The 57,671-nt window shown below is 62.5% G+C and carries 46 protein-coding genes (1 of these 46 running past the window's edge); 12 read left to right on the forward strand and 34 right to left on the reverse strand.

The genetic code is table 11. The annotated features are described in order from the left end of the window. On the forward strand, positions 1 to 295 hold a 295-nt coding region (locus tag BM321_RS27460; RefSeq protein WP_139230569.1), incomplete at its 5' end, for a transposase. Positions 296 to 568: 273 nt separating this feature from the next. On the opposite strand, the gene BM321_RS27465 is transcribed toward BM321_RS27460, so the two are convergent. After that, complete coding sequence (locus tag BM321_RS27465; RefSeq protein ID WP_092446053.1) at positions 569 to 1,600, reverse strand: IS110 family RNA-guided transposase; 1,032 nt, start codon at positions 1,598 to 1,600, stop codon at positions 569 to 571. Positions 1,601 to 1,734: 134 nt separating this feature from the next. Further along, on the reverse strand, positions 1,735 to 2,391 hold the full coding sequence (locus BM321_RS27470; RefSeq protein WP_092446055.1) for a histidinol-phosphatase: 657 nt from the start codon (positions 2,389 to 2,391) through the stop codon (positions 1,735 to 1,737). A gap of 143 nt (positions 2,392 to 2,534) precedes the next feature. Between BM321_RS27470 and BM321_RS27475 the strand changes: the two genes are divergently transcribed. Next, positions 2,535 to 3,014: an RNA pyrophosphohydrolase gene (locus BM321_RS27475; protein WP_003186867.1), complete on the forward strand. Its 480-nt coding sequence runs from the start codon at positions 2,535 to 2,537 to the stop codon at positions 3,012 to 3,014. Between the two features lie 22 nt (positions 3,015 to 3,036). Then, positions 3,037 to 5,316 (forward strand): phosphoenolpyruvate--protein phosphotransferase, encoded by a 2,280-nt coding sequence (gene ptsP, locus BM321_RS27480; protein WP_053180992.1) that lies wholly within the window; start codon positions 3,037 to 3,039, stop codon positions 5,314 to 5,316. Positions 5,317 to 5,448: 132 nt separating this feature from the next. Here ptsP and BM321_RS27485 read toward each other — a convergent pair whose 3' ends face one another. Beyond that, on the reverse strand, positions 5,449 to 6,195 hold the full coding sequence (locus BM321_RS27485; RefSeq protein WP_092446058.1) for an NRDE family protein: 747 nt from the start codon (positions 6,193 to 6,195) through the stop codon (positions 5,449 to 5,451). 328 nt (positions 6,196 to 6,523) lie between these two features. Between BM321_RS27485 and BM321_RS27490 the strand changes: the two genes are divergently transcribed. From BM321_RS27490 to BM321_RS27500, 3 genes are all read left to right on the forward strand, one after another. Continuing rightward, positions 6,524 to 7,306 (forward strand): sulfite exporter TauE/SafE family protein, encoded by a 783-nt coding sequence (locus tag BM321_RS27490; RefSeq protein ID WP_092201404.1) that lies wholly within the window; start codon positions 6,524 to 6,526, stop codon positions 7,304 to 7,306. A gap of 68 nt (positions 7,307 to 7,374) precedes the next feature. Continuing rightward, a complete protein-coding gene (gene lgt / locus BM321_RS27495; protein ID WP_092446060.1) occupies positions 7,375 to 8,184 on the forward strand; it encodes a prolipoprotein diacylglyceryl transferase in 810 nt (269 codons plus the stop codon). A gap of 49 nt (positions 8,185 to 8,233) precedes the next feature. Continuing rightward, the gene (locus tag BM321_RS27500; protein ID WP_092329939.1) at positions 8,234 to 9,205 is read left to right on the forward strand and encodes a thymidylate synthase; all 972 of its coding nucleotides are present in this window, start codon (positions 8,234 to 8,236) and stop codon (positions 9,203 to 9,205) included. Between the two features lie 130 nt (positions 9,206 to 9,335). Here BM321_RS27500 and cadR read toward each other — a convergent pair whose 3' ends face one another. Next, entirely contained in the window at positions 9,336 to 9,782 is a 447-nt protein-coding gene (gene cadR, locus BM321_RS27505; RefSeq protein ID WP_092201336.1) for a Cd(II)/Pb(II)-responsive transcriptional regulator, read from the reverse strand. An 86-nt stretch (positions 9,783 to 9,868) separates the two neighbouring features. On the opposite strand from cadR, the gene BM321_RS27510 reads away from it, so the two are divergent. After that, on the forward strand, positions 9,869 to 12,088 hold the full coding sequence (locus BM321_RS27510; RefSeq protein WP_092446062.1) for a heavy metal translocating P-type ATPase: 2,220 nt from the start codon (positions 9,869 to 9,871) through the stop codon (positions 12,086 to 12,088). 235 nt (positions 12,089 to 12,323) lie between these two features. Here BM321_RS27510 and BM321_RS27515 read toward each other — a convergent pair whose 3' ends face one another. The 3 genes from BM321_RS27515 to BM321_RS27525 are packed head-to-tail and all read right to left on the reverse strand — an operon-like array spanning position 12,324 to position 17,532. Next, positions 12,324 to 15,371: an efflux RND transporter permease subunit gene (locus BM321_RS27515; protein WP_092446064.1), complete on the reverse strand. Its 3,048-nt coding sequence runs from the start codon at positions 15,369 to 15,371 to the stop codon at positions 12,324 to 12,326. After that, positions 15,368 to 16,432 carry an efflux RND transporter periplasmic adaptor subunit gene (locus BM321_RS27520; RefSeq protein ID WP_092446066.1) on the reverse strand — a complete coding sequence of 355 codons (1,065 nt, stop codon included), beginning with the start codon at positions 16,430 to 16,432 and terminating at the stop codon, positions 15,368 to 15,370. Before BM321_RS27520 ends, BM321_RS27515 begins: the two co-directional genes overlap by 4 nt. Beyond that, on the reverse strand, positions 16,429 to 17,532 hold the full coding sequence (locus BM321_RS27525) for an efflux RND transporter periplasmic adaptor subunit (protein WP_092446068.1): 1,104 nt from the start codon (positions 17,530 to 17,532) through the stop codon (positions 16,429 to 16,431). Before BM321_RS27525 ends, BM321_RS27520 begins: the two co-directional genes overlap by 4 nt. 122 nt (positions 17,533 to 17,654) lie before the next feature. Between BM321_RS27525 and BM321_RS27530 the strand changes: the two genes are divergently transcribed. Continuing rightward, positions 17,655 to 18,815 carry an AAA family ATPase gene (locus BM321_RS27530; protein WP_092446070.1) on the forward strand — a complete coding sequence of 387 codons (1,161 nt, stop codon included), beginning with the start codon at positions 17,655 to 17,657 and terminating at the stop codon, positions 18,813 to 18,815. 110 nt (positions 18,816 to 18,925) lie between these two features. On the opposite strand, the gene BM321_RS27535 is transcribed toward BM321_RS27530, so the two are convergent. The 14 genes from BM321_RS27535 to BM321_RS27600 all read right to left on the reverse strand — a co-directional run bounded on the left by BM321_RS27535 (position 18,926) and on the right by BM321_RS27600 (position 37,814). Then, a complete protein-coding gene (locus BM321_RS27535; RefSeq protein WP_072409265.1) occupies positions 18,926 to 19,807 on the reverse strand; it encodes a transporter substrate-binding domain-containing protein in 882 nt (293 codons plus the stop codon). Then, positions 19,804 to 20,586 (reverse strand): amino acid ABC transporter ATP-binding protein, encoded by a 783-nt coding sequence (locus tag BM321_RS27540; protein WP_092446072.1) that lies wholly within the window; start codon positions 20,584 to 20,586, stop codon positions 19,804 to 19,806. Before BM321_RS27540 ends, BM321_RS27535 begins: the two co-directional genes overlap by 4 nt. Then, positions 20,583 to 21,242 carry an amino acid ABC transporter permease gene (locus tag BM321_RS27545; RefSeq protein ID WP_092446074.1) on the reverse strand — a complete coding sequence of 220 codons (660 nt, stop codon included), beginning with the start codon at positions 21,240 to 21,242 and terminating at the stop codon, positions 20,583 to 20,585. The genes BM321_RS27540 and BM321_RS27545 overlap by 4 nt, the downstream gene beginning before the upstream one ends. Beyond that, the gene (locus BM321_RS27550) at positions 21,223 to 21,888 is read right to left on the reverse strand and encodes an amino acid ABC transporter permease (protein ID WP_092446076.1); all 666 of its coding nucleotides are present in this window, start codon (positions 21,886 to 21,888) and stop codon (positions 21,223 to 21,225) included. Before BM321_RS27550 ends, BM321_RS27545 begins: the two co-directional genes overlap by 20 nt. A gap of 429 nt (positions 21,889 to 22,317) precedes the next feature. Further along, the gene (locus BM321_RS27555; RefSeq protein ID WP_092329908.1) at positions 22,318 to 23,100 is read right to left on the reverse strand and encodes a MetQ/NlpA family ABC transporter substrate-binding protein; all 783 of its coding nucleotides are present in this window, start codon (positions 23,098 to 23,100) and stop codon (positions 22,318 to 22,320) included. 314 nt (positions 23,101 to 23,414) lie between these two features. Further along, positions 23,415 to 24,350, reverse strand: a complete 936-nt coding sequence (locus tag BM321_RS27560; protein ID WP_092446078.1) for a sigma 54-interacting transcriptional regulator — start codon at positions 24,348 to 24,350, stop codon at positions 23,415 to 23,417. Between the two features lie 47 nt (positions 24,351 to 24,397). Then, positions 24,398 to 24,979, reverse strand: a complete 582-nt coding sequence (locus BM321_RS27565; RefSeq protein WP_060739717.1) for an alpha/beta hydrolase — start codon at positions 24,977 to 24,979, stop codon at positions 24,398 to 24,400. 205 nt (positions 24,980 to 25,184) lie between these two features. After that, positions 25,185 to 25,439, reverse strand: coding sequence for a DUF2789 domain-containing protein (locus tag BM321_RS27570; protein WP_092446080.1), 255 nt, complete (start codon positions 25,437 to 25,439; stop codon positions 25,185 to 25,187). Between the two features lie 212 nt (positions 25,440 to 25,651). Continuing rightward, positions 25,652 to 26,101, reverse strand: a complete 450-nt coding sequence (locus BM321_RS27575; RefSeq protein WP_092446082.1) for a GNAT family N-acetyltransferase — start codon at positions 26,099 to 26,101, stop codon at positions 25,652 to 25,654. Between the two features lie 273 nt (positions 26,102 to 26,374). Further along, entirely contained in the window at positions 26,375 to 27,328 is a 954-nt protein-coding gene (locus tag BM321_RS27580) for a sulfotransferase family protein (protein WP_092446084.1), read from the reverse strand. Next, the gene (locus BM321_RS27585) at positions 27,316 to 28,101 is read right to left on the reverse strand and encodes an aspartyl/asparaginyl beta-hydroxylase domain-containing protein (protein ID WP_092446086.1); all 786 of its coding nucleotides are present in this window, start codon (positions 28,099 to 28,101) and stop codon (positions 27,316 to 27,318) included. The genes BM321_RS27580 and BM321_RS27585 overlap by 13 nt, the downstream gene beginning before the upstream one ends. A 16-nt stretch (positions 28,102 to 28,117) precedes the next feature. Then, positions 28,118 to 29,632: a TolC family protein gene (locus BM321_RS27590; RefSeq protein ID WP_092446088.1), complete on the reverse strand. Its 1,515-nt coding sequence runs from the start codon at positions 29,630 to 29,632 to the stop codon at positions 28,118 to 28,120. Positions 29,633 to 29,673: 41 nt separating this feature from the next. Next, on the reverse strand, positions 29,674 to 36,918 hold the full coding sequence (locus BM321_RS27595; protein WP_092446090.1) for an Ig-like domain-containing protein: 7,245 nt from the start codon (positions 36,916 to 36,918) through the stop codon (positions 29,674 to 29,676). 50 nt (positions 36,919 to 36,968) lie between these two features. Further along, positions 36,969 to 37,814, reverse strand: a complete 846-nt coding sequence (locus BM321_RS27600; RefSeq protein ID WP_092446093.1) for a sulfotransferase family protein — start codon at positions 37,812 to 37,814, stop codon at positions 36,969 to 36,971. 304 nt (positions 37,815 to 38,118) lie between these two features. On the opposite strand from BM321_RS27600, the gene BM321_RS27605 reads away from it, so the two are divergent. Beyond that, positions 38,119 to 38,706 carry a phage tail protein gene (locus BM321_RS27605; RefSeq protein WP_092329875.1) on the forward strand — a complete coding sequence of 196 codons (588 nt, stop codon included), beginning with the start codon at positions 38,119 to 38,121 and terminating at the stop codon, positions 38,704 to 38,706. A gap of 46 nt (positions 38,707 to 38,752) precedes the next feature. Continuing rightward, positions 38,753 to 39,064 carry a DUF6916 family protein gene (locus BM321_RS27610; RefSeq protein WP_092446095.1) on the forward strand — a complete coding sequence of 104 codons (312 nt, stop codon included), beginning with the start codon at positions 38,753 to 38,755 and terminating at the stop codon, positions 39,062 to 39,064. 132 nt (positions 39,065 to 39,196) lie between these two features. Here the strand turns inward: BM321_RS27610 and BM321_RS27615 are convergent, their stop codons facing one another. From BM321_RS27615 to BM321_RS27630, 4 genes are read right to left on the reverse strand one after another with little or no spacing between them, the layout of a single operon-like run. Further along, the gene (locus BM321_RS27615; protein ID WP_092446097.1) at positions 39,197 to 39,688 is read right to left on the reverse strand and encodes a GNAT family N-acetyltransferase; all 492 of its coding nucleotides are present in this window, start codon (positions 39,686 to 39,688) and stop codon (positions 39,197 to 39,199) included. Between the two features lie 15 nt (positions 39,689 to 39,703). Then, positions 39,704 to 41,800 (reverse strand): efflux RND transporter periplasmic adaptor subunit, encoded by a 2,097-nt coding sequence (locus tag BM321_RS27620; protein WP_092446099.1) that lies wholly within the window; start codon positions 41,798 to 41,800, stop codon positions 39,704 to 39,706. 1 nt (position 41,801) lies between these two features. Further along, positions 41,802 to 43,121, reverse strand: a complete 1,320-nt coding sequence (locus BM321_RS27625) for an efflux RND transporter periplasmic adaptor subunit (protein ID WP_092259149.1) — start codon at positions 43,119 to 43,121, stop codon at positions 41,802 to 41,804. Next, on the reverse strand, positions 43,118 to 43,897 hold the full coding sequence (locus tag BM321_RS27630; protein WP_092446100.1) for an efflux RND transporter periplasmic adaptor subunit: 780 nt from the start codon (positions 43,895 to 43,897) through the stop codon (positions 43,118 to 43,120). The genes BM321_RS27625 and BM321_RS27630 overlap by 4 nt, the downstream gene beginning before the upstream one ends. Before the next feature lie 467 nt (positions 43,898 to 44,364). Here BM321_RS27630 and BM321_RS27635 point away from each other — a divergent pair, with 467 nt between their 5' ends. Then, positions 44,365 to 45,054 carry an NYN domain-containing protein gene (locus BM321_RS27635; RefSeq protein WP_092446102.1) on the forward strand — a complete coding sequence of 230 codons (690 nt, stop codon included), beginning with the start codon at positions 44,365 to 44,367 and terminating at the stop codon, positions 45,052 to 45,054. On the opposite strand, the gene BM321_RS27640 is transcribed toward BM321_RS27635, so the two are convergent. From BM321_RS27640 to BM321_RS27650, 3 genes are read right to left on the reverse strand one after another with little or no spacing between them, the layout of a single operon-like run. Further along, the gene (locus tag BM321_RS27640) at positions 45,035 to 47,485 is read right to left on the reverse strand and encodes an alpha/beta fold hydrolase (RefSeq protein WP_175534982.1); all 2,451 of its coding nucleotides are present in this window, start codon (positions 47,483 to 47,485) and stop codon (positions 45,035 to 45,037) included. The two genes, BM321_RS27635 and BM321_RS27640, sit on opposite strands and share 20 nt — an antisense overlap. Before the next feature lie 9 nt (positions 47,486 to 47,494). Then, entirely contained in the window at positions 47,495 to 48,937 is a 1,443-nt protein-coding gene (locus tag BM321_RS27645) for a TIGR01777 family oxidoreductase (protein WP_092446113.1), read from the reverse strand. Beyond that, entirely contained in the window at positions 48,930 to 49,418 is a 489-nt protein-coding gene (locus BM321_RS27650) for a cell division protein (protein WP_175534983.1), read from the reverse strand. The genes BM321_RS27645 and BM321_RS27650 overlap by 8 nt, the downstream gene beginning before the upstream one ends. 404 nt (positions 49,419 to 49,822) lie before the next feature. On the opposite strand from BM321_RS27650, the gene BM321_RS27655 reads away from it, so the two are divergent. Further along, positions 49,823 to 50,194: a DUF6124 family protein gene (locus tag BM321_RS27655; RefSeq protein ID WP_092446105.1), complete on the forward strand. Its 372-nt coding sequence runs from the start codon at positions 49,823 to 49,825 to the stop codon at positions 50,192 to 50,194. Positions 50,195 to 50,362: 168 nt separating this feature from the next. On the opposite strand, the gene BM321_RS27660 is transcribed toward BM321_RS27655, so the two are convergent. The 6 genes from BM321_RS27660 to BM321_RS27685 form a co-directional block, all read right to left on the reverse strand. Continuing rightward, positions 50,363 to 51,229, reverse strand: a complete 867-nt coding sequence (locus BM321_RS27660; RefSeq protein ID WP_092201384.1) for an ABC transporter permease — start codon at positions 51,227 to 51,229, stop codon at positions 50,363 to 50,365. A gap of 12 nt (positions 51,230 to 51,241) precedes the next feature. Next, positions 51,242 to 52,102: an ABC transporter ATP-binding protein gene (locus BM321_RS27665; protein ID WP_092446107.1), complete on the reverse strand. Its 861-nt coding sequence runs from the start codon at positions 52,100 to 52,102 to the stop codon at positions 51,242 to 51,244. 5 nt (positions 52,103 to 52,107) lie between these two features. Then, complete coding sequence (locus BM321_RS27670) at positions 52,108 to 53,133, reverse strand: ABC transporter substrate-binding protein (protein ID WP_092446108.1); 1,026 nt, start codon at positions 53,131 to 53,133, stop codon at positions 52,108 to 52,110. A 37-nt stretch (positions 53,134 to 53,170) separates the two neighbouring features. Continuing rightward, positions 53,171 to 54,073: a TauD/TfdA dioxygenase family protein gene (locus BM321_RS27675; protein WP_072409312.1), complete on the reverse strand. Its 903-nt coding sequence runs from the start codon at positions 54,071 to 54,073 to the stop codon at positions 53,171 to 53,173. A 563-nt stretch (positions 54,074 to 54,636) separates the two neighbouring features. Then, on the reverse strand, positions 54,637 to 56,004 hold the full coding sequence (locus BM321_RS27680) for an HlyD family type I secretion periplasmic adaptor subunit (RefSeq protein ID WP_092446110.1): 1,368 nt from the start codon (positions 56,002 to 56,004) through the stop codon (positions 54,637 to 54,639). Further along, positions 55,994 to 57,671, reverse strand: partial view of a type I secretion system permease/ATPase gene (locus BM321_RS27685; RefSeq protein ID WP_092446117.1) — the 3' portion only. Its footprint extends 479 nt past the window's final position; 1,678 of the gene's 2,157 nt are visible here — the last part of the coding sequence; its start codon lies off the right edge, out of view; it ends in the stop codon at positions 55,994 to 55,996. The genes BM321_RS27680 and BM321_RS27685 overlap by 11 nt, the downstream gene beginning before the upstream one ends.

Genomic DNA, 57,671 nt, shown 5'->3' on the forward strand with positions numbered 1-57,671 from the left:
CAGAAATGCCGATGCCTTCATCGCTTTTCTGGGCCTAGACCTGCGTATATCGGACTCAGGGAAAAAGAAGGGACGCCGCTGCCTGTCTAAGCGAGGTGACCCAGAGGCCCGTCGATTGATGCATAACGCCGCGATGTCGGCGAGGCGCACAGCGGCATGGAAGGGTTTTTATGAGGCACTAAGGGCCCGGGGACTCAGCACAACCGAAGCATTAGTAGCACTGGCCCGCAAGCTTGCCCGAGTGGTATTCGCCCTGCTGAAGAATCAGAGCGAATACTTACCGAAAGGCATTTAGGGGGTAGCCCTGCACCATAGAATCTCCCACATCTATGGTCCTCTCAGTTTCTGCAATACTGAATTTGGATGCGTGATTGGCTTGCCGCAATCTATTCGGCGTCGAAAAGATAAATTCGCGCCGCGATGAAAATCGCGCCTGACAGTCCTGATTAGGGTAGATCGGCTTTAGAGCCGTGTGGGAGCCCAGGTTTTCTGTCAGGTCGGTAGGCCGTTTACGTCATCTGTTATCCAGCATCGCAAAACCAGGTGGGTGGTGCTCGGTAACGCAGGGTCAAGCGTTCTGTGCGCTTGGCCCTGCCTCATATATTCCATGGGTGTGCGCTAAGGCCCAGGCTATGCGCGCCAATTTATTCGCCAACGCGCACACCACAACATTGCGGTGGTGACGAGCTAACAGCCCGCGTACCCAATCCGCCAAGTGCCCGGTTTGTTTATCCAGGTGATTGATAAAGGTCTGGCTGCATTGCACAAGCAATCGTCGCTGATTACGGTCGCCACGCTTGCTGATGCCTAATAAATGCGGCTTCCCGCCAGTAGTGAGCTGCTTGGGTACCAGGCCTATCGAGGCGGAGTAGTCACGGCCCCGTTTGTACTGTTTGCCGTCACCTATTTCTGCAGCCAGGGCGCTGGAGGTGATCGGGCCGACGCACGGCATCGTCATCAACCGTGTAGCCAGATCGTCTTCAGCGACCTGGCCTTCCAATTCTTTGGTTAACGCCTTAACTCGTTCATCGAGATAGGTGAAATGAGCGTGAAATTGCTCAAAAAGACGAATGACCGGCACAGGTGCACGGAGCTCCTCCAGGACTTTGGGCAGTTCTCTGATTGATTTGAAGGTCGGCTTCAAGCTAATCCCCCACTCAAGCAGAAAGGCGTGAATCCGATTGACCGTGGCGGTCCGGTCTCGCATGAACGCTTCGCGGGTCATATTGAGCATGCTGAGTGCTTGCTGAGCCTCGGTTTTTAGCGCAACGAAGCGCATCGCAGATCGACTGGCGGCTTCGCCAATAGCCTCTGCATCGACATAGTCGTTCTTGTTGCTTTTGACGTAAGGACGTACATGTTGGGCTGCTATGAGTTTGGGTTGATGGCCACAACTGACTGCGAATCGCCCCATGAAATGCGCACCGCCGCAGGCTTCCATAGCCAGGGTGCAAGGGGGCAGTTGAGCAATGAAGGCAAAAACCTGAGCGCGTGAAACCTTGGCACGGAACAGGTGGCGCCCGCGGTTATCTTGACCGTAGAAGTGGAAGCAGTTTTTGCCTAGATCCAAGCTGGTAATAGCAAGATTGTCAGTATTCATGGCGGCGGTCTCCGGTAGATCCCCCAGTGAAAGCTTAGCTTTCACTGGGGGAGGTCTGAGAGGACCATTTCATTAGGGGATTTGCGTCGTCCACAAAATCCGTGTGGGAGCGAGCTTGCTCGCGATAGCCATTTTCAGCCGCGCAACGAAATCACCGGCCAACCCCGCTTCTCGGCCTCGGCCCGAAGATTCGGATCCGGGTCCACCGCCACCGGATGCGTCACCGCCTCCAGCAACGGCAAGTCGTTCATCGAATCGCTATAGAAATAGCTGCCCTCCAACGAATGCCCGGTTTCTTCCAGCCAACGGTTCAACCGAGTCACCTTGCCCTCGCGAAAACACGGGATATCGGTGCTGCGGCCGCTGTAGCGCCCGTCAACCATCTCGCATTCGGTGGCGATCAGGGTTTCGACGCCCAGGCGCTCGGCAATCGGCGCGGTGACGAAGCGGTTGGTGGCGGTAATGATCACCAGCTTGTCGCCAGCGTCACGGTGCTTTTTCAGCAGTTCGATGGCCTTGGGCAATACGATCGGCTCGATGCAGTCGCGCATGTAGTCCTGGTGCCACTGGGCCAGCACGTGCATTTCGGTACGGCCGAGGATTTCCAGGCAAAAATTCAGGTACTCGGCGTTGTCGAGCTTGCCGGCCAGGTAATCCTCGTAGAACGCGTCGTTGCGTGCCTTGTACGTGACAGCGTCCAGAAAACCGCGCTCACACAGGTAATCGCCCCACGCGTGGTCGCTGTCACCGCCCAGCAATGTGTTATCCAAGTCGAATAAAGCCAGCCGCATTGCAGTTACTCGCTGAAAAATCTGAAGAAAGGCGTCCAGAATACGGACTTTTCACAAGAGTGCACATAAGCTAGGGGCGCTCGTTGCTGCTTTCACAACCTTTGTGGAACAATGCGGCGACATGCGTTTGCGAGGTTGTTGCCGTGATCGATCCCGATGGTTTCCGTCCCAATGTGGGGATCATTCTTACGAATGATGCTGGGCAGGTGCTATGGGCTCGCCGTATCAATCAAGACGCCTGGCAGTTTCCCCAGGGTGGGATCAACCCCCAGGAGACGCCGGAAGAGGCCTTGTACCGCGAGTTGAACGAAGAAGTGGGGCTCGAGCGAGAAGATGTCGAAATACTCGCCTGTACCCGAGGCTGGTTGCGCTATCGTTTGCCGCAACGCCTGGTCCGCACGCACAGCCAACCGCTGTGCATCGGCCAGAAGCAGAAATGGTTTCTCCTGCGCCTGATCTCCAACGAGCAGCGGGTGCGGATGGATTTGACCGGTAAACCGGAGTTCGATGGCTGGCGCTGGGTCAGCTATTGGTATCCGTTGGGCCAGGTGGTGACATTCAAGCGCGAAGTGTATCGACGCGCTCTCAAAGAGCTTGCCCCGCGCCTGCTGACGCGCGACTGACGACGGAGTTCGACCCCGAGCCATGCTCAATACGCTGCGCAAGATCGTCCAGGAAGTTAACTCCGCCAAGGATCTCAAGGCGGCGTTGGGGATTATTGTATTGCGCGTCAAAGAGGCCATGGGCAGCCAGGTCTGCTCGGTCTACCTGCTGGACCCCGAGACCAACCGTTTCGTGCTGATGGCCACCGAGGGCTTGAACAAGCGCTCCATTGGCAAGGTCAGCATGGCCCCCAATGAAGGCCTGGTCGGCCTGGTCGGCACGCGCGAAGAACCCCTGAACCTCGAAAACGCCGCGGATCACCCGCGCTACCGCTACTTTGCCGAAACGGGCGAAGAGCGTTATGCCTCGTTCCTCGGCGCACCGATCATCCACCACCGCCGCGTCGTCGGCGTGCTGGTCATCCAGCAGAAAGAGCGCCGCCAGTTCGACGAAGGTGAAGAAGCCTTCCTCGTGACCATGAGCGCGCAACTGGCCGGCGTCATCGCCCACGCCGAGGCCACCGGCTCGATCAGCGGCCTGGGTCGCCAGGGCAAGGGCATCCAGGAAGCCAAGTTCGTCGGCGTGCCGGGTTCGCCGGGCGCGGCGGTGGGCACGGCCGTGGTCATGTTGCCGCCCGCCGACCTCGACGTGGTGCCGGACAAGACCATCACCGACATCAACGCCGAGCTGGGCCTGTTCAAGACCGCCATCGAAGGCGTGCGGGCCGACATGCGGGCCCTGTCGGCCAAGCTGGCGACGCAGTTGCGCCCTGAAGAGCGCGCGCTGTTCGACGTCTACCTGATGATGCTCGACGATGCCTCCCTGGGCAGCGAAGTGACCACCGTCATCAAGACCGGCCAGTGGGCCCAGGGCGCGCTGCGCCAGGTGGTGACCGACCACGTCAACCGCTTCGAACTGATGGACGACGCCTACCTGCGCGAGCGCGCCTCGGACGTCAAGGACCTTGGCCGCCGGTTGCTGGCCTACTTGCAGCAGGAGCGCCAGCAGACCCTGGTCTACCCCGACAACACCATCCTGGTCAGCGAAGAGCTGACCCCGGCCATGCTCGGCGAAGTGCCCGAAGGCAAGCTGGCGGGGCTGGTCTCGGTATTGGGCTCGGGCAACTCCCACGTGGCGATCCTGGCCCGGGCCATGGGCATCCCGACGGTGATGGGCCTGGTGGACCTGCCGTACTCCAAGGTCGACGGCATCCAGATGATCGTCGATGGCTACCACGGCGAGGTCTACACCAACCCCAGCGATGTGCTGCGCAAGCAGTTTGCCGATGTGGTGGAGGAAGAAAAGCAACTGTCCCTGGGCCTGGATGCGCTGCGGGACCTGCCATGCGTGACCCTCGACGGCCACCGCATGCCCTTGTGGGTCAACACCGGCCTGCTGGCCGACGTGGCCCGGGCGCAGAAGCGTGGGGCCGAGGGTGTGGGCCTGTACCGCACCGAAGTGCCGTTCATGATCAACCAGCGCTTCCCCAGCGAAAAGGAACAGCTGGCGATCTACCGCGAACAACTGGCCGCGTTCCACCCGCAACCGGTGACCATGCGCAGCCTGGACATCGGCGGCGACAAGTCCCTGTCCTACTTCCCGATCAAGGAAGACAACCCGTTCCTCGGCTGGCGCGGCATCCGCGTGACGCTCGACCACCCAGAAATCTTCCTGGTCCAGGCCCGCGCCATGCTCAAGGCCAGCGAGGGCCTGAACAACCTGCGCATCCTGTTGCCGATGATCTCCGGCACCCATGAACTGGAAGAAGCCCTGCACCTGATCCACCGGGCCTGGGGCGAAGTGCGCGACGAAGGCACCGACGTGCCGATGCCACCGGTGGGGGTGATGATCGAGATCCCGGCGGCGGTGTACCAGACCAAGGAACTGGCGCGGCAGGTGGACTTCCTGTCGGTGGGCTCCAACGACCTGACCCAGTACCTGCTGGCCGTGGACCGCAACAACCCACGGGTCGCCGACCTGTACGACTACCTGCACCCGGCAGTGCTGCAAGCCCTGCAGAACGTGGTGCGTGACGCCCACGCCGAAGGCAAGCCGGTGAGCATCTGCGGCGAAATGGCCGGCGACCCGGCGGCCGCGGTGCTGCTGATGGCGATGGGGTTCGACAGCCTGTCGATGAACGCCACCAACCTGCCGAAAGTGAAGTGGATGCTGCGCCAGATCAACCTCAGCAAAGCCCAGGAATTGCTGGCGGAAGTAATGACCATCGACAACCCGCAGGTGATCCACAGCTCCCTGCAACTGGCGCTGAAGAACCTTGGGTTGGCGCGGATGATCAATCCGGCCTCGAACAAGACACTCTGATCCTGCGGCGCCCCTATCGCGAGCAAGCTCGCTCCCACAGTGGTTCTCGGTTGTTCACAAAATTTGTGTTCACTGACGATCTACTGTGGGAGCGAGCTTGCTCGCGATGAGGCCAGCAGTGACACAGCAAAACTAAGCCCTGACCTCCACCTCCCCCAAATGCCCCCCGTGGGGCCCGAAACTGCGCTCGACCATGTGCCGTGTCCCATCGGCATGGACAATCAGCGCCGTACTCGCCCGCGTCCCGTAGGCCGGGCTGGCAATGAACACACTCGATAGCAGCATCTCGGTCGCCAGGCCCACGCCCGTGTCTGGCAGTTCCGCCACCGGCGCGGGTTGAGGGTCGTTCAGCAGCGCCAACAAGGCCTGGGGCTGCGGATCGTCCAGCACCTCGCCCAGGGCCGCCCGGGCCTTGAGCAATTTGGGCCATGGCGTGTTCAGCCCAGCGTTCGACAAACCATAGACGCCCTCGGCCAGCCGCTGGGGCTGGGTATCGCGGGCGTTGTAGTGCCACAGCTCGGTGCCATCGCCGAGCAGCAGGTTGAAACCACCATACTCGTTGGCGCGGGGCACGATTTCGCCGAGGTAATCGGCAATCGACAGATTCCCGGTCAGGAACCGAGCGACCAGCTCACCGCGCGACTTGAAGGCCGGCAACTGACCCGGGTCACGGATATTGGTCAGGGCGGCAAAACGCCCTTCGGCGCCAATGCCGAGCCAGGTGCCACCGGCTTCGAGATCGCGCCCGGCATGGACATGGGGCGCGTCAGGCCATTGGGCCAGGGGCAAGGTCGGCCGGGCATAGAACTCGTCGCGGTTGGCCGCCACGATCAGCGGTTGGGCGTGGCCGGGTCGCCAGGCAAATACGATCAGGCACATCAGGTCGTCCTGTTTAAAATACCCATCCATTGAAGATAGAGACGAACACAGCCTCTGTGGCGAGGGAGCTTGCTCCCGCTGGGCTACGAAGTAGCCCCAAAATCCAGGGGCCAGTTTTTCAGACCAGTCAGCGGGATTTTATTGGGAGGGCTTCGCCCTCCAACGGGAGCAAGCTCCCTCGCCACAACAGCAGTCCACCCACTATCTCCAGGGTTCTCAGCCCACTCTACCCACACATCGCCCCGGCATCCATCGCCTTCAGTGGAGCCTGGGGCCCTGGATCCGTTACCATGCCGCTCTTATTTCGGGGATGGGCGGGGAGAGTCTGGTGGAATTTGTGCTCTATCTGCTGCTTGGCGCCTGCGCGGGGGTGCTGGCCGGGCTGTTCGGCGTGGGGGGCGGGATCATCATCGTCCCGGTGCTGGTGTTCAGTTTCACCCTGCAGGGTTTCGATCCGCAGGTGTTGACGCACCTGGCCGTCGGCACGTCCCTGGCATCGATCATCTTCACCTCGATCAATGCCGTGCGCGAACATCAGCGCAAAGGCGCGGTGCGCTGGCCGATTTTCGCCTGGATGACGGTGGGGATCCTGATCGGTGCCGGTTTCGGCGCGATCACCGCCGAAGCGATTTCCGGCCCGCACCTGCAAAAGATCATCGGCGTGTTCGCCCTGATCGTTGCCGTGCAACTGGCCCTGGACGTCAAGCCCAAGGCCAGCCGCACCGTACCGGGCAAGGCCGGGCTGACCGCGGCCGGCACCGTGATCGGCTGGGCCTCGGCGATTTTCGGCATCGGCGGCGGTTCGCTGACCGTGCCGTTCCTGACCTGGCGCAGCGTGCCGATGCAACAAGCGGTCGCGACGTCATCGGCCTGCGGACTGCCCATCGCCGTGGTCAGTGCGTTAAGTTTCATGATCCTGGGCTGGCACGATCCGCTGCTGCCGGCCCATAGTCTCGGTTTTGTGTATTTGCCGGCGCTGCTGGGCATCGCCTTGACCAGCATGGTCTTCGCCCGTTTTGGCGCGCGGCTGGCCCATCGCCTGTCGCCGCGCTTGCTCAAGCGGCTGTTCGCCGCCTTGCTATTCTGCGTGGGCTTGAGTTTTCTGTTCTGACGCAATCCTGGCTTAATCCCGAGGTGGCAGCGTCGCCCGGGCATTTTTGACGTTTACGAGGAATATCAATGCTGCCTTACCCGCAGATCGATCCGGTGGCCCTGGCCATCGGCCCGCTGAAAATCCACTGGTACGGCCTGATGTACCTGATCGGCATCGGCGGCGCCTGGCTGCTGGCGTCGCGCCGGCTCAACCGCTTCGACCCGACCTGGAACAAGGAAAAGCTCTCCGACCTGGTGTTCTGGTTGTCCATGGGCGTGATTGTCGGCGGACGCCTGGGCTACGTGCTGTTCTACGACCTGAGCGCGTACCTGGCCAACCCGACGCTGATCTTCGAAGTCTGGAAGGGCGGCATGTCGTTCCACGGCGGGTTCATCGGCGTGATGCTGGCGGCGCTGTGGTTCGGCAAGCGCAACAACAAGTCGTTTTTCGAGCTGATGGACTTTGTCGCGCCAATGGTGCCGATCGGCCTGGGCGCCGGGCGCATCGGCAACTTCATCAATGCCGAATTGTGGGGCAAGCCGACCGACGTGCCGTGGGCGATGATCTTCCCGCCGTTCAGCGACCCGGCGCAATTGCCGCGCCATCCGTCGCAGCTGTACCAGTTCGCCCTCGAAGGCGTGGCATTGTTCCTGATCCTCTGGCTGTTCTCGCGCAAGCCGCGGCCAACCATGGCGGTGTCGGGCATGTTCGCGCTGTTCTACGGGATCTTCCGCTTCATCGTTGAATTCGTCCGTGTACCGGATGCCCAGCTCGGCTACCTGGCCTGGAACTGGCTGACCATGGGCCAGTTGCTCTGCCTGCCGATGATCGTCGGTGGCCTCGCGTTGATCTGGCTGGCTTATCATCGAGCGCCGGCTGCGGCGGCCAAGGTTTAAAATTCGAACCCCGGGGCGCTGGCCCCGGGTTCAAGGACACAGGTAACCCATGAAGCAATATCTCGATCTGGTGGCCCACGTCATCAAGAACGGCACCAAGCAAGCCAACCGCACCGGTGTGAATACCATCAGCTTCCCCGGCGCCATGCTGCGCTATGACTTGCAGGACGGCTTCCCGGCCATCACCACCCGCAAGATGGCCTTCAAGTCGGCCATCGGCGAAATGTGCGGTTTTCTCCGTGGCGTGAACAATGCCGCCGAGTTCCGCGCCCTGGGCTGCAAGGTCTGGGACCAGAACGCCAACGAAAACGCCCAGTGGCTGGCCAACCCGTTCCGCCAGGGCGACGACGACCTGGGCGAGATCTATGGCGTGCAATGGCGCAAATGGCCGGCCTACAAGCAGATTCCCCTGAGCAACCCGGCGGCCATCGAGCAGACGCTGGCCCAGGGTTACCGACAGATCGCCGAAGGCGAAGAGAACGGCCAGGCCTACGTGGTGCTGTACAAGGCCATCGACCAGGTGCGCCAGTGCGTCGACACCATCATCAAGGACCCCGGCAGCCGCCGTATCCTGTTCCACGGCTGGAACTGCGCCCAGCTCGATGAAATGGCCCTGCCGCCGTGCCATCTGCTCTACCAGTTCCACCCGAATGTCGAGACCCGGGAAATCTCCCTGACCCTCTACATCCGTTCCAACGACCTGGGCCTGGGCACGCCGTTCAACCTCACCGAAGGCGCCGCCCTGCTGAGCCTGATCGGTCGCCTGACCGGTTATACACCGCGCTGGTTCACCTATTTCATCGGCGATGCCCACGTCTACGAAAACCACTTGGACATGCTCAACGAACAGCTCAAGCGTGAGCCGTTCCCGATGCCGAAACTGGTGATTTCCGAGCGTGTGCCGGCGTTTGCCAAGACCGGTGTGTACCAGCCGGAGTGGCTGGAGTTGGTGGAACCGGGCGACTTCTCCCTCGAAGGCTACCAGCACCACGCGCCGATGACCGCACCGATGGCGGTCTAAAGCTCACTGCTGATGGCTCCCACGCTCTGCGTGGGAGTGTATCCAGTGACGCTCTGCGTCACACAGGGACGCGGAGCGTCCCGGGCTGCATTCCCACGCAGAGCGTGGGGACGATCAAACACAAGGGCACTCAATGCCCATGACTGCGCCCCACATGCGAATGCTCCACCTCCGGCGCCACCGCCCCGCTCACCTCCAACCGCTGCAAGATCCCGCATTGATCCAGGTCCGGCCCTTCGCCACAGCGATGGCGCAGGTCGATCAGTTGCGTCTGCAGGGCCAGCAGGCCATCGATGCGGGCCTTGACGTGCTGGATGTGTTCGTCGATCAGCGCATTGACGCTTTCGCACTGGTCTTGGGGGCTGTCGCGCAGGACCAGGAGGCTGCGGATTTCTTCCAGGGTCATGTCGAGGGTGCGGCAGTTGCGGATGAACGTCAGCCGCTCGGCATGGGCCTGAGTGTAGACGCGGTAATTGCCGTCGCTGCGGGCCGGTTCCGGCAGCAGGCCTTCGCGCTCGTAATAGCGGATGGTTTCGACCTGGCAGTCGGTGATTTTCGCCAGTTCTCCGATCTTCATGATGCGGCCTCCGAAATAGGTGCTTGACCCTATAGTGGCTACAGGGTCTTTACTGTGCAACAGGCACTTTTCATGGACGTCACCCGATGAGCGATTCCCTTCACACCCACAAACCCGACCACGGCCATGATCACGGGCATTCCTGCTGCGCCTCGAAAGCGGCGCCAGCGGTGGTCAACCTCGGCAAAACGCCGACGGACGGTGCGCGGCTGAGCAGTTTCCGCATCGAAGCCATGGACTGCCCCACCGAGCAGACGCTGATCCAGAACAAGCTCGGCAAGCTCGAAGGCGTGCAGCGACTGGAATTCAACCTGATCAACCGGGTGCTGGGCGTGACTCACGATTTGCCCAGCGACGCGCCGATCATCCAGGCCATCGAGTCCTTGGGGATGCAGGCCGACCCGCTGGTCCCGGGCCAGAAACCGGAAACCAACGACCTGCCCGCTCCGGCCAAACCCTGGTGGCCGTTGGCGCTGTCCGGCGTGACGGCCTTGGGCGCCGAGCTGATCCATTTCACCAATGCCGCGCCCAACTGGGTGGTCGCGCTGGTGGCGTTGGTATCGATCCTCAGCGGCGGCCTGGGCACGTACAAGAAGGGCTGGATCGCCCTGAAGAACCGCAACCTGAATATCAATGCGCTGATGAGCATCGCCGTGACCGGTGCCGTGCTGATCGGCCAATGGCCCGAAGCGGCGATGGTGATGTTCCTGTTCACCGTGGCCGAGCTGATCGAGGCCAAATCCCTGGACCGGGCGCGTAACGCCATCAGTGGCCTGATGCAGATGGCCCCGGAACAGGCCACCGTGCAACAGGACGATGGCAGCTGGCAGGTGCAAGAGGTCAAGGTCATTGCCCTGGGTGCGCGGGTGCGGGTGCGCCCCGGCGAACGCGTGGGCCTGGACGGTGACGTGGTCGCCGGCCGCTCCACCCTCGACCAGGCACCGATCACCGGCGAAAGCCTGCCGGTGGAAAAAACCGTCGGCGACAAAGTGTTCGCCGGCACCATCAATCAGGCCGGCGAACTGGAATACACCGTGACCGCGGCGGCCGACCAATCCACCCTGGCGCGGATCATCCACGCCGTGGAGCAAGCCCAGGGCTCCCGCGCACCGACCCAGCGCTTCGTCGATCAGTTCTCGAAAATCTACACCCCGGCGGTATTCGCCCTGGCCTTGGCCGTGGCCGTCATCCCGCCGCTGTTCATGGGCGCGGCGTGGTTCGACTGGATCTACCGGGCGCTGGTGCTGCTGGTGGTCGCCTGCCCTTGCGCCCTGGTGATTTCCACGCCCGTGACCATCGTCAGCGGCCTCGCCGCCGCGGCGCGCAAAGGCATCCTGATCAAGGGCGGCGTGTACCTGGAGGGCGGCTACAAGCTCGACTACCTGGCCTTGGACAAGACCGGCACGATCACCCACGGCAAACCGGTGCAAACCGACTACGTGGCCCTGGACCCGACGGTGGAGAGCACCGCCCCGGCCCTGGCCGCCAGCCTCGCCGCCCGTTCCGACCACCCGGTGTCCCGGGCGATTGCCAATGCGGCGGTGGATAAGCAACTGGCCCCGCAGGCTGTGGATAACTTTGAGGCGCTTGCCGGGCGCGGCGTGCGCGGCGACATCGGCGGCCAGACCTATCACTTGGGCAATCACCGCCTGGTGGAAGACCTCGGCCTGTGCTCTCCCGAGCTGGAAGAAAAACTCTTCGCCCTGGAAAAACAAGGCAAGTCGGTGGTGCTGCTGCTCGACGCTACAGGCCCCTTGGCGCTGTTTGCCGTGGCCGACACCGTAAAGGACTCCAGCCGCGAAGCCATCCGGCAATTGCACGACCTGGGCATCAAGACCCTGATGCTCACCGGCGACAACGCCCACACCGCCGAAGCGATTGCCGCGCAGGTGGGCATGGATCAGGCGCGGGGCGACTTGTTGCCGGAAGACAAGCTGCAAGCCATCGAGGCGCTGTATGCCCAGGGTCACCGCGTCGGCATGGTCGGCGACGGCATCAACGACGCCCCGGCCCTGGCCCGTTCGGAAATCGGTTTCGCCATGGCGGCGGCCGGCACCGACACGGCCATCGAGACCGCCGACGTCGCGCTGATGGACGATGATCTGCGCAAGATTCCGGCGTTCATTCGCCTGTCGCGGCAGACGTCCAGCATTCTCAAGCAAAACATTGCCCTGGCGTTGGTGATCAAGGCGATTTTTCTTGGGGTCACCTTCGCCGGGCTTGCCACCATGTGGATGGCGGTGTTTGCCGACATGGGGGTGAGCTTGTTGGTGGTGTTCAATGGGTTGCGGTTGTTGCGCAAGTAAAAGGCCGGGTGGCCGGGCTGGCCTCATCGCGAGCAAGCTCGCTCCCACAGTGGTTCTCTGTCGCTCGCAGAATATGTGCTCACTGAGGATCCCTGTGGGAGCGAGCTTGCTCGCGATAGGGCTGCGCAGCAGCCCTTATGGGGCCGCTTCGCGGCCCAGCGGGAGCAAGCTCCCTCGCCACAGAAGCCGTGCATGGCAGCTCTCGTCAGCAGTGCAGTTCTCGTCGCAATGACGATCAGTCGCGCTTGGGCTCGCGGATCTTGTACCAGGCCACATACAGCGCCGGCAGGAACAGCAGTGTCAGCAGGGTAGCGATGATGATCCCGCCGATCATCGCGTAGGCCATCGGCCCCCAGAACACTTCCCGGGCAATCGGGATCATCCCCAGGCTCGCCGCGGCGGCCGTGAGCAGGATCGGCCGGCGCCGGTGTTCGGTGGCCTCCACCACGGCATCCCAGGGCTCGTAGCCGTCACGTTCGTATTCATCGATCTGGGTCACCAGGATCACCGAGTTACGGATGATGATACCGATCAAGGCGAGAATCCCGAGGATCGCCACGAAGCCCATGGGCGTGCCCGTCGGCACCAGCGCCAGCACCACGCCGATCAACCCGAGGGGCGCGACGCTCGCCACCAGGAACAGTTTCTGCACGCTGTGCAGTTGGATCATCAGGAAGGTCGCCATCAGAAACAGCATCAGCGGCACGACACTGGCAATCGGCCCTTGGGCCTTGCTGCTTTCTTCCACCGTACCGCCCGTGGCGACCTTGTAACCCACCGGCAGGCCGGCGGCGAACTTGTCGATATCCGGTTGCAGTTGCTTGACCAGGTCGGTGGGCTGGATCTCGTCGCGCACCGCGGCCTTGATGGTGATGGTCGGCTTGCGGTCGCGACGCCACACCAACGGCTGCTCCAGTTCATAGCGCACCGTGGCAAACGCCAGCAGCGGAATCGAGGTGCCGCTCGGCGTGACGATTTGCAGGTTCTGCAGGGTCTCCGGCGAACCGCGCTCGGCATCCTCAGCCCGACCGACCACATCGATCAGGTAGATATCGTCGTTGACCTGGGTCACCGGCGAGCCACTGACGATGCTGTTCATCAGCCTGGCCACATCATCGGAGGACAATCCCAATTGCCGCGCCTTGTCCTGGGCGATATCAATGCGCAGGACCTTGCCCGGCTCGTTCCAGTCGTAAATGATTTCGCCGATGTGCGAGTTCTTGTCCAGCTCGGTGGCCAGCTCGATGGCGTGCTTGCGCACCTGGTCGACATCCTTGCCACTGACCCGGTACTGGATCGGCCGGCCTACCGGCGGGCCCATTTCCAGGGCCTGCACGTAGCTGCCGATGCCGACGAAATCCTCGCGCAAACGCTTTTGCAGGCGCTCGGTCAGGGCGGTGCGCGACTCAAGGCCCTTGCTGACGATCACCAGTTGCGCGTAGTAGGGGTTCTGCAATTGCTGGTCCAGCGGCAGATAGAAGCGAATCGCGCCTTCGCCGATGTAGGTGCTCCAGCGCGCGATGTCCGGGTCCCCCTTGAGGGTCGCTTCCAGGCGGTCGACGGCTTTGCGGGTCTCGTCCATCGAGGCGTTTTGCGGCAGGTTGAGGTCCACCAGGATTTCCGGTCGATCCGAGGAGGGGAAGAACTGGTTCTGCACAAAGCGCATGCAAAACACCGCCAGCACAAACAGCAGTATCGTGATGCCGATGGCCCACCAGCGATTGCGCATCGCCCACAGCAAGCCGCCGTTGAACGCCCGGCCGATCCGCCCCGGCTCGGCACTGTGAGGCTTCACGTTGGTGCTGAGGATGTGCACCCCGATCACCGGGGCGAACAGCACCGCGACGATCCACGACACCAGCATCGCCACGGCGATGACCGCGAACAGGGTAAAGGTGTACTCACCGGCAGAGCTGGCATTCAGGCCGATCGGTACGAAACCGGCCACGGTCACCAGGGTCCCGGTAAGCATCGGGAACGCCGTCGAGGTGTAGGCGAAGGTCGCGGCCTGCTCCTTGGTTTCGCCTTTCTCCAGGCGCGTGACCATCATTTCCACAGTAATCATCGCGTCGTCCACCAGCAGGCCGAGGGCGATGATCAACGCGCCGAGGGAAATCCGCTGCATGGTGATGCCGCTGTATTCCATGAACAGGAAGACCATCGCCAGCACCAGTGGAATCGAACAGGCCACCACCAGGCCGGCCCGTACGCCAAGGCTGATGAAGCTGACGACCAGTACGATGATCACCGCCTCGAACAAGGCGCTGGTAAAGCCGCCAACGGCCTCTTCCACCACCTCGGCCTGGTCCGACACGGTGTGCACGCCAACGCCCACCGGCAGGTCGGCGGTCAGTTCGTTCATGCGCGCATGCAGTGCCTTGCCGAAATCCTGGATGTTGCCACCCTTCTTCATCGCGATGGCCAGGCCAATGGCCGGCGTGCCGTTGAAGCGGAACATCGGTGTGGCGGGGTCGACATAACCCCGGCTGATATCGGCGATGTCGGCCAGTCGATAGAACCGGTCATTGAGCCGCAGGTTGACGTTGGCCAGGTCTTTTTCCGACTGGAACTGCCCGGACGTACGCACGGAAATCCGCTCCGGCCCCGCGTCGATCACCCCGGCCGGCGTCACGGCATTCTGCGATTGCAGGCTCTGCACCACCTGGCGCTGATCGATGCCCAGCGCAGCGAGTTTGCGCGTGGAGAAGTTCAGGTACAGCACTTCATCCTGCTCGCCGAGCATTTCCACCTTGCCCAGCCCGGGCACGTCGCGAATCTCGGCGCGCACCTGCTCCACGTAGTCGCGCAACTGGCGCATCGACAGACCGTCGCCGGTGAAGGCGTACACCGAACCGTACACGTCACCGAACTCGTCGTTGAACCCCGGGCCTTGCAGCCCCTGGGGGAAGTCGCCACGAATGTCGTCGATCTTCTTGCGCACCTGGTACCAGATCTCGGGGATGTCCTTGGCCCCAGTGGTGTCGAGCAGGTACACGAACACCGTCGATTCGCCCGGACGGGTGTAGCTTTTGACGTAGTCGAGGGAGTCGAGCTCTTCGAGTTTCTTCTCGATGCGGTCGGTGACCTGCTTGAGGGTTTCTTCCTGGGTCGCGCCCGGCCAGCGGGTCTGGATGATCATGGTCTTGATGGTGAACGACGGGTCTTCCTCCCGCCCCAGGTTCATGTACGAGAACACGCCCATCAACAGCGCCACGAACATCAGGTACCAGACGAACGACTGATGCCGCAGGGCCCATTCGGATAAGTTGAAAGGCCCTTTCATCGTGCGTCCTCGTCGAGTTTCACTTTCTGCCCCGGCTTGAGGCTGTTCACGCCAGCGCTGACCACGCGGTCGCCGGCCTTGATACCGTTGGCCACCAGCACCGCATCATTGGAGCGTTCGAGAATCCGTACTTCGCGGGGGGAGACGGTCTGGTTCTGCGGGTCGATGAGCCAGATGCGCGCCTTGCCGTCGATCTCTTGCAGGGCGCTGAGCGGCAGCTCGATGCGCGGTTCGATGGTCGAGCTCAGGGTCACGCTGATGGCCGTGCCCAGGCGAAAGCCTGGCGGTGTGTCGGTCAGCGTCAGGCGCGCGCGGCGGGTGCGGGTAGCGCTCTGGGCCTGGGGTTCGATCTCGCGCACGATGGCGCTGGTGTGGACAGTCGGGTCCAATTGCGCCGCGACCTCGAACACCACGTCCGCGGGCAGGCGCTCGACCAGCCCGGCCGGCAGGTCGATCACCGCTTCCTTGACGTCCGGGCGGGCCAGGGTCACCACTTGTTGGCCGGCGGTGACCACCTGCCCGGCTTCGGCATTCCAGGCAGTGACGATGGCGTCGTGGTCGGTACGCAGCTCGCTGTAGTTGAGCTGGTCGCGGGCCTGCTCCACCGAGGCCCGGGCCTGTTCGAGAGAGGCGCCGGTGGTTTTCAGATCGGTCTGGGCGATGTCCAGTTGCGCCTGGGCCCCAACGCCACGGTCGAACAATTGCTGCTGGCGACGGGCATTGGCCTGGGCATTGATGTACTGCGCCTCGATCCGCGCCAGATCGCCCTGGGTGGCGCGCAACTGATTCTGCTGGTCGGTGGGGTCGAGCGTGGCGAGCAAGTCGCCCTTCTTCACTTCAGCGCCGACATCGACATTGCGGCTGGCGATGCGGCCAGGCACGCGGAAACCCACGTTGCTCTCGTATCGCGCCTGGATATTCCCGGCGAACCGCCCGAGTGCCTGCTGGTCAAGGGCCCGGACCTCAACGGACAACACCGGGCGCACCGGTTCGGGCGGCGCTTCTTCCTTGGAGCAGGCGGCCAGCAACAGGCCGGCCGAGATCATCCACAAACGCTTCATGGCTGGGCTCCCGGGGTGGTTTTTCCATAGGTGTCTTCAGCGATCTCGACGCCTACGCCGGGGTGCAGCAACTGCCCGCCTGCGGTGACGACTTTCTCACCGCCCTTGAGGCCGTCGCTGATGATGACCTTGCCGGTCAGGTAGCGGCCGACCGTCACCGTTTGCAACTGCGCCTTGCCCTCGCCGTCCACCAGCCATACAGCCGGCTCACTGAGGTTCTTGGTCAGGGCCGACCAAGGCAGCTCGAAAGCGGTCTTGCCGGCGGACTTGGCGGTGGCGCTGACCACCGACCCCAGGCGCATGCCTTCGGGCAGATCATTGAGGGTGACCTTGACCTGCACAGTGCCGGTCTGGGCAGACACCGCCGGGGTGATTTCGCGCACCGTGCCGGTGGTCTTGATGGCGGGGTCATCCAGCAGACTGATGGTGATTGCAGGGTCCGACGGCGGTTCGCTCAACAGCGATTCGTAGACGTTGAACACCGCGTCGCGCTCGCCGTCCCGGGCCAGGCTGAAGATCGGCTCCGTGGCCTGCACCACCTGGCCGACTTCCGCCTGGCGCGCGGTGATGATGCCCGGTGCCTCGGCAATCAGCGCGGTGTAGCTCAGTTGCTCACGGGCGTTGGCCAATTGGGCCTGGGCGGCGGCCAGCGCACTCTGGCTGCTGCGCAGTTGAGCCTGGGCCGCGTCGTATTCGCTCTGGCTGGTGTAGCCCTTGGGCAGGAGTTTCTGCTGGCGTACGAACGCCGCGGCACTCTGCTTGACCCGCGCCTGCTCGGCGGCCACCTGGGCCTCGGCGGAATCGACGTTGGTCTGCAGGTCCCGGGGATCGAGCCGGGCCAGCACTTGCCGGGCCGAGACCCGGTCACCGACATCGGCCTTGCGCTCGATGATCTTGCCGCCCACACGAAACGACAGATCGGTCTGCACCCGCGCCTGGACATCGCCGGTCAGGGTCACCGAAGCTGCGTATTCACTGGGCACGGCTTGCTGCACGAAAACCCGTGGCAGGGCTTTTTCTTCGGGCTTTTTATCACCGCACCCCGTCAACAATGCACACACGCCCAAACCAACAACCCATTTGATTCCGGGACCAGTCATGCAGACTCCTTTGCGTTGTACGGACGTACCAGTGACGATACGACTGTGAGCTTAGAACAGGGTTCACTGAAAGCACAGCAATCGGGCAGACTTGCTCCTGACGCCCGTGCAAGGAAACAGGCATGCTCAAGACATTGGCGGTGGCCAACTACCGCTCGATCAATAAATTGGTCATTCCCCTGGGCCGGCTGAACCTGATCACCGGCCCCAACGGCAGCGGCAAATCCAATCTGTACCGCGCCCTGCGCCTGCTGGCCGAGACGGCCCAGGGTGGGGTGGTCAACGCCCTGGCCCGTGAAGGCGGACTCGACTCGACCTTCTGGGCCGGCCCGGAGGAAATCAGCCGCCGCATGCGCAACGGCGAGGTGCCGGTCCAGGCGATTGTGCGCCAGGGCACCAAGCGCCTGCGCCTGGGTTTCGCCGGGGAAGACTTCAGCTATTCGATCGCCCTGGGCTTGCCGGAGCCCAGTCGTTCAGCGTTCTCACTGGACCCCGAAATCAAGCGCGAATGCATCTGGGCCGGCCCGGTGTTTCGGCCCGCCAGCCTGCTGGTGGACCGCAACGGGCCGATGATCCGTGCCCGCGAAGGCCGCTCCTGGGATGTGCTGGCACTGCACACGCCCACCTTCGACAGCCTGTTCGACCAGGTCGGCAGCCTGCGCACTTCGCCGGAGGTCCTGCAGATGCGCGAGTTTATCCGTCGCTGGCGCTTCTATGACCATTTTCGCAGCGACGCCGACGCCCCGGTGCGCCAACCGCAACTGGGCACCCGCACGCCAGTGCTGCACCACGACGGACGCGACCTGGCCGCCGCCCTGCAGACCATCCTTGAAATCGGTGACGACGAAGCCCTGCATGCCGCCATCGGCGACGCGTTCCCCGGTGCCCGCCTGAACATCGAGAAACTGCAAGGCGGACGTTTCGCCATCGCGTTTCAACAACATGGCCTGCTGCGGCCACTGTCCGCCGCCGAACTGTCGGACGGGACCCTGCGCTACCTGTTGCTGGTGGCCGCCCTGCTCACCCCTCGACCGCCTTCGCTGATGGTGCTCAACGAACCGGAAACCAGCCTGCACCCGGACCTGTTGCCGGCCCTGGCGCGGTTGATCATCCGCGCCTCGGCAAATTGCCAGGTCTGGGTCGTGTCCCACGCCACGCGCCTGATCGCCGCCCTGGAACAGGATGAGCAATGCAATTGCATCGTGCTGGAGAAAGACCTTGGACAGACCGGGATAGTCGGGCAGCGGGCGTTGGATGAGCCGGCGTGGCACTGGCCGGATTGAGTGGCGCCTGTAAACCGGATCGCGAGCAAGCTCGCTCCCACATACAATTTCCCCTGTGGGACGAGCTTGCTCGCGAAGGCGCTCTGACGGTCTACACAACCCTCAGAGAATCACCCCTGCCATTTGCCACCCTCGACAATCACACTCTCCGGCTTGGTGTCATCGCTCAGTTCCTTGCGCACGTATTGGTCGTACAGCTTGAGCAGGTACTTCTCTTCACCCAGCTTCGCCAACTCGGCATTGACCCAATCACGCAGCTCGATGTTGCCCTTCTTCACCGCCGGCGCAATCGGCGCTTCGGCGCCCAGTGTCTGCTCCAGCACGCGATAGCCGGGGTTCTGCTTGGCCCAACTGAATAGCACCAGATTGTCCTGGGCATAGGCATCGCCACGCCCGTTGGCCAGGGCTTGCAAGGACTCGGAATTTTTCTCGAACTTGAGCAGTTTCCAGTCCGGGTGATTTTTGGTCAGCCAGATGTCCGCCGTGGTGCCGGTGGTGACGATGGTGGTGCGGCTCGCCAGGTCATCGAGGCTTTTCACCGCGCTGGCTTGTGGCACCAGCGCCTGCACCGCGACTTTCAGGTTCGGGTTGGTGAATTCCACCGCCTCCTTGCGCTCCGGGGTCACCGTCATGTTGGCCAGGATCAGGTCGACCTTGTCACTTTGCAGGAACGGAATCCGGCTCGCCGGTTCGACCGCGACGAACTCGACCTTGTTTTCATCGCCAAGCAGGTCCTTGGCGAATCGACGACCGATGTCGGTATCGAAGCCGACATAACGCCCCGCTTCATCGACGAAGCCAAACGGTGGCTTGTCGGTGAAGACGCCGACGATCAATTTGTCCCGCGCCTTGATTTTGTCCAGGTAGCTGGTCGATGCGGCGCTTGGGCTGGCAACGTTCGGCTTCGGCGGCTCTTCGGTTTTATTGCAGCCGGCCAGCAAAGCGGCGGCGAGCAACGGCAGTAGCAGCAGAGAAGACTTGGCAGTTTTCATGACAGTTCCAGTTCCTTTGTTTGAGTCGTTTTGGGTAGTGCGGCGACGTAGGAGAACTTCTCCAGGAACTGCTGCGCTCGTGCGGTTTGCGGGTTCGTAAAGAAAATCTCGGGAGGGTTTTGTTCAAGGATCCGCCCGGCGTCCATGAACACGATGCGGTCAGCCACGGCGCGGGCGAAGGCCATTTCGTGGGTGACGATCAACAGCGTCATGCCTTCGCGGGCCAGGCCCTGGATGACGTCCAGCACTTCCTTGACCATTTCCGGGTCGAGGGCGGCGGTGACCTCATCGAACAACATGACCTTGGGGTTCATGCACAGCGAACGCACGATGGCGATGCGTTGCTGCTGACCGCCGGAGAGTTGGCGGGGAAAGGCATCGCGCTTGTCCAGCAGCCCCACCCGCGCCAGCAAGGCTTCGGCCTGGCCGCGCGCTTCGCGACGGTCGCGTTTTTGCACTTTGACCGGGCCGAGCAGCAGGTTATCGAGCACGCTCATGTGCGGGAACAGGTGATAGCTCTGGAACACCATGCCGATCTGCTGCCGCACTTCGCGCCAGTCGGTGCCCTTGTCCAGCAACTCGCGACCGGCGAATGCCAAGCTGCCGCTGTGGGCCACTTCCAGCCCGTTGAGACAACGCAGCAAGGTACTTTTGCCGCAACCACTGGGGCCGAGGATGACGATCACTTCGCCCGACTGCACTTGCAGGTCGATGCCATCCAGCACCTGCTGCTCACCGAAAAACTTGTTGAAACCCTTGAACTCGATCAATGCGCTCATGCTTGCGTCCAGCGCCGCTCCAGCACGCGGGAAGCGGCCGAAAGCGGGTAGCAGATAAAAAAGAAAAACAGGAACAGCGCGCCGTAGATCAGCACGGACTCGTAGGTGCGCTCGATGATCTGCTGGCCGACCTTGATCACGTCCACCACGCCGATCAGCACGGCCAGGGAGCTGGTCTTGATGATGCGCGTGTAGACGTTGATGGTCGGCGGAGTCATGCGTCTGAGCGCTTGCGGCAACAGCACATGGCCGTAGAGTTGCGGACCGTTCAGGCCAATGGACAAGCCCGCCTCGCGCTGGCCGCGCGGCAGCGAATGCAATGCACCGCGTACCACTTCACCCACCTCACTGGCACCCCACAACGACAACACCAGGACCGCGCACCAGAAGCTTGGAAGGCTCAGGCCGAAAAAGATCGGCAGGCCAAAGAACAGCAGGTACAACCAGACCAGCACCGGGATCGCTCGGAACAACTCCAGGTAGACCCGCAGAACGACATCCACGCCTTTGACGCCCAACGTCCGCAACACCCCATAAAGCACGCCGCCCACGGTGCTGAGGGCGATGCTCAGGAAGGAAATCGACAAGGTTTGCGCGGCGCCCTTGCCCAGTTGCGGCAACGACACCCACAGCAACTCAAGACCCGAACTGGCCATGCTGGAGCCTCCTTTCCAGGCGGCTGAGCAGCAGCGACAGCGGCAAGAACAGCAGCACGCAAATCAGCGTCAGCACGGCGAGCATTTCGTAGGTCTTGTAGTAGAGCGCGATGTAGCTTTTGGTGGTGTAGAGAATCTCCGGCACCGCCACGGCCGAGACCACGGTGGTCTCCTTGAGCAGGAAAATGAAGTTGGCGAACAGCGACGGCAGGCTGAGGATCCCGGCCTGCGGCAGGATCACGTAGCGCAGCAACTGCCCGTGGGACAGGCCGATGGAACGACCGGATTCCAATTGCGCCTGAGGCACCGCGTCCACGCCCGCACGCAGCACTTCCGTGAGATAGGCACCGCCGAGGAACGTCATGGTGATGATCGCCGCCGCAAACCCCGACACCTTGATGCCCAGCGCCGGCAAGGCGAAGTAGACGAAGAACAACTGGATAAGCAATGGCGTGTTGCGGGCCAGCTCCACATACAGCCCCACCAGGCGTTGCAGGTAAGGTGTGCGCGACACCAGGATCGTTGCGTTCACCAGCGCCACCAGCAGCGAGGTGGCGATAGCGATAAGGCCAACTTGCAGCGTCACGCCCACGGCCTTGAGAAACGCCGGGAGGGTGCTGAGGATAAAAGCGTAATCGAAGTTCATTGAACATCCTGGGCGCCACTCGGTAAGCGGCGGTCGTGCAGTCCATGGGCAGCGGATAGCTGCTCGGCAGGCACTAACTTTAATGGCATAAGAACTGTAATTTAAATACCGTTAAAGCATATTGATATCACGCAAAAAACTATCCCCTGGATTTGCTGCGAAGAGCAAAGACGACTATTTTCCTTGCGCCGCAGGGAGGATCTTTTTCGACATCCCCCTCACCATTACAAGGAAGAAACATGGCTGACATAAAAGTGCCGCAGCGACTGGAACCGCAGGACATATTGAAATTGTTGATGGCGTTGCGCAGGGCGTTGAAGAGCGGGGCGGCCTGATCCATCCCCTGGGGGAGCAAGCTCCCACAATAAAAAACGCCGACGCTGTATCAGCCGTCGGCGTTTGAAACCATGAAAGGGTTGACCGCGCGAATCAGAACGCCGGCAGTACCGCGCCGCTGTATTTCTTCTCGATGAACGCCTTCACTTCAGGGCTGGTCAGGGCCTTGGCCAGTTTCTGGATGGCCGGGCTGTCCTTGTTGTCCGGACGGGCCACCAGGAAGTTGACGTAAGGCGAATCCGAACCTTCGATCAGCAAGGCATCCTTGGCCGGGTTAAGACCCGCTTCCAGGGCATAGTTGGTGTTGATCAGGTCCAGGTCGACCTGGTCCAGCACCCGCGGCAGCATGGCCGATTCCAGTTCCTTGAACTTGAAGTTGTGCGGGTTCTTGGCGATGTCTTTCGGCGTCGCCAAAGCGTTTTTCGGGTCTTTCAACTCGATCAGGCCAGCCTTCTGCAACAGGATCAGCGCACGGCCGCTGTTGCTGCCTTCGTTGGGCAGCGCGATGGTCGCGCCGTTTGGCAGGTCAGCCAGCTTCTTGTACTTCTTCGAGTAGCCACCGAACGGTTCGACGTGAACACCGATCACGGTCACCAGGTTCGTGCCTTTGCCTTCGTTGAAGTTCTTCAAGTACGGCAGGGTCTGGAAGTAGTTGGCATCCAGGCGTTTCTGATCAACCTGCACGTTGGGTTGGACATAGTCGGTGAAGACCTTGATTTCCAGGTCCACGCCTTCCTTGGCCAGGGTTGGCTTGATCAGCTCGAGGATTTCAGCGTGGGGCACCGGTGTGGCGGCCACGACCAGTTTCTCCGCGGCCTGGGCCAGGCCCGACGCCAGGGCTGCCGCCAATGCGGTGAACAACAGAACCTTTTTCATGCAGTGTCCTTATCGAAAATCACAGTCGTCATGGACGACGGCTAAATGAGGGTGTGCCAGTGAAGTGCTATCGCTGGCGTGATGCGGACAATACCGACATTTTTTATTCCTTAACAATATCTTTTGTTCAAGTTCATATTCATTTTACTCATATACAAAACACCGTTCTTGTGGCGAGGGGATTTATCCCCGCTGGGGCGCGAAGCGGCCCTAAATGCCGGCGCCCGGTGTGTCAGGCAGATTGAGTTGATCGCTTAGGGGCTGCTCCGCAGCCCAGCGGGGATAAATCCCCTCGCCACGAGTTCCAGTGTTTTCTACAGCGTTTGGTCCAGTCGATCGAGCAGCACCTTGAGGGCTTCGCGCTCGGCTTGCGAACCTTGGGCAATGACCTGCGCCACCTGCTGATTAATCAGCTCCAGGGCTGAAGGTTGGGAAGGCAGATTCAAGTGCTCCGGCAAAATCTCATCTCCCGTACTCACCAGCAACGCGAAGTGAATGACATTTTCCAACTCGCGGGTGTTGCCCGGCCAACTGTGCCGCTCGAGGGCGGACTGCGCCGCTTCACTGATCAGTGGCACGCTGAGACCGAGTCGCTGGCTGTAGATGCCCAGGAAGTATTCGGCCAGGGACAGAATATCGCCCACCCGTTCACGCAGGGCTGGCAGTTCCAGCTGGCCTTCGCCCAGGTAGTGGTAGAGCCGTTCGTGGAATTTCCCGGCCGCCACCGCTTGCGCCAGGTCGATGCTGGTGGCCGCGACCAGGCGGACATCCACCGGGCTGGGCTGATGGGCGCCGACACGGGTGACTTCGTGGTTCTCCAGGGCCGCCAGCAACTTGATCTGGATCGGCAGCGGCAAATCGCCGATTTCATCCAGGTAAAGCGTGCCGCCGTTGGCCGAACCGAACCAACCGGCCCGGCTGCTGGCCGAGCCGCTGTAGCTGCCGGCGGCATAACCGAACAGTTCGGCGTCGGCGTAGGTCGGGCTGATGGCGCCGCAGTTGACCGACACAAACAATCCGCCGCGATCGCTTTCGCGATGGATATGCCGGGCCAGCAGTTCCTTGCCGCTACCGGTTTCGCCGCGTATCAGCACCGAGATCGCACGGGGCGCCAGTTGCTCCAATTCCTGGCGCAACTGCCGTGAACGGGGGTCGACGAACACCAGCGCCTTGGCGCGAATGCTCAGGGGGCTTTTTTCCGCATCGGGAAAGGTCAGCAAGGGCTGACCGAAGGTTTCATGCAAACTCATGGCAGGCTCCCGCCCCAGACCGCCGGGAGACGGGGGGCGCTAAAAATTCAGGCGCGACGCAGGGCGTGATGCTCCATGCGGTTTTGCAGACGATAGAGATAAGCGAAACCCTGCTCCCAACGCTGGTGGCCGGACTTCACGTTGATATGCCCCGCTCCAGCCAGGATTCCGGCCTCGGCCCCCCAGTTGCGCGCCAGTTCCAGGGCGCGTGGGGCGCTCACGGCGTCGTCGTTATCGGAGCTGACCACTTGGCTTGGGAACGGCAACAGATCGCTGGGAATCGGCGCGAAGTTGCGCAACGCCGGGACGCAGGCTGGCCGCTCGACATCCGCCGGCGCCACCAGCAACGCTCCACGCACCTGCCGCAAAAACTGCACCGGCGCGGTGGCGGCCCAATGGGCCACCGTGATGCAACCCAGGCTATGGGCAATCAGGATCACCGGGGTGCTGTCGGCGGCCACGGCCTCGGCCAGCGCCGCGACCCAGTCTTCACGCCGGGGCGTCACCCAGTCGGCCTGCTCGACCCGCGCGCTGTTGGGCAGGCTGTTCTGCCAGTGGGTTTGCCAATGATTTTCCGGCGATCCTTGCCAGCCCGGCACAATCAGGTAGCGAATCGATTCGTTGCGCATGGGTGCTCTCCTGCGTGTCTGTTCCCGGACGAGTATAGGGAGGAGAGCTATATTATTTAAGGAATAAGAAGCTATTTGTTAATACTTAAAACGAATAACAGACTAACCCCTGTGGGAGCGAGCTCGCTCGCGATAGCGAACGGTCAGTCGACATTGATGTAACAGGCATACCGCTATCGCGAGCAAGCTCGCTCCCACAGGTCTCTCAGGCAGGTCGCTCGCTACGCCCCTTGCGCAACAACACATCCAACTGGTCTATCACTTCCGCCCAGTCCGCATCCCCGAGGATTTCCTCGCGCAGCATTTGCCGCTGGCCCTCATTCCAGAAAAACGCATCGGCCAAGTGCAACCCGGGCTTGAGGGGTGAATGCGCGGCGATGAACTGGTCAATGCCAACGGCGTCATCGGGCAAGCCCAACTGCTTGAACAATGCGCGAAGGGTGTGGATCGGCGGTTCCATAGGGGGCTCCTGGACATGAATGGATGGCGGGGTCGTTCCCAGGCAGTCTAGCCCTTCGCCGACCGCCAGACTGCTCAAAATCCAATCAACCCCCGACTCGACTAGACTTTGAATAAACATTCCGACGACGATACGTTGTGGAGGATCCCGTGAACATTCACTGGTTGACGGTTGCGCTACTGGCGATCAGCGGGTGAATGAGCGGGCTAGTCCTAGAGCCGTTTTTCCATAACGATGGTGCGCTCAGCCCCATGAAACTCGTCGCGGATTTTCTGATAACCCAACGCGGCATAGAATTTTTCAGCTGTAATCGACGATGGCACACGTACAGCCCCAATACCGGCGTGGGCAGCGGTTGCATGAATGACATCCATCAAATGCCGACCGATACCGCTTTTTTGGTGAGCTGGGTCAACGAAAACACTTCTGACTACGTCACCGTCGAGTCCAGCAGTACCGATGATTTTTTTGCCCAGCAAGGCTACGAAAACACTGCGCTTGGCAAGTTGTGCGGTGATGACTTCAGGAGCAAAGCTGCGCTCAACCTGAGCGATCACATCAGGCGGGTAATCCTGTGAATTTGACTCACGCAGGGAGGCTAGAACTACACGGCTAATCGCTGCTGCATCTTTGCCCGTGGCGGGACGAACATGACATTCCATGCTAAGACCTCAATCCAGAAGGATCACAGCTTAGCCCATCGCAATGGGCCTTCCCCGGACGCTTGTCCACCATCGTCTTCCCCTTGCCGATTGAATGGCAAGGGGATGGCGGAGTTGTCGCCCAACAAGGCTTGATGCGTTACCGACAATGCGGGCACTGCCCACTGTGGGAGCAAGGCTTGCCCGCGATGGCGGCGATGCGCTCTTTCAGAAATCGAGGCGCCTGTTTCGCGAGCAAGCTTTGCTCCCACAACGGGAACCTGCGGCGTTTCGCTAAACCCCCTTGCCATAGCGCAATGTTTCGAGTGCCTCATAGGGCCCCTGCGCCCAGCGCAGGACCCGCTCACGCAACAGCGCCGAAGCCTCCCGGCGCTTGTCCTCGCTGTCGCCGACAAACGCCTGTGCCGGCTGCTTGGCATGCTGCCCCACCGTCGCGAACACCTGCCCGCATTGCTCGTCATCGAGCCCGAAAAACGCCGCCAACCTGCCCGTCATCGCCTCGGGCAGTTCGGTGTAGTTGACCGCCATCCCAGCCAATGCCCGGCAGTGCTCCAAGCCTGTTCCCAACAGCCGCCCCACCCGACGCGAGATGAAATCTTCCTGGCTGCCGAACGGCAATCCATCGTCCAGGACCGTCGCCCCGATCATCCCCGGCACCATGTGCATGCCGGGACGCCGCAGGTGCGAGACCGAAATTTCCAAGGGGTCGCGGTACACGAACAGCCAGGGTGTGTCGGGAAAGCACTCACGCAGCAGCGGCAGTTCACCGATGTTCCAGGCGTCGAGCTTGACCACCAGGCGTTGCTCCACACCGCGGCGGCGCTGCCCGTAGGCCGACATCAAGCCCTTGATTGCCACACACCGCTCGGCCGGTGGCAAATCACTGCGCAGCAGCGTATCCAAAGGCGGCGGTTCCGAGATAACGATATGGTCGTCCAACTGGGCGAGCATCTGGCTGATCAATGTCGAGCCGCAACGGGAGGCATGGAAAATGAATGCGCTGGGCTCAAGTCCCGGGGTTTGTCGTTGCCACTGGCCGAGTGCGTCCAAGGGCGTCCGGCGGCGGAACGCCTGGTTGAAGGGCAGGCGCAGGGCGTCTTCCACTGCATCGCCAAAGAACGGCTGTGACAGACGCGCGTCGCCGAACCAGCACCAATCGACCCACCACTGCCCGGCCTCTTGCCAGAGGCGGATCGGCAACCAACCGTGCAAGTTCAGGTCTTCCACGGGTTTCTCCACTGCTGGCGACCGTTGCGCATGGCGGCCCGCAATTCTTCCCGGGTGAAATGCAGCCCTCGCTCGGTCCCCAGCGCCAGAGTGGATTCAATGAAAGCGTCGAGGTCGTGCAAGCTCTGCAAGGTGCGGGCGAGGTCAGGATCGCTTTCCACGCGCTGCTGAAAACGGGCGAAGTCGCTTTGTCTGACGCCCGCGGCAGGAGTGGTGGGCAGCCCATCGGCAATCTGCTGGGCCAGCCACGGCCCGGGGCGACAATCGAGCACCAGATGAACCCGCGAATGAGCACTTCGGTTAACCACCCGGTGAGGCCGCGCCAGGTCGAGAAACCAGCACTCGCCGGCCGTCAGCGGAATGATTTGTCCATCCAGGAAAAAGTCCACGTCCGGTGGGCTGAGCAGCGGAACGTGCAGGCGCAGATCGGCGTCCGGCCCGCCCAGGTCATAGTCGCGATGCTCGTGGATGCACCCACCGGGCCCCAGCCGCAGCAGCCGGGCCGAGACAATCTCCAGGGGCCAGTCGCGCAACGCCTCATGCCAGCGATCATCCGCTAGCCAAGGCGCACGCTGGCTTGGCTGACCGCGCCCGGGCGACAGCTCGGTGACGGCATCCGCCGCCGAAATCAGCGCTACCCCGCTCCAGTCGCCGCTGTAATAGGCACTGTTGAAATGCCCTTGCCAGCGCGCGTCGTCAATGGCCGCCAGTGCCTGCAACAACAACGGCAGGTTCACCGCCACCGGCAGCCGGGAAAACGCCGGGCGCGTCATGCCAGCGCCCGGTTATTTATTGAGCCACCGCGGCCGTCTTCGGCACGGTGATATCGCCCTGGGCCCAGGCCGCTTCACGGTTAGCCAGCGCCATAGCGATCGATTGCACTGCGGTCGATTGCACTTCGTTCGGCATCGGATCGAGGCCGGCGCTGGCGAAGATCTGACCGTAGGCGTTGCGCAGGTCGGCATAGGCCAGGTCCCGGCGCAGATCAGCCTGCAAGGTGTTCAGTTCACCCTGGATCAGGTCCAGCTCGCCAATGCCGGCAGCCTGGTGACGGCTGCGCAACTGGCCAACGATCTGTCCGTCGATGTCCGACAATTGCTGGCTGGTCTTGAACTGGCGCAGGGCTTCGCGATAGTTGGCATTGGCCACGTACAGTTGGGCCAGCACGGCAATCGACATCGCCTGGCGCCGCGCCGCCGCGACTTCTTCACCGGCCTTGGCCACGTCGATGGCCGCCGGGGCGGAGATCACGTTGAACAGGTTCCAAGTGACTTTCACACCATAGTCAGCCCAGCCCTGCTCCACCAGGAACGAATTGCTGTCGTAGTGTCCGCCGGCGGAAAACTCCAGCCCCGGCAGCAGGCGCAACATGGCCTTGCGGGTTTCGGCGGCGGTGATGCGGGTCTGGTAATCCTGCTCGCGCAGTTCCGGGCGGCTGGCCAGGGCTTCCTGTTCGAGACGGGCCAGGTCGACCTTGAGTTCCGGGATGGTGTATTCATCCTGGGTCGCCAGGGTCAGCTCGGTGCCCAGGGGCAGGTTGATCAGGGTCGCCAGTTCGGTCTTGGCCAGGGACAGCGCCCGGCGCTGTTCTTCAAGCTGGCGGGTGGCCTGGATCAGCGAGCGCTGGTAACCCAGGGCCTGCACCGGGTCGCCGATGCGCTGTTCGCTCATGCTCTGGCTGTTGCCACGCGCCGCGTCGACCCGGACCATCAGGCTGTCGATCTGCTTGAGCAGGCGCTCGGCGGCCATGGCCCGCCAGTAGGCCGAACGGACGTCCTGGACGATGGTGTTGATCACCTTGCGCCGGCGCTCCTGCACGATCAGGCGCTGGTCCCCGGCCTGCTTGGCACTGATGTAGCTCACACCGAAATCGAGCACGTTCCAGACCATGGTCAGGTCCGCCACTTCACGGTCGCGGTCCTGGGAGGTTGACGGTTCCAGGGACTGGGTACCGGTTTCCACGCTCTGGCTGCTGGAGGCGTTGACGTTGTTACGGCCCACGTAACCGGCGTCCAGGGCCATGCGTGGCAGCATGTCGAAACTGGCCAGGTCCAGCTGACGCTTGGCCAGGGCCTCCTCCATGATCTTCAAGCGCCCTTCGAGGTTGTACTTCACCGCCCGGGCCATGGCCTGGTGCAGGGTCAGGGGGCCGCTCAGCGGCTCCTGATCCTTGTACATGTTCTGCAGGTCGGTTCGGGCGCGCTGTTCGCTGACGCTGCGATCGATCGGCTCGCTGGTGACCGCACACCCACTGACCACCAACGCCAGCAAACTCATGCCGAATAACTTCTGACTTCTATTCATTCCCTGGATTGCCCCTGGCTGCCCCAATATTTTTTTAGAATTCAGGCCTGCGCCTGGCTGATGCCGACCTGTCGTAACGCCGTTGCCAGGCTGTCGACCTGACGCTGTTCAGTATCCTTGAGCTGTTGCAGCTGTTGGCCCAAGGTCGGTGCGCCGAACATCCCACGCAGCCCTTGGGACACATCGCCCCCCTGCATCGACTGGCTGCCGAAGGCGTTCAGCGTCTCGGTGTCGGAACCGGAATCGCGATTGAACAGCCCCGACAACGTGCTGCTGCCGAACACCCCGCCATCGCCCCCACCAAAGCCCAGGAACCCCTGGCCGGAACCATCGCCGGCGGCGTCGGTGCTGAAAACCTGGGCGATATAGCTCGGCGCCAGTTGGCCCCGGTTGATGAAAATATCCCCAATCGGCTTGAGGCCACCGCCCACGTCCCGCTGCTCGAACAACGGCGGGAACCCCAGCGGCGAACCGAGGTTGCCGGTCGGCGGGGTAAAGACGATCGGTTGCAGCGGCACCTCGGACGGCGGGATAACCGTGACCGGGTCGGACGTCAGGAACTCCGGCGGCGGCTTCACATCGTTGGGTACCACGGTGTCGATCGCATAGTTGTTGGACACCGCCACGCTGGCCCCGGTGTTGCCGGTCAGGTCGCTGACATTGCTGGTGTCCAGGGCGATGAAATTGCTCGGGTCGGTGAGGTTCACCGTGGGCGTGAACGTCGCGGTCCAGGTCCTGCCGCCGTCGCTGCTGGTCAGGTTGGTCAGCTCGCCATTGGTGACGCTGAGGTCCGACAGATCGAAATTGCTCACCGCCTCGCTGAAGGTGATGGTGACCTGGGTCGTCTCGCCCACGGTCAGGTTCGGATCGGCCACCACGATGGTCGCTGTCGGCCGGGAGGCATCAAGCGCGTAGTTGCTGGAGATCGCAATGCCTGCCCCGACGTTGCCGGCGAAGTCCTGCACGTTGCTGGTGTCTAGCAGGATCAGGTTGGTGGCATCGCTGACGCCTGCGGTGGGCGTCAAGGTCGCCGTCCAGGTCAGGCCGCCGTCGCTGCTGGCGAGGTTGGACAGCACGCCATTGGCCACGCTGAGGTCCGACAAGTCGAAGCCGGACACCGCCTCGGTGAAGCTGATGGTCACGGTGGTGCTCTGGCCGATGCCCAGGGTGGTATCGCCCAGGGAGATGGTCGCGCCAGGACGAGCCGTGTCGATTGCGTAGTTATTGGAGTTCACCACGCCGACACCGCTGTTGCCCGAGGCGTTGACCACGCCACTGGTGTCCAGGCTGATCAGGTTACTGGTGTCGGTAATGTTCGCGCTCGGGGTGAACGTTGCCGTCCAGGTCACGCCGCCATCGGAGGACGAGACATTGCTCAGCGTACCGTTGCTCACGCTCAGGTCGGCGTTGTCGAAACCGCTGACCGCTTCCGAGAAGGTAATGGTGACCTGTGAGGTTTCCCCTATCCGCAGGGCACTGTCAGCCACCACAATCGTGGCAGTCGGTACCTGCGTCTCGACCGCGTAGTTGGCCGAATCGGTCGTGCCTGTCCCGGTGTTGCCGGCCGCATCGCTCACGCCGGTGTTGTCCAGGCTGATCAGGTTGGTGGCGTCGGTCACGCCCAGGGTTGGCGTGAAGGTCGCGGTCCAGGTCAGGCCGCCATCGCTGCTGCTCACGGCGCTCAGGGTGCCGTTGGCCACGCTCAGGTCAGCGTTGCTGAAGCCGGTTACCGCCTCGCTGAAGGTGATGGTCACCTGGGCGGTTTCACCCGGTTTCAACACCGAATCGCTCAGTACGATGGTGGCGGTCGGACGCTGGCTGTCGACACTGTAGTTGTTCGAATCGGTGGTGCCGCTGCCGACGTTGCCTGCCAGGTCGGCGACGCCGCCATTGGCGAGGGTAATGACATTGCCGGTGTCAGTGACGCCAGCGGCAGGCGTGAAGGTCGCGGTCCAGGTAATGCCGCCGTCATTGCTGCTCAGCCCGCTGAGGGTCCCGTTGGCGACGGTCAGGTCGGCAGTGGTGAAACCCGTCACGGCCTCGCTGAAGGTGATGGTCACCAGCGAGGTCTCGCCCGCGGCGATGGCGGTGTCGGCGACGATAATAGTCGCCGTTGGGCGCACGGTGTCGATCGCGTAGTTGTTCGAATCGGTGGTGCCGACGCCAGCGTTTCCTGAGACGTTGACGACACCGGTATTGTCCAGGGTGATCAGGTTGCTGGTGTCGGAGATGCTCGTGCTCGGCGTGAACGTCGCCGTCCAGGTCACGCCGCCATCGGAGGACGAAACGTTGCTCAGCGTGCCGTTGCTGACAGTCAAGTCGCTGTTGTCGAAACCGCTCACCGCCTCATTGAAGGTGATGGTCACCAGGGAGGTTTCACCGATGCTCAGGGACGTATCGGCCACCACGATGGTCGCCGTCGGCACCTGGGTATCGACGGTGTAGTTGGCGGAATTGCTGGTACCGGTACCGGCGTTGCCGGCCGCGTCGCTCACGCCGCTGTTGTCCAGGACGATCAGGTTGGTGGCGTCCCGCGTGCCGGTGGCCGGGGTGAAGGTCGCCGTCCAGGTAATGCCGCCATCGCTGCTGCTCACGGCGCTCAGGGTGCCATTGGCCACGCTCAGGTCCGAATTGTCGAAACCACTGACCGCCTCGCTGAAGGTGATGGTCACCAGTGAGGTTTCGCCGACGCTGAGGTTGCTATCAGTCATTACGATGGTCGCGGTCGGACGCAGGGTATCGACAGCGTAGTTGTTCGAATCCGCAGTGCTGGTGTTGATGTTGCCGGCCACATCGGCGATCGAGCCACTGTTGAGGCTGATCAGGTTGGTACTGTCGCTGATTCCCGCACTCGGGGTGAAGGTCGCGGTGAAGGTAATGTTGTCGCTGGTACTCAGCCCGCTCAGGGAACCATTGGCCACGGTCAGGTCAGCCAGGGTGAAGCTCGTCACCGCCTCGCTGAAGGTGATGGTCACCAGCGAAGTTTCGCCGATGGCAATGGCGGTGTCGGCCACGACGATGGTCGCGGTGGGGCGTACGGTGTCGACCACGTAGTTGTTGGAATCGGTGGTGCCGACGCCCGCGTTGCCCGCGCCGTTGTTCACTCCGGTATTGTCCAGCGTAATCACGTTGCTGGTATCGGAAATGCTGGCGCTCGGCGTAAACGTGGCCGTCCAGGTGACACCGCCATCAGTGCTGCTCATGGTACTGAGCGTGCCATTGCTGACAGTCAGGTCCGAATTGTCGAAACCGTTGACCGCCGAGTTGAACGTCACAGTGACCAATGTCGTCTCGCCGATGCTCAGCGTGCTGTCGGCAATGACGATGGTCGCCGTCGGCACGTTGGTGTCGACTTGGTAGTTGTTGGAGTTGGTGGTGCCGGTGCCCGTGTTACCTGCCGCATCGCTGACGCCGGTGTTGTTCAGGGTGATGACGTTGGAGGTGTCGCTGACCCCCAGGGCCGGGGTGAACGTGGCGGTCCAGGTGAAGCCGCCATCGCTGCTGCTGACCGCGCTCAGGGTGCCATTGGCCACGCTCAGGTCCGAATTGTCGAAACCGCTGACGGCCTCGGAGAACGTAATGGTCACCAGTGAGGTTTCGCCGACGCTCAGCGCGTTGTCGGCCACCACGATGGTCGCGGTGGGGCGCAGCGTGTCGACGACGTAGTTGTTGGAGTCGGTGGTGCCGGTGCCAGCGTTGCCCGCCCCATCCACGACGCCCGTGTTGTTCAGCGTGATCAGGTTGGTGGCATCGCTGGTGCCGACGCTCGGGGTGAAGGTGGCGGTGTAGGTGATGTTGTCGCTGGTGCTCAGCCCGCTCAGGCTGCCGTTGGCGACCGTCAGGTCCGCCAGGGTGAAGCCGGTCACCGCCTCGTTGAAGGTGATGGTCACCACCGAGGTTTCGCCCAGGGCGACAGCCGTATCGGCGACGACGATGGTGGCGGTGGGGCGCGCCGTGTCGATGGCGTAGTTGTTGGAGTCGGTGGTACCGCTGCCAGCGTTGCCGGCGGCATCCGCCACACCGGTGTTGTCCAGGGTGATCAGGTTGGTGGCGTCGCTGGTGCTGGCGCTCGGGGTCAGTGTCGCGGTCCAGGTGATACCGCCATCGCTGGTGCTCAGCCCGGTCAGGGTGCCGTTGGCGACCGTCAGGTCGGCGGTGGTGAAGCCGGTCACGGCCTCGTTGAAGGTGATGGTCACCAGGGACGTTTCGCCGACCCTCAAAGCGTTATCGGCGACGACGATAGTCGCGGTCGGGCGCGCGGTGTCGACAGCATAGTTGTTGGAGCTGGTGGTGCCAGTACCGGCGTTACCGGCCAGGTCCAGTACACCGGTATTGGCCAGGATAATGAGGTTGGTGGCATCCGTGGTACCGGCGCTCGGGGTGAGCGTTGCGGTCCAGGTGATGCCCCCGTCGCTGCTGCTCAGCCCGCTCAGGGATCCGTTGGCGACGGTCAGGTCGGCCAGGGTGAAACCCGTCACCGCCTCGCTGAAGGTAATCGTCACCAGGGAGATTTCACCGACCGTCAGCGCATTGTCCGCCACCACGATCGTGGCGGTCGGGCGCGCGGTGTCGATGGCATAGTTGTTCGAGTCGGTGGTGCCGGTACCGACGTTGCCGGACAAGTCGGCAACGCCGCTGTTGTTCAACGTGATCAGGTTAGTGGTATCGCTGACGCTGGCGGTCGGGGTCAGCGTTCCGGTCCAGGTGATACCACCGTCGCTGGTGCTCAGCCCGGTAACCGTGCCGTTGGCGACCGTCAGGTCGGCGGTGGTGAAACCGGTCACCGCCTCATTGAAAGTGATGGTCACCAAGGACGTTTCACCGACGCTCAGTGCCGTGTCGGCCACCACGATGGTGGCGGTCGGCAGCACGGTGTCGATGGCGTAATTGTTGGAGTTGGTGGTGCCGACCCCGGCATTGCCACTCAGGTCCGCGACACCGGTATTGTTCAGCACCACCAGATTGGTGGTGTCGGTGACAGCGGCGTCGGGTGTCAGGGTTGCGGTCCAGGTGATACCGCCGTCACTGCTGCTCAGGCCGCTGAGGGTGCCGTTGGCCACCGTCAGGTCGGCCGTGGTCAGTCCGCTGACCGCCTCGGAGAAGGTGATGGTCACCAGCGAGGTTTCACCGCTCCTGAGGGCCGTGTCAGATACCACGATGGACGCCGTCGGTGCCACGGTGTCGTTGACCACGTAATTGTTCGAATCGGTGGTGCCCACGCCGGCGTTACCGGCCAGGTCCGCCACACCGGTATTGTTCAAGGTGATGATGTTGGTGGTATCGGCGATGTTGCTTGCCGCCGTCAGCGTACCGGTCCAGGTGATGCCGCCGTCGCCGCTGGTCAGGGTGCCGAGGGTGCCGTTCTGCACGGTCAGGTCCGCCGCGGTCAGCCCGGTCACCGCCTCGGAGAAGGTGATGGTCACCTGCGAGGTGCCGCCAGAGTTCAGGTTGGTGTTGGCCACCACGACAGTCGCGGTGGGCGGCGTTTCGTCCGGCACATAGTTGGTATTGATGGTGCCGCCGTCGCCATAGACGTTGGCCACCGAACTCGGCGTGACACCTGCCGTGCCGGCACTCGTTCCACCAGTGCCGCTACCGCCGACGTTGCCGGCCAGGGCCGCGAAGTTGGCCGCAGTGATCAGGATCGAGCCTTTGTTCCAGATGGCGCCGACACCGACACCGCCGGCACCGCCCGCTTGGGTGTAGCCGCCGCTACCGCCACCGCCACCGCCACCGCCCGCCCCGACGTTGTTGGAAATCACCGTGTTGCCGATGACCCGCAGGGTCGCGCCCGTGTCGTTGTAGATACCACCGACCGCTCCGCCACCGGCACCGCCGATGTCGTTATAGCCGTTACCACCACCGCCACCGCCAATGGACAATCCAGCGCTGCTGGCCGTGCCACCGGAAGAACCGGTGCTATAGCCAGGATAAGCCGCACCGCCGCCGCCACCGATAGAGGAACCGCCACTACCGCCCTGGTTGCCGTTGTTACTGCCGCCGGTACCGCCCTGGCCAACCGATCCGGGAGACCCCATATACCCGAGGGTGTCGCCGCCCCTACCACCGATACTGCCTGGACTGGCGCCTATCGCACCGCCACCACCGCCGGCGCCACCGGAGTATTGCGGTGTCACACCGCCGCCGCCACCACCACCCGAAGCGGCGTTGGCGGTGACCGTGACGTTCCTCAGGGTCAGGGTGCCGGCGTTGTAAATGCCGCCGCCCTTGGATACCAGCGCATCGTCGCCGCCGTTACCGCCGTTGCCCGCTGTCATGCCCCGGGTAATGATCAGGCCATCGAGAGTGGCCGTGGTGCCAGCCGTCACATTGATGATCTGGGTGCGGTATTGCCCGTCGAGGGTGACGTCGGCCACGTTGTCATTGTTGAGATCGCCATCGATCGTGACGTTTTTGTCGACCACTAGCACCTGGGTCAGCGAGACGGTCATATTGGCATTGAAGGTCACGATGTCGCCGTTCTGCGCAGAATCCAAGGCCGCGCGCAAGGAGCCCACGCCGGAATTGGCATTGTTGGTGGCGGTCCAGGTGGCCAGGCCCCATTGGTACTCACTCATGGCATTGGCCGAGAGCACGTTGGCGCTCTCGATGTTGCCGGTGGCAATCTCCAGGTCCCAGTCGCCGCCGACGCCAGTGCGATCATCGGAAGCCGCCACGTCGCGGCCGGTCAACTGTGCCAACGAATTAACCAGGCTAAGGCCACGGTCACCTTCGGCGGTGTAGCAGCCGTAAATGAGAATATCGCCGCCGGCAGTCATGTCCTGGCCGATCTGCGCCAGCACTTCGCTGCGCGCCTGGACGTTGTCCGCCGACAGGTAACTGTTGCCCAGCCACAAATCACCGGCGTTGCCGTGGGCGATGATCTGCACCGAGCTGATGCCCTGGTGGGTGTCCAGATAATCGGCGATTTGTTGCAAGCCGTCCTTGGTGGCGTCCAGCTGCACCACCTGGGTACCGGGCGCCACGCCTTCGAGCAGGCTGGCGGAATCCTTGACCCGGGAATCGACAAACACCACGGATTTGCCCGGAACGGCAGCCTGGGTGGCATCGACCTGGCCCTGGGGCGCATGGGTGTCGGCCGGTTGGTCGGCCGTGGGCGTCTTGGCCGCCTCGGCAGTGGGTTGCGCGTCCGCTTGCGCGGCGTCGGCCACGGTGGCGGCCACCGCGCCGTCGAACAGCATTCGCGGCTCCAGGGACATGATCATTGGCGATGCCAGGGCTTGCGCGCCCTCGGTTACCCGCGATTTGCCTTTGCTCCACCACATGACGATCACCTGGACTCGAACTTCTTGAACGCAAATGAAAAAAACCGCAGTCAGCTGACGGCGGCGTCGGATTTCATCCGAATGACATTGGCGGCGCTTGCGGACCCATCGCGCCAGAACGACAACTCGGCATACTTTTCAAACAGATCCGGCGGCAACAGGGTGCGCCGGGCTTGCGGCGCGACCTTGGGCTTGACCTTGTGCAGGCCGGCAACGCCCAGGGCCTGGTCGAAGGCCGGTGCGTCGTAGGTCAAGTGATTGAAATCGTGTTCGAACCAGGGCTCGCCGATGAACTCGTACACCAGGCGCATGACCCGTTCGGGGGCCAGGCTCAGCAGGTCGTAGTCAACGATCAGCAGCGACTCGGCGTTCTCGCCGTAATAGGCCTCTTTGAGCGCGGTCCAGGCGAACCCCACCAGACGGTTGCGCTGGGCCAGGGTTTCGCAGCGGCTGTAGACGGTGTTGCGCTCGTCATCGTCGTTGAACAGCTTGGTGTTCTCGAACGGGTTGGCGCGATAAAGGCGCTCCAGGCTGTCGAGGATCCAGGCGACATTGCGCACGCAAGCGATGGTCTTGGCTTGGGGGAACAGGTCCCGCAGGGCAGGCAGGCGGGCACACCATTGGCGGTTGGTGTCGAAGATGACCGGTTTATCGGCTTTGTCGGCGTAGTAGGAATCGAAGAGGCCGCGCAACAGGCGGCGGCGCAGGTCGGTGTCGATTACCGAACCGAACTCGCTGCCGGCGCTGCATTGCTGCAGCACGCTGCTGAACAGCGAACCGACGGGACTGGTCATGCCGGCATGAAAGCGCGGATTCTGCAACAAAATGGCAGAAAGCAGGGTCGAGCCTGAGCGCGGTAAACCGGAAATAAAGTGAAACTGCGGCAATCCCTTCACCTGTTTTGTAGTCCCTTCGTATCGCCCAAGCGTAGCCGAGGAAACAATCTTCGCCTAGTAGTACTTTGATATCAGATTCACCCAGGCTGTAAAAAAGATGGACGGTAGAGACGCTCGGTGAACCTGAATCGATTAAGCCGTTTCGCGACATTTTTCCGCCCGCCTCGCTCGGCAAAATCAAACATCCCGGTCTACGCTCAGCCGTGCGTGACCAGGCCAGGGAATCAAAGGAGTCGGGCTGATCGCACTCTTGTCCTTTATGTGCCGGCATTGCGAAACCAATCACCTGAAGGATGAGGAATCTATGGAAGTATTCATCGGCACTATCCAGTCATTCGCCTTTAACTTTGCCCCCAGGGATTGGGCCCTGTGCAACGGGCAGACGCTTTCCCTTTCTCAATACCAGACCTTGTTCGCCTTGATCGGCGTGACGTACGGAGGCAATGGCCAGACCACCTTCATGCTGCCCAACCTGCAAGGTCGTCTGCCCTTGGGGCAAGGCAACGGCCTGGGCCTGACCCCGCGCGTCATCGGCGAGGTCTCCGGCACCGAAAACGTCACCCCGACGCTGAACAACCTGCCCATCCACACCCACACCCTCACGGGCGTCACCGCCTCGACCACCCTGCAACTGGCGAACCCGGCCAGCAATCCAGTGAACACGCCCACGGCCACCAACTCATTCATCGGCACCTCGGGCACCGGGCCAGGCTCGGCGGCGATCTATTCCGACCAGATCGGTGCCTCGCCCGTACCGCTGCAAGGTGTCAGCACGACCGTCAGCGGCACGATTTCCCCCGCGGGCAACGGAATGCCATTGGCCGTCATGAACCCGTTCCTGGCCATCAACTTCAGCATCGCCCTTCAAGGCTACTTTCCGTCCCGTAACTGATGAACCGCCGGAGGGCTGCGGTCCTCCGGCCTTTTGGAGTGTCGATATGCTGCAACAGGTTCATAGCCGCCATTTCCAAGCGCTGCTGGGCCAGACCGGCAGCCTGACCCTGCCCGACGGCAGTTGCCTGCCGGTGCGCTTCGAAACCCTTGAAGAAACACCTCGGGCGAAGATGCCGAACACCGAGCGCATGCCCTTCAGCGTCGAGTTCAACAGCCTGGAAAGCACCGCGTTCGTGGACGGCCTTTGCGCGCTGGAGGTGCCGGAACTGGGCAAGATCGAGGGAGTGTTCGTGTCACGGATACCGCCCATGGGACGGGATCCGGCGCTGGGGTATTTCTACATCGCGTTTAACTAAAGACTGATGGTCCCTTGTGGGAGCGAGCTTGCTCGCGATGGCGGACGGTCAGCTTGCATCCATGTTGGATTTCCCGCCCTCATCGCGAGCAAGCTCGCTCCCACATTGAACAGGTGACAAGTCAGGCACTGTTCAGTTGCCTTTCGGATACCAGACCAACCGCTCCGCCGCCGGATTGCGCTCTTGCACTTCGAAACCCAGCGCCAGGTAGTGCCGGCGTGCATGGGGGTTGCTGGCCCAGACCACGGTCGCCACCGGGCAGCGGATCTGTTGCGCGGCTTTCTGCACCCCTTGCAACACCGCCCGGCCATACCCCTGCCCACGCGCCTGGGGAATGAAGGCCAGGTACAGCACGCGAATTTCATTGGGGCCGAAATCCGTGCTCAAGGCACCGATCGCGGTGCCGAGTTTTTCCACGACGTAATGCATGGCGTCGGGAAAGTTCTCGCCCAACCCTTGCTCCTGCACCTGGAACTGCTGGGCAATCACCTGCTGCACCTGTTCGGGGTCGCCGTCGATCCATTGCAGGTCCGGCCGCGCTGCCTGGTAAAGGCCCTGCAGGAACGGGCCATCGCTGACCCGCGATGGACGCACCACCAATCCCTCTGCCGCCACTAAATCCATGCTCGCTCCCCAGGACTAGAACCCGCTTTCCCTGACACCCAACGCCGCCAACCGTCGCCAGGCCGCTCCCAACACCGACTCGCCCTTGCCCTGCAACACCGCCACGCCACGCAGCGGCTGTGCCGGAGCGGACGTGTCGTCCAGTGCACTCAGGCGCACACCGTATTGAGCCTGAACCGGCTCGGCCCGTTGCTGCGAATCGCGGCGCACCGCAATCGGCCCATGGTGGTCGGACGTCAACGCTTGCTGTTCGACCCAGGCCACGCCGTTGGTGTCGATTTCATTCAACTGCACGGCAATCGACGTGTGCATCGGATCGTCCGCGATGAACCGTCCCGTGGCACCCGGCCCGACCCGCCAAAGCTCGGCTTCGGTGAGGTACCCGCGCAACCGCGAATCGGTCTGCACCACCCGCGCCAGCGCCTGCGTCGGTGACAGCCAACGCCCTACCGACAGTTGCGGCAACACGTCGCGCACCTGGCCGGCATGGGGCGCACGCAACAACAGGCGTTCGCGCTGGGCCACCAGGCCCCGGTGCTCGGCCACCGCTTCGGCCAGTTGCTGTTCGATGATGCCGGCATCGGCGGCGGTTTCGCTGCGCCCGGCCTGGCGGCGCATCTGCAACTGCTGGATCTGGATTTCCCGGCGCACGATGGCCAGGCGCGAGGCCATGTCCGGCGATTCCAGTTCAATCAATACATCGCCCTGGGCCACGGTCTGGCCGTCGTGCACATTCACCTGCTTGACCCGTGCCGCCACTGGCGCATGCAAGGCACTGGCCCGCCCGGCCTCGAGCATGACCGGCACTTCCACCGCGCTGCGCCAGGGCAACAGCAACGCCAACAGCACCGCCAGCAAGACCAGGCTGCTGAGAAGCATCCGCCCACGGTGGGCTTGCTCACGGCGGCTCCACCATTGCCGCCATTCATTCACGATGGGCATAAAAATGAACCACACCAATTCCACCATCATCAGAAAAATGCCCAGCACCTTGAAGAACAGGTGATAGACCGCCAGGGCAATCCCGAAAAACAACAGCGCCCGCCACAGCCAGGAACCGTACCCCCAGACCAGCAAACGCCGGCGCATCTTCGGCGACCAGGGCTCCGGCGCCGCCGCGCCATAACCGAACAAGGCTTCGCGCAGGCGCCAGCGGCACAGGGCGAACGCACGCCCCTGCAGGTTATCCACCGCCCAGAAATCACTGAGCAGGAAATACCCGTCAAAACGCATGAAAGGGTTCAAGTTGATGATCAGCGTGGTGATCCAGGTGGCGCTGGCCAGCATGAACGCCGCGGTGCGTGCCGGCCCGTCGGGCAGCAGCGACCAGGCCAGCAGCGCGATGCACGCCAGCAGCAGTTCGGCCAGGACGCCGCCGGCGCCGATCAGCAACCGTGCGCGACGATCGTTGATCCGCCAGGCGTCGCTGACATCGGTGTAGAACATCGGCAACAGCACCATGAACGCCACGCCCATGCTTTGCACACGACAACCAGCGCGCTTGGCCATGAAGGCATGGCCGAACTCATGGCACAGCTTGGCGAAGAGTAACGCCGTCCCGAAGGCCAGCGCACCGCCCAGGCTGAACAGGTGCGGAAACGTCGCGATGAAGCGCTGCCAGTCCCGCGACACCAGAAAGATGCCGAGGCCCAGGGTCAGCGGCAGGCCATAGCGCAGGAGCCCGGGGCCGAACCGCGCCAACCAGGGCCAGGCCCGATTGAGAAAGGCGTCCGGGCGCCACAGCGGTATGCGAAAAAACAGGTATTGATGCAGCAGGATCTGCCACAGGCTCTGGCGTTGTGCGGCGGTCTTGAAGAGGTAACTGTCGCGCTGCTGTGGGTCCATCGCGCTGATCAGGTCATGGCCGCGCAAGAAACCCAGCAGTTGCTCCAGCGACTCGCCGTTGAGCGGCAGGCCCGGCTCGCGGTTTGCGGCTTGCAGCACCTGCTCCGGATCGCCCAGGGACCAGTGCCGCAACATGCGCATTGCCGCCGCGCCAAGCTTGAAATAGCGCCCGCGCACCGGATCGGCCAAGGTCCACTGCGGCGAACCGTCCGGGTCCGGTGCCGCCGGGGACAACTGCAGGTCCGGCCGCAGGCTCGGCAAGTCCATGCTACAGGCCTACGCTCTGGCGCAGGCCGGCCAATGGCCGACGCAACAGGTACAACGCCAGCGGCGCGCGGTCGCCGAAGACCTTCGCCGTGCCCCGCAGGCCGATGCGCGGCGCCGTGGCATCGAAACGCGCGTCCAACCGATACGCCAGTTGCCCGGCGGCGGTAGGCTGCGCTTCATAGGCCGAGCGCTCGAGCCAGGCCAGGTGCCGCTGCAACGGGTCGCTGTCGAGAAACAACGCCACTTGCGCACCGGGCTCCAGGGCGATCGCGTCGCCCACCGCCAATTCAATACGCAACTCGGCCTGGTTCGGGTCGGCGATTTCCATCAGCCGCTCGCCGGTCTGCACGGGCTTGCCGAGCCAGCGCTCGGCGTCGGCGAACACCGCAATGCCGTCGCGCTCGGCGCGTACTTCGCTGCGCTTGAGCAGTTCAAGTGCGTAGTTGCGCTCGGCGCGTTTCTGTTCGACGCGGGCGGCCAGCAAGTCAATCTTCGAACTGGATTCAGCGTCGGCAAACGAGCGCTGGGAATTGGCCTTGAGTTCGGCCTCGGCCACGCCCAACGCACGCTCGGCCACATCGGCCTGGGCCTTGAGGCTGGTGCTTTCGAAACGCAGCAGCAGGTCGCCGTTCTTGACGGTCTGGTTGGGCTTGACCAAGAACTCGGCAATCACCCCATCCAGCGGCGCCGCCACCACCTGCCCGCCCAGCGGTACCACTTCGGCCGGGGCCAACACGGATTGGCGCACCGGGATCAGCAAGCCCAGCAGCAACACCGCCACCAGGGCGACCTGGCGCTTGCGCGTCCAACGCAGGCGCCACGGCTTGCGTGGTTGCAGCGCCAGCCACGCATGGCTGTAGGTGTCCCCCAGTTGCGACAGCAGCACTTGTTCGGGTGGGGTCCAGGGCAGGTCCCGGGCCAGCCACAAACCGCCGAATACCTGGCCCTGATGATCGATCAATGGCAGCCAGAACACTTGCCCGGCGGACAGGCTTTGCCAGTCCGCCCGGATGGATTCGCTCACCCCGTCGGCGGCGATCACCCGAGCCTGATTCAACAGGCCCTGTTTGAATAGCTGTGCCACCGCCTGCTCGACAAATGCCACGAATGGCGCATTCGGCTCCACGGTACTGACGCCAGTCACCGCCTGGACCTTGCCGGCGATCAACAACGCGGCATGACGAAAGCCGAACAGGGCCTGGCCGTCATTGACCAGGCTGTAGCTCAATTGTGCCGGCGTTCGTGCCGCCCGGGTCTGGCGTTCAAGGTCAAGGAAGCGGGCAAACACCTGCTCGGCGCTGCCCGATACCGGCGCGTTCACTTGGGCTCCGCGAAACGCGCCGTGCCGCTCATGCCCGACAGCAGGCCGCTGGCATCCGGCACGCTCGCCACCAGCAACAGGGTCTGGCTGCCCTCGTCGATGCGCGCGCCCAGGCGCTTGACCGTCGCTTGCAACGGCTTGCCGGTTTCATCGGGGACGAAGGTAAAGGGCTGGCCAGGCTTGAGCCGGTCCATCCAGCGCGACGGCACCAGCAGATGGATCTCCAGGGTGCGGTTGTCCACCACATCGAGCAACGGCGCGCCGGCCGCCACGCTTTCATAGCGCTGGACCTTGCGCGCCACCACTTGCCCGTCGAAGGGCGCGATCACGCTGCAACGCTTGACCTGAACCTGGTACACCTGGGATTGGGCCTGAGCCTCGCTGAGCCGAGCCTCGGCCCGCGACACCTCAAAGCGCCCGACCGATTTCAACTCCGCCAATTGCCGATTATGCGCCAGCTCTTCACCGGCCCCCCGGCTTGCCGCCTGGGCCGCGTTGAGCTGGGCCTGATAGGCCGAGCAATCGAACCGCGCCAGGGTATCGCCCTTCTTGAACGACTCGCCCTCGCTGAACGGCAACTCGACGATGCGCCCGGCCAACTCGCTGGCCAGCACCGCCTGGTCTCGCGCCCGAAGCACCCCACGCGCCTCATTGCCACTCGGCGCACTGGCCGTGACGCCGCTTTCCAGCAGAGGATCGTCCGCGACAGGCGTTTGCGCCTGCACGCCGCACGTTACAAAGGTCAATCCCACAACCCAACTACTCAAACGTCGCATGACCGTGACTCCCTGACGGATGGGCGGAGTCTACGACAGCGGTGGGGGGCGTCAAGGGAGTAGCCGTCAGGAGTGAGAAAACTCTTGTTTCAAAAAGGTCGAAGAGGGGACAAAAAAACGCTCAGTTTTTTCCTGATATGTACGGACATCAAATCCTACAAAGTATTGAGAATTTCCATTCGTTGGAAAATGGTTTTCGGTGATGGATTTCTACCGTTGATCTAAGAGAGGCTCTATTTCGTAACAAACGCTGACAGATCAAGCAAAGAATGGATTTGACCTTCCACCATGCATACGCTCAACACTGTTGCGCCGGTGACGAGAGAGAATCCAGCCAACGGTTGACGTTATGACACGCTCAACTTAGGATGGCCCTACTCAACCCCGTACGCAGAGATTCAGTTCTCTGGCTGTTGGGGTGAAAAAACCGGCTTAGGCCGGTTTTTTCGTTTCTGGGGATCGAGTTTGTGCGCACCGAATTTTTTGTTGACGGCTATAACCTGTTCTATGGACTGCTCGCAGACACACCTTACAAATGGCTGGATTTGCGAAGCCTGTTGTCACACATCGCGCATATCGAAAACCCGCACAGCACAACTGCCTCAGTTGATTACTTCACCTCCTCGGTCAAACCGTCACTGGCCACCCGTGGTCGAGTATCAAAAGAAGCGCAAGATTCTTATATCCGCGCCCTGAAGACCACCCATATCCGTGTCCATTACGGTCATCATCAACTTGAACCTGCCAAAGCCCCTCGTTTCGTTGACAGAAAGACAAAAGCCTCTCGAGAGGACAAAGTCGACATCTGGAAGCTGGAGGAAAAAGAGACGGACGTTCACATAGCAATCAGCATGTACCGAGCCGCTGCAAAGCAAACGACGCTGAAGAATCATGAACGGGTGGAGCAATTGGTCCTTGTATCCAGCGACACCGATATGACTCCCGCTTTGAGAGCGTTGCGGGAGGATTTTCCCGAAACAACCGTTGGCGTTATTCTTCCTCATCGAGCTGAGCTGAATCGTCCGTCTCCAGGTTCGTTAAAGCAGCACGCCCACTGGATACGCCGCGTTGTCACTTGCGACGAACTCCAATCGCACCAGTTCCCCAACCGAGTGCCCACGCACAAAGCCCCCGCCATCAAGCCGGACTATTGGTAGCAACCAACGTCAACTCACCATCCCGATACACCACCTCACACCCCAGCCACGTCACATCCACCTGCGGCAGCACCGCCGAGGGTTTGCGCAACTCACGCAGCAACGTCGAGCCGTGGGACAAACGCCCACCCATGCGCGCAATCACCGCCCGGGCGCTTTGATAGTGTGCGTGGCGACCAGGATCCAGGGTGTCTTCAAGCAGAATGTCCTCACCCAGAATCCCCTGGGCCTGCCCCGGATAAATCATGAAGCCGCTGGCCTGCTCGGTGCCTTCACGACCGTCCTGCCAGAAGCTGCCATCGCGGGTACGGATGTCCGGGTGCGGCGCGAACCAATGCGCTCGGTCCGCCGTCGGCATGGCATGGTGCAGGCGAAAGAACATCCGCATCAGGTTGTCGCGATACCATTCGCGCACTTGCAGGTAGTAACCACGCAAGCCCGGCAGGCCGGTCGAATGAGCCAGGCGAATCGCCAAGGGCCATTGTGGGAAGGCCTGCAAGGGCAACTCGATCAATGCTGGGCGTGGCGTCGCCGGGTCGGTTTCCCAGGGCAGGCGATGGGGGCTGTGTTCAAGGTTGTCATAGGCGGTCGGCGGCCGCCCCAACAGGTCGCCGCCACTGCTGGCCAAGGCGCTGGCGATGCACAGGTTGCCCTGCACCACGAACACGTAGAAGCGGGTGAACCAGTCGGCCAATTGCTGGCCGTCGGCACCTTGTCCGCTCAGTTCGAGCAGCTCTCGGTCAAAACGTCGCAAGCCGCTTTCCAACGTCAGCAAATGCCCACGGGCGATGCGTTGCATGCGCAGGAACAACGGCAGCGAGCGCAGCAGGCGCAGTGGCCGCCACGGCAGGTGCGGTGTCGCACCGCCGACCTCGCCAGCGTAGCTGCTGGCGCTGATACCCCAGTCGGCCAGCCGGGCGAGAAACAGGTCATTGTTGATATACGAAGCACCGCCAAACACCGCCGTGAACGGCTCGTTGTCCTGCAACACCCGCGAGTCCCAGCGCGCCATGATCGCCGGGATGCTCGCCGCCGCACGGCGCTGGGCGTACTCCACCAGGACGCTGGGTTGCGGCGGCAGGATCTCGGCGATGTTCGCGGCGGTCAGGTGGCGGCGCCAGCCGTAGTCGCTGATCGGGCGGTATTGCAGCAACCACAGTTGGGTGCCGTCCCAAGCCCATTCGACGTCGCCGGGCACGTAGTGGAACACCTGCAGCACGCCTTGCAGGAAACGCCATAGCACGTCTTCGGTCAGGCCATGGGCGGGCTTGAATGTGCCGCTGCTCCATGACTCGCCGAGGCGGGAAAGGATCGCCCGCTCGGGGCTCACCTGACCATCGGCCAAAGACTCCAGGTGACCTTCGACCCACTCCAGCTCGACGGACAGGTGGCGCACAAAGGCGATCCCCGACAGCCGTGGCGTGATGAAACGCTGCACCACCACTTCCTCGACACCCGCCGCCGTCAACTCGGCAATGCGCGCCGGCACGTTGTGCGTCGGTTCACGCAGAAACGTGGTGCTCAGGCCGGCATTGGCCGCATCGGCCTGATCCTCCCCATAACTGGAAGAACGCACGGCCCAGATAGCGTCCGGCTGGCTCTTCAGAAAGCTCGGCAAGCGCGGATCATTGCAGTCGTTGAGCGTCAGCGCCGCAGGCACCGGCTGCCCAGCCAGTACCGCCAGACGCAAACGGCCGCCCTTGGTGTGCGCGACGAACCCACACTCGCCCGACTCCAGCCATGCGGCGAACTCGGCCGGCGCATCGATCCACGGGTAATGACCCCAGCCGGGTTTCAGGCTGATGGTCAGATCGGCACGGGCTAGAATGGCGGACCAGGCCGCCGCTTGCGCGACACCCAGCACTTTGTCCTGATCGCCCCACACCAGCTCGACCGGGTCGGTGATCCATTCCTGCAGCGGCAACGCAGTGTCCGCACGCAGCTGATCCCAGAGCGGCACAAAGGCGCGGCAACGGGCATAGCCGGCGCCCATGCGCTGGTATTGCGCGGGCGTCCAGGTCTGGCGGGAGAATTTGTGGGCGAACAGCGTCGGCTTGTTCGAGAGCAGCCAGTGGATGGTCTTGCGAATCAGCAGCGGCGACATCAACGCCGGCAATCGTCGCTGCCACAAAAATGCGCCCACCGGCGCCAGCAACACGCTGCGGCAGAAGTGCCCCGGCTGCCGTTGCAAGGCGTGCAGCACCAGCAAGGCATTGACCCCGACCGCCATGATCGCGCTGCCCTTGTCCGTTGCCGCCAGCAACGCCTGGGCATAGGCCGCCAGGTCCTCGCAAGGGGCCTGTGGGTTATTGCCAAAGCCCGGCAACTCTAATGGCACCACGTCGTAGCGTTCAAAGTGCGGCAGCGCGTCATCCCACCAATCAGCAGCGCTACCGTTGCCGGCCAGCAGGTACATCCGGGGCTTGCTCATGGACGGTCCTCAGGCCAGGTCGCGCAGGGCTGCGTCGAGGGTCGGATAACGGAAGGTATAACCGGCCTCGACGAGACGATTGGGCACCACGCGCTGGCCGTCGAAAAACAACTGGGCCATCTCACCCGCCAGGGCACGCACCGGCGCGGCTGGGATGTGGAACCACACCGGACGCTTGAGCACCTTGCCCACGCGCTCGGCGAACAGCGCCTGACTGACGGTTTCCGGTGCCACCAGGTTGTAGGTGCCGCTCAGGCCCTCGTCATCGAACGCACGGGCGATCACTTGGATGACATCGTCGCGGTGCACCCAACTCATGATTTGCCGACCGTCACCCATCCGCCCGCCGAACCCCAGGCGAAACGGAATCAGCAGTGGCAACAATGCGCCGCCCGGGCCGAACACCACGCCCAGGCGCATTACCACCTGGCGCACGCCCAGCTCCGTGGCGGGCCGGGCCGAGGCCTCCCAACGCACACAGAGTTCAGCCATGAAACCATCGCCCCGGCTGGCGCTTTCATCGAGGCTTTCGCTGGCGTCGCGCACGCCATAAAAACCGACGGCCGAGGCCTGTATCCACAATGCGGGTTTGTGTCGGGCGTTTTTCAACCAGGTCATCAAGGCTTCGGTGGTGTTGACCCGACTGGCGATGAGTTGCGCCTGGCGCTTGGGACTCCAGCGCGGCCCGGCCACCGGCGCGCCCGCCAGGTTGATCACGATGTCGAAGGTTTCGTCATGGCCCAGTTTGCCCAACGCACGCAGACAGCGAGCGCGACCGTCAAACAGATACGCCGCTTTCAACGGATCGCGAGCCAGCACGCTGACCGTGTGCCCGGCATCGAGCAGTTGATTGACCAGCGTCTCGCCGATAAACCCGGTGCCCCCCGTGACCAGCACGCGCTTATAGGCGCCACCGGCAAACGGGTTGGCGGGCTTGCCCGCGCGTTGCATGCGCAAGGCCGCCACGCCGTCGCGAATCCCCGAGGCCGTGACCCCGATGGCGAACAAGGTCAGCAGCCAGCCGCGCCAGCCCAGGTCGATCCCGCTCAGGCCGGTGGGCAAACTCGCCCACTGAGCCAGTTGCACCCCGTACAGCGCGAAGAAGGCACCGCCGTTGACCGCCAGTACCGTGTGCATGATCCGCTCGATGGGCGGCAGTTTGCGGCTACGGTCCTCGACCACGAAGTCCCACAGCGTCAGACCGATCTCCAAGGCGAACAGCAACGCGATGACAATCGCCCAGGTGCCTTCGAAGGCCAGATGGGCAATGCCCAGGAACAAGATCCCGTAGAAGCACGAACGCAAGGCGTGGATCGACAGCTCCAGCCGCGCACTGTGACGATAGGGCAAGGCGACGGTCAGTTCGTGGTGATACAGGGTATCCAGCGCGCCCAGGATCGCCTGGGCGATCAACAGCGTGATGGCCCAGTCCAGCAGGGAAAAGTCAGGCATGGTTTGCATCACCTGGCGCATGGTCAGTCAGGGAGGTGCGGCGGTCATGGCGATAGAGCCAGAACAGCGGCGGCAGTAACAGCAGCAGCGCGAGACCGTCGAGCCACAAGTGCGACCAGACCCGCGCCTGGGCGGAAATCAGCATGTCCTGGGGCGCCCAGAGCAGGATGCCGGCGATTATCCAGGCCCAAGGCATGGCGCTTTTCAGGCGATTGCCGATGTGTACGAGGGCGAGCATGTACAGCGCGTAGCTTTGCAACGTGGCACCGAACAAGGCCAGCCACCAGACCTGCTGTGCGCTGGCCGTCGCGGGCACCGCGGCGGCGCCCCAGAAGGCCTGTTCGATGTTTTGCAGGTAGCCATCGAGCAAGCCCGAATGGCCTGCCCAGCTCAGGGTGATGCCGGCAAGCAGATGCATCAGGGCGGCGGCATAAAGCCAATTGACCAAGGCTTTGCGAAGGGTGCTTTGAGGGACTGGCATTCCGTGTCCTGAAGGCTTGCTGGAGGGTCGCAAGTCTAATGGAAAAGGAGGAGGCTTTATCTGGCTATTTGGATTGGGTGCACTCGTACAGCCAGGTCCTAGGAGATTTCCTTCAAGTTGTAGCGATGTTGGTGAACTTGTCCGGCTTGGGGCTCACCGCTAGTCTGGGTTTGTCACTGAAAAAACGGTGACACGGACGTGCAAGTCCGGGTAAAAGACGTCGCACATCGCTATCAGCCTTGATCAAGGCTTTTTATGGCGGTTGTGCGTGGGAGATTTTTCCGCAAGGAGGAATCTGCCGGGGTTCCGTCTGCCCGGTCTTGCACACCTACGTACAACTGCCACCTCATTTGCGTGCAAGCGAAAGAGTGACAGTTCCAACACTACAGATGGAGCTACACGACATGTTCAAAGTGACACCAAATCCGCCAGGAGATCCTGGCAACCTCTCTGACAAATCCTCGAAAACAAAAAAACTCGACGAAGCCGCCGAGCGCGCCCTCGACTACTACCTCAATCCCAAACCGACCGATGAAGCCTCTGGCAAAACCCAAACTGCCCACCTCTTCATGGTCGCCCCGGACATCGATACCGAAACCCTGCTGGCCAATGCTTCCGAAGACCTGCTGTCCATCAGCGCCATCGCCGCCGACCTGGCGGATGACGTTGAAGGCAGCCGCCGCAGTGTCATCCTGGCGATCAGCCGGATGGCTGATGGCGTGCAGTTGTTGGTGGAGCGGGCGATGGATCGGCTTGAGGTCCAGGCGTCGGGCTGACATTCCTGTGGTGGATTGAAAACCGCTTTCGCGAGCAAGCCCGCTCCCACACTGGATCTTTGTCGAACCGAAATATTGAGATCAACATCGATCAACTGTGGGAGCGGGCTTGCTCGCGAAGGCGTCAGCCCAGACACCTAAAGCCATAGACTGCATTCACACCATCGGTTAGCGCTGCATCCCCCAGCGTTTCACCGTCACCCGCTCCAAACTGTCGAACACCAGGTTCTCCACCAGCAACCCGATCAGGATCACCACCGCCAACCCGGCAAACACCTTGTCGGTGTACAGCTCGTTGCGGTTCTGGAAGATGTACCAGCCCAGGCCGCCCTTGCCGCTGGTGGCGCCGAATACCAGTTCGGCGGCGATCAGGGTCCGCCAGGCGAAGGCCCAGCCGATTTTCAGCCCGGCGAGGATCGACGGCAGCGCCGCCGGGATCAGGATGAACAGCACAAAACGCAGGCCCTTGAGCCCGTAGTTGCGCCCGGCCATGCGCAGCGTTTCCGACACACCGAGAAACCCCGCGTACATGTTCAACGCCAGCGCCCACAGCACCGAATGCACCAGCACGAAAATCAGGCTGTTCTGCCCCAGGCCGAACCACAGCAGCGCCAACGGCAACAGGGCGATGGCCGGCAGCGGATTGAACATCGACGTCAACGTGCTGAGCAGGTCGCGGCCCAACTGCGTCGACACCGCCAATGTGGTCAAGCCAAACGCCAGGACGATGCCCAGTAGATAGCCCTTGAGCAGCACCACCAGGGAAATCCACACCTTGCCCAACAGCTCGCCGCTGAGCAAACCGTCATACAACGCGCTGGCGGTCTGCAAGAAGCTCGGCAGCAGCAGGTCGTTGTTCTGGTAGCGCGCCACGCCCTCCCACACCACTGCCAGCAACAACAGGATCAAACTTTTGCGCAGCCAACCCTGTTGCCAGAGGCGCTGGCCCAAGGGCAACTCCCGCTCCAATGGCACGTGGGTCAGGGGTTGCAGGTCGACTTCGTACTCTTCGCGCGCAGGCGATAACTGGCTCATGAAAGGCTCCCCTTAATACGCGATACGGATGTCGGTGAAATCCAGCTCACGCTCGATTTCAGGCGGCTGACCTTCATTGAACAGCAAGCCATGAATCCGCCGCGCCGTGTGCTGGAACCCCACGCCGCCGAGGCTGTGCAGATCGTATTGATGGCTGTGGACTTCCGCCCGCACACGCCCAGGGTGCGGTGACAGCAGCAGGATGCGATTGCCCACCACCAACGCTTCCTCGATGGAGTGGGTGACGAACAACAGCGTGAAACGCACCTCTTCCCAGAGCAGCAGCAGTTCTTCCTGCATCTTGCGTCGGGTCAGGGCATCGAGGGCGGCGAAGGGCTCGTCCATCAAGAGGATCTTCGGCTGCATCGCCAGTGCCCGGGCAATCGCTACCCGAGCTTTCATGCCACCGGACAACGTGTGAGGGTAGGCATCGGCAAACGCCGCCAGGCCCACTTTGTCGAGGTAATGCAGCGCCCGCTCCTCGGCCTCGCGACGCTTGAGGGTGCCGGACGCCAGCAGCGCGAACATCACGTTCTGCTTGACGGTTTTCCACGGAGGCAGTTGATCGAACTCCTGGAATACCACGATCCGGTCCGGTCCCGGCGCGTTGACGGTTTGGCCTTGCAAGCGAATCTCGCCTTCGCACGGCGTGATGAAGCCACCAATGGCCTTGAGCAAGGTGGACTTGCCGCACCCGGACGGGCCAAGCAACACAAAACGGTCCGCCGGATCGACTTCGAAACTCACCTGGTGGGTGGCCCGTACCACGCGTTGTGGCGTGCGGTACTCCAGGCTGACGTTGTCCACCGACAGCAATGCCGTGCCGGTGGCGGTGGGATTGCTGGCCGCGTGGCCTTGCAAACGCGCGTTCATGACAATCAGCTCCCCTGCAACGGTTTGGCGTCCTGGAAGAAATAGTCTTCCCATGACGCCGGCTTGTTCTTGATGGCGCCGACGCGGTAGAGGAATTCAGCCAGCGGGTAGGTGTTTTTCGGTGTGACGGTGAATTCGATCTGCGGGTCGTCGATGATTTTCAACAAGGTCGCCCGGTCGATCTTGGCCTTGGTCACCCGCAGGTAGATGTCCGCCGCCGCACCTTTATCGTTCTGGGCGAACTCGGCCGCTTCGGTCAGCGCCTCGACGAACGCCTTGTAGGTCTTCGGGTTTTCATCGCGGAATTTCTCAGTGGCGAACAGCACCGTGGGTGAGTTCGGCCCGAGCACGTCATAGGAGTTGAGCACCACATGGACGTTGGGATTTTGCAGGGCCTGGTCCTGGAACGGCGGGTTGGAAAAATGCCCGGTCAATTCGGTGCCGCCGGCAATCAACGCCGCCGTGGCATCCGGGTGCGGGACGGCCAAGGTGTACTTGTCGAGGCGATTGAAGTCCTTGTCACCCCACTGCTTGGCGGCGGCGTATTGCAGGAAACGCGACTGCACCGAAACACCCACCGCTGGCACCGCGATGCGGTCCTTCTCGGTGAAGTCGGCAATGGTCTTGACCTTGGGGTTGTTGCTCAACAGGTAATAGGGAAAGTTGCCCAGGGAGGCCACGGCCTTGACGTTCTGCTTGCCACGGGTGCGGTCCCAGACCGTCAGCAACGGCCCGACGCCGGCTCCGGCAATGTCGATGGAACCCGACAGCAATGCATCGTTGACCGCCGCCCCGCCGGACAGTTGGGTCCAATCGACCTTGATGTCGATGCCCTCTTCCTTGCCGTGCTTCTCGATCAATTGCTGGTCGCGGACCACGTTCAGCAACAGGTAAACGATGCCGAACTGCTCGGCGATCCGAATCTCGCCCTCGGCGTGGGCGCTGGCCGTCGCGACCAGGTTGCCGGCCAGCAAACTGAAGCCCAGGCCGATGGCGGCGGCCAGCGGTGCAAAAGCAATGCGCTTGGACATGGTGATTCTCCGGGCTCTTGGCGCGAGGCGCAGCCGATCAGAAAGGGGCGTCGCCCTGGATGGTGGTGCGATACAGCTTGCGGCGCAGATGGCTCGGGCAACCGGCGGCCAGGTGGATCAGCGAGCGGTTATCCCAGAACACCAAGTCATGGGGCTGCCATTGATGGCGATAGATGTTTTGAGGCAACACGCTGTGGGCATACAGCTCCGTCAGGATGGCTTTGCTTTCATCCTCCGGCAGGCCGACGATGCGGGTGGTGAACCCCTCGCTGACGAACAATGCCTTGCGCCCGGTTTCCGGGTGGGTGCGGACGATGGGGTGCACGACTTCGGCCACCTGGGCCAGTTGCTCCGGCGTCAACGTCGGGCGCCAGTTGCCTTCGAATTTGGTTTCGCTGTAGCGCGCAGTGTAGGAATGCGCCGCCGAACGGCCCTCGACCGCTTTACGCAACGTTTCGGGCAAACCGTCCCAGGCCTTGTGCATGTCGGCGAACAGCGTGTCGCCGCCTTCGCTCGGCAGTTCCTGGGCGTGGAGCATCGAGCCGAGGCTGGGCAGCTCCTTATAGGAAAGGTCCGAATGCCAGAACTTGCCTGCATCGCCGAGGCCGATGGATTGGCCGTTTTCGATGATGTTGGACACGATGAGGATTTCCGGATGCCCGGCCAGCAGGAACTGCTTGAGCACATGGATTTGCAGCACGCCAAAACGGCGGCTGAAGGCGATGTGCTGTTCGGGGGTGATGCGCTGGTCGCGGAACACCACCACGTGATAGTCCAGGTGCGCGCGATGGATGCGGGCGAAATCCTGGTCGTTGATGGGCCGGGACAGGTCCAGCCCGACGATCTCGGCGCCGACGGCATCGCGAAACGGGAGGATGGCGAACGACTGCGGCGCGATGGTCGCGGCATTTGAATCTGGAGAAAAGGAAACGGCTGGCATACATCACTCCCACACAGCGCGCTTCAATGGGCGCGCAATCGATCAAAAACTCACGGGGTCACCGTGTTGGTTTGTGTCGTGCGGCGTGCCGATTGGTCGGCAGGTACGCAGGAGGATGACTTTAAAGCTATAAGAATTGGAATTTAAATACCGTTAATGAATAACGATATGGCGTTTAGCTCAGGTGGCAGAAACTGTTGATCGTTCCCACGCTCTGCGTGGGAACGCAGCCAGGGACGCTCTGCGTTCCGAAAGCGTGACGCGGAGCGTCACAGGAGGCATTCCCACGCGGAGCGTGGGAACGATCAACCTGAGAACTACCGCTCGTGCAACGCCTCGGACCGGGCCTTGATGATCGGCTTGAGCAGATAGCTGAGCACGGTTTTCTTGCCGGTGATGATGTCCACCGACGCCACCATCCCAGGGATGATCAGCAAGGGTTGTTGATCGTCCCCACGCTCTGCGTGGGAACGCAGCCAGGGACGCTCTGCGTTCCGAAAGCGTGACGCGGAGCGTCACAGGAGGCATTCCCACGCGGAGCGTGGGAACGATCAACCTGAGAACTACCGCTCGTGCAACGCCTCGGACCGGGCCTTGATGATGGGCTTGAGCAGATAGCTGAGCACGGTTTTCTTGCCGGTGATGATGTCCACCGACGCCACCATCCCAGGGATGATCAGCAAGGGTTTTTCAGGCGTGCCCAGATGGCTGCGTTCGGTGCGCAGCTTGATGATGTAGTAGGTGGTTTTCTTGTCTTCATCGGTGATGGTGTCGGCGCCGATCTGTTCCAGCTTGGCTTTCATCCCGCCGTAGATGGTGTAGTCGTACGCGGTGAATTTCACCGTGGCGTCCTGGCCGGGGTGCAGGAAGGCGATGTCCTGGGGACGGATTTTCGCTTCCACCAGAATGGTGTCGTCCAGCGGCACGATTTCCACCAGGTCGCTGCCGGGCTGGATCACGCCGCCGATGGTGTTCACCAGCAGCTTGTTGACAATACCCCGCACGGGCGACGTCACCAGGGTCCGGCTCACCCGGTCCTCCAGGGCCTTGCCGGTGGCCTGGGCCTTGTTCAGGTCGGTGCGGGCTTCGTTGAGCTGGGTCAGGGCTTCGCTGCGGAACTTGCCGCGGGTCTCGTCGATCTTGCGCTGCACTTCCTTGATCGCCGATTCGGCGCGGGGGATCGCCAGCGTCGTGGCGTCCAGTTGCCCACGGGTCTCGACTTCGGCGCGCTTGAGCCGCAGCACTTCCACCGGCGACACCGCGCCCTGGGCCACCAGCGGCTCGGACATGTTGATTTCCTGGCGTTGCAACGCCAGGCCGGAGCGGTACTGCGCCTGCTTGGACACGAACTCGCGCAGTTCCTGCTGGCGCTGGATCAACTGCTCCTGCAAGCCGCCGATTTCATCGTGCAACTGCTGGCGGCGGCTGATGTACAACGACTCTTCGCTGGCGGCCTGGCCCGGCACCGCCTTGAGCACATCGGCCGGGAAGTTCAGCGGCCGGTCATCGACCTCGGCGCTCAGGCGCTCGACTCGCAACAGCATGGACAGTCGATCAGCCTCGGTTTCGCCGACGTTGGAGACAAATCGTGTGTCGTCCAGGCGAATCAACGACGCGCCGGCGTCGACGATCTGCCCTTCCTTGACGAACAGCTCTGCGACGATGCCGCCTTCCAGGTTCTGGATTTTCTGGATCTTGGACGATGGGATCGCCTTGCCGTCGCCCTTGGTCACTTCGTCGATCTCGGCGAAGTTGGCCCACAGCATCAGGAATACAAAGAAGCCGATGATGCCCCAGATCGTCAAACGCACCACCCGGGGAGCGTCCTCGATCAGGGCTTTGTTGACCTCGGGCAGCGGCTGGCCGTGCAGCGAGTCGGAACCTTTGAAATAGCGGCCCACCCCGCCCTTTAAACCTGACTTAAGCAACACTGATCTGCCCCTTCTTCAGCGCTTCCATGACCGCGGCTTTCGGGCCATCGGCGAGGATCTGTCCACGGTCGATCACCAGCAGGCGATCCACCAGCGACAGCAAGGATGCCCGGTGCGTCACCAGCAGCACGGTCTTGTTTTCCACCACGGCGGCCAGGCGCTGTTTCAAGCGCTCCTCGCCGGTGTTGTCCATGGCACTGGTGGGTTCGTCCAGCAGCAGGACAGGCGGGTTGAGCAGCAGCGCGCGGGCCAGGGCGACGTTCTGGCGTTGGCCACCGGACAGGTTCTGCCCGCGCTCGCCGACTTGCAGCTCATAGCCTTGCGGATGCAGGCGGGCGAATTCGTGCACACCCGCCAGCTCAGCGGCCTGGAGCACCAGTTCGTCTTCGACGTAACGGGCGCCGGAGGTCAGGTTGTCCCGCAGGGTGCCGGCCAGTAGCTGGATGTCCTGGGGCACGTAGCCAATGTTGTAGCGCAGCTCGCTGACGTCGATCTGGCGGATGTCCACGCCGTCCACCAGCAAGGCACCGTCGTCAGGCTGATACAGGCCCACCAGCAATTTGGCGAGCGAGCTTTTGCCCGAGCCGCTGCGACCGATGATGCCGATTTTCTCCCCCGGCTTGATCACCAGGTTGATGTTCTTCAGCGCGGCGTTCTGCTGGTTCGGGTAGGTGAAGTTCAACTGACGGCATTCAATGGCGCCCTGCAGTACCTTGCGGCTCAGCGGACGCTCTTCGAAATTGCGCTCTTGGGGCAACTCCATCATCTGGTCGACCGAGGTCATGGTCACCCGCGCCTGCTGGTAACGGGTCAACAGGCCCGACAGCGAGGCCAGCGGGCTGAGGGCACGGCCGCTGAGCATGTAGCAGGCGATCAGCCCGCCCATGCTCAGGTTACCGGCGATGATCTGGTAGACGCCGAAGATGATCATGATCACGCCAGCCAATTGCTGGATCAGCAAGGTGATGTTCATCGCCAGGCCGGACAGCATTTTCACCCGCAACTCGAGGCGGCTGAGGGTGCCGATGGTCTGCTCCCACTGGTACTGGCGCTCGCTCTCGGCGTTGTTGACCTTCACCGCATCGAGGCCCGCCAGGGTTTCGATCAGGCTGGACTGGCGCTCGGCGCCCAGGGCCATGGTGCGCTCCATTGTCGCCACCAGGGGCTTCTGCAACGCGTAGCCGATCAACAGGGCAATGGGGAAGGCCAGCACCGGGATCCACACCAGGTGCCCGCCGAGGATCGCGATGACCAGGAAGATCAGCAACGTGAACGGCAGGTCGATCAGGCTGGTGAGGGTCAGCGAGGCGAGGAAGTCCCGCAGGCTCTGGAACTCATGGATGTTCTGGGCAAAGCTGCCGACCCGCGCCGGGCGGAACTTCATGGACATGCCGACGATGCGCTCGAACAGCGTCGCCGAGATGATCAGGTCGGTTTTCTTGCCCGCCAGGTCCAGGCACAGGCTGCGCAGCATCTTGAGGATCAGGTCGAACATATAGGCGCCGGTGATGCCCACGGCCAGCACCCACAGGGTCGATTCGGCCTGGTTCGGCACCACGCGGTCGTAGACGTTCATCACGAACAGCGGCGCGGCCATGGCGATGATGTTGATCAGCAGGCTCGCGGCGATGGCGTCGGCGTACAGCCAGCGGGACCGCTTGAGGGTG

Origin of the sequence: Pseudomonas sp. NFIX10, assembly GCF_900111955.1 — a bacterium.
In the GTDB taxonomy this organism is placed as follows: Bacteria; Pseudomonadota; Gammaproteobacteria; order Pseudomonadales; family Pseudomonadaceae; genus Aquipseudomonas; species Aquipseudomonas fluorescens_AA.

Bases quoted from the DNA above. Each gene is read 5' to 3' on its own strand.
- BM321_RS27465 (WP_092446053.1), bottom strand. From the start codon at position 1,600: ATGAATACTGACAATCTTGCTATTACCAGCTTGGATCTAGGCAAAAAC.
- BM321_RS27470 (WP_092446055.1), bottom strand. From the start codon at position 2,391: ATGCGGCTGGCTTTATTCGACTTGGATAACACATTGCTGGGCGGTGAC.
- ptsP (WP_053180992.1), top strand. From the start codon at position 3,037: ATGCTCAATACGCTGCGCAAGATCGTCCAGGAAGTTAACTCCGCCAAG.
- BM321_RS27485 (WP_092446058.1), bottom strand. From the start codon at position 6,195: ATGTGCCTGATCGTATTTGCCTGGCGACCCGGCCACGCCCAACCGCTG.
- lgt (WP_092446060.1), top strand. From the start codon at position 7,375: ATGCTGCCTTACCCGCAGATCGATCCGGTGGCCCTGGCCATCGGCCCG.
- BM321_RS27500 (WP_092329939.1), top strand. From the start codon at position 8,234: ATGAAGCAATATCTCGATCTGGTGGCCCACGTCATCAAGAACGGCACC.
- cadR (WP_092201336.1), bottom strand. From the start codon at position 9,782: ATGAAGATCGGAGAACTGGCGAAAATCACCGACTGCCAGGTCGAAACC.
- BM321_RS27510 (WP_092446062.1), top strand. From the start codon at position 9,869: ATGAGCGATTCCCTTCACACCCACAAACCCGACCACGGCCATGATCAC.
- BM321_RS27515 (WP_092446064.1), bottom strand. From the start codon at position 15,371: ATGAAAGGGCCTTTCAACTTATCCGAATGGGCCCTGCGGCATCAGTCG.
- BM321_RS27520 (WP_092446066.1), bottom strand. From the start codon at position 16,432: ATGAAGCGTTTGTGGATGATCTCGGCCGGCCTGTTGCTGGCCGCCTGC.
- BM321_RS27525 (WP_092446068.1), bottom strand. From the start codon at position 17,532: ATGACTGGTCCCGGAATCAAATGGGTTGTTGGTTTGGGCGTGTGTGCA.
- BM321_RS27530 (WP_092446070.1), top strand. From the start codon at position 17,655: ATGCTCAAGACATTGGCGGTGGCCAACTACCGCTCGATCAATAAATTG.
- BM321_RS27535 (WP_072409265.1), bottom strand. From the start codon at position 19,807: ATGAAAACTGCCAAGTCTTCTCTGCTGCTACTGCCGTTGCTCGCCGCC.
- BM321_RS27540 (WP_092446072.1), bottom strand. From the start codon at position 20,586: ATGAGCGCATTGATCGAGTTCAAGGGTTTCAACAAGTTTTTCGGTGAG.
- BM321_RS27545 (WP_092446074.1), bottom strand. From the start codon at position 21,242: ATGGCCAGTTCGGGTCTTGAGTTGCTGTGGGTGTCGTTGCCGCAACTG.
- BM321_RS27550 (WP_092446076.1), bottom strand. From the start codon at position 21,888: ATGAACTTCGATTACGCTTTTATCCTCAGCACCCTCCCGGCGTTTCTC.
- BM321_RS27555 (WP_092329908.1), bottom strand. From the start codon at position 23,100: ATGAAAAAGGTTCTGTTGTTCACCGCATTGGCGGCAGCCCTGGCGTCG.
- BM321_RS27560 (WP_092446078.1), bottom strand. From the start codon at position 24,350: ATGAGTTTGCATGAAACCTTCGGTCAGCCCTTGCTGACCTTTCCCGAT.
- BM321_RS27565 (WP_060739717.1), bottom strand. From the start codon at position 24,979: ATGCGCAACGAATCGATTCGCTACCTGATTGTGCCGGGCTGGCAAGGA.
- BM321_RS27570 (WP_092446080.1), bottom strand. From the start codon at position 25,439: ATGGAACCGCCGATCCACACCCTTCGCGCATTGTTCAAGCAGTTGGGC.
- BM321_RS27575 (WP_092446082.1), bottom strand. From the start codon at position 26,101: ATGGAATGTCATGTTCGTCCCGCCACGGGCAAAGATGCAGCAGCGATT.
- BM321_RS27585 (WP_092446086.1), bottom strand. From the start codon at position 28,101: ATGACGCGCCCGGCGTTTTCCCGGCTGCCGGTGGCGGTGAACCTGCCG.
- BM321_RS27590 (WP_092446088.1), bottom strand. From the start codon at position 29,632: ATGAATAGAAGTCAGAAGTTATTCGGCATGAGTTTGCTGGCGTTGGTG.
- BM321_RS27595 (WP_092446090.1), bottom strand. From the start codon at position 36,918: ATGTGGTGGAGCAAAGGCAAATCGCGGGTAACCGAGGGCGCGCAAGCC.
- BM321_RS27605 (WP_092329875.1), top strand. From the start codon at position 38,119: ATGGAAGTATTCATCGGCACTATCCAGTCATTCGCCTTTAACTTTGCC.
- BM321_RS27610 (WP_092446095.1), top strand. From the start codon at position 38,753: ATGCTGCAACAGGTTCATAGCCGCCATTTCCAAGCGCTGCTGGGCCAG.
- BM321_RS27615 (WP_092446097.1), bottom strand. From the start codon at position 39,688: ATGGATTTAGTGGCGGCAGAGGGATTGGTGGTGCGTCCATCGCGGGTC.
- BM321_RS27620 (WP_092446099.1), bottom strand. From the start codon at position 41,800: ATGGACTTGCCGAGCCTGCGGCCGGACCTGCAGTTGTCCCCGGCGGCA.
- BM321_RS27630 (WP_092446100.1), bottom strand. From the start codon at position 43,897: ATGCGACGTTTGAGTAGTTGGGTTGTGGGATTGACCTTTGTAACGTGC.
- BM321_RS27640 (WP_175534982.1), bottom strand. From the start codon at position 47,485: ATGAGCAAGCCCCGGATGTACCTGCTGGCCGGCAACGGTAGCGCTGCT.
- BM321_RS27645 (WP_092446113.1), bottom strand. From the start codon at position 48,937: ATGCCTGACTTTTCCCTGCTGGACTGGGCCATCACGCTGTTGATCGCC.
- BM321_RS27650 (WP_175534983.1), bottom strand. From the start codon at position 49,418: ATGCCAGTCCCTCAAAGCACCCTTCGCAAAGCCTTGGTCAATTGGCTT.
- BM321_RS27655 (WP_092446105.1), top strand. From the start codon at position 49,823: ATGTTCAAAGTGACACCAAATCCGCCAGGAGATCCTGGCAACCTCTCT.
- BM321_RS27660 (WP_092201384.1), bottom strand. From the start codon at position 51,229: ATGAGCCAGTTATCGCCTGCGCGCGAAGAGTACGAAGTCGACCTGCAA.
- BM321_RS27665 (WP_092446107.1), bottom strand. From the start codon at position 52,102: ATGAACGCGCGTTTGCAAGGCCACGCGGCCAGCAATCCCACCGCCACC.
- BM321_RS27670 (WP_092446108.1), bottom strand. From the start codon at position 53,133: ATGTCCAAGCGCATTGCTTTTGCACCGCTGGCCGCCGCCATCGGCCTG.
- BM321_RS27675 (WP_072409312.1), bottom strand. From the start codon at position 54,073: ATGCCAGCCGTTTCCTTTTCTCCAGATTCAAATGCCGCGACCATCGCG.